We start from the raw sequence: 57,199 nt of genomic DNA on the forward strand, positions 1-57,199 counted from the left end.
ATAAAAAAACAGTGCAATTTAATCAAATCATTACTCCTACACTTTGTGTGCTCTGTATATCTGACCGCAGCTAAAACCTGTGTTTTAGCCACCCAACCTAAATCGATAAAGTCTTGCCGCATTTGTGCCGATCCTGTATAAATTTCACTAACAAACAACTGATCTAGTTCAGATATTTATCGTAGGCCTGTAATGAGTACTTTACAGCAGCGGGCCTTGGCTCAAATCCCACCATTATTAACCCACTGAGGTGAACCATGACTCTGGTTAGAAAACTTGTTTTTGCTTTTGCTGCTATTGTGGCTTTGGTGACTTTATCTACCTTAATTACGTTAAATCAACTAACTAAAATGCAGCAAGCTGTAGAGTTGAATAACCATACCTTTGAAGTGATCCGCACCACCAACAGGTTGTCTGAAGATTTAGTGAATATAGAATCAGGACAGCGTGGTTTTATTATTACCGGCGATGAAAGCTCATTGCAGCCTTATCACCTCGGCAAAACCGGAGTGGAAACAGAATTAAAAGATTTACTGCAAAAAACTGCGGATAACCCGGCACAACAACAAAGTTTAAAAACTATTCAAGGCCTGTATACCGATTGGCTAACTCAAGCTATTGACCCAAGCATCAGCCAGATGAAAGCAGCAGGTACAGATACCACAGCACGCCAGGCAGTGCGCGAGTTTATACGCACTGGGGTTGGCAGAGAGTTTATGGAACAACTTCGTCTGCATATGGACACTTTGCAGCAACGTGAACGTGATTTGCTGGAGAGTCGCAGTCAGGAGGCAGCAGAAGCCAAAAATTTTGTTTTCGCGACCTTAATTATTGGCGGTCTGGTTATTTTAGTATTCAGCGCTCTGATCGCCTTGTACTTAAAAAATACCTTACAAAACCGTCTGCAAGTGGCCAAAGATTTAGTCTCCGCAGTGGCCAGCGGCAAACTAAACAATACAATCGACAGCAGTGGCGGCGATGAAGTGGCTGAATTGCTGCTGGCTTTAGGCAAAATGCAAACTCAGTTACATCAATTGATGAGCCAGATCAAAACCGCAGCGGCAGATTTAAGCGGCGCCAGCTCCACCGTTGCCAGCACGACTGAACAACTTTCAGCCTCAGCTGAAGAACAATCACGAGCCTCTTCATCTATTGCAGCCGCAGTGGAAGAACTCAGTGTCAGTATCGATTCTGTTTCTGCCAATGCCAGCGAAGCTCAAACCATTGCAGGTAAATCAGGCCAGCAAGCACAACAAAGCAGCAAAGTGATTAATGACACAGTGGCCAGTATGGAACGTATTGCCCAAGTAGTGCGTTCAGCCTCAGGCCGCATTGAAGAGCTGGGTAAACAATCCGAGCAAATATCTTCTATTGTCAATGTGATCAAAGGCATAGCTGATCAAACTAACTTACTGGCACTGAACGCCGCCATTGAAGCAGCGCGGGCTGGTGAACAAGGCCGTGGTTTTGCGGTAGTTGCAGATGAAGTACGTTTACTGGCGCAGCGCACCACTCAGTCCACTACTGAAATTTCCGGCATGATTGACGTCATACTGAATGGTACTGTGGATGCTGTAGGCCAGATGAGTACTGGTGTGGAGCAGGTGAATATGGGGGTAGAACTGGCCGGACAGGCAGGACAGGCTATTGATATTATCCAGCACAGCTTTCAACAGGTGGTCAGCGTGATTGAGTCGATTTCACTGTCATTGCACGAGCAAAATTCAGCCAGTAACGAAGTGGCAGGCCATATTGAACGTATTGCCACTATGTCAGCGCAAAACAGTGAAGCCACCCGCCATAACAGCGAGGTAGCACACGAGCTTCGGAATTTATCTAACGGACTAAATAGCGCCGTATCACGTTTTACATTGTAAAACAGCAGAGACTCTGCTGAGGGTTGTACGCAGGAAGAAGCAGGTAAAGCAGATTGCTTTTATTGCTTCTTTTTGCTAACAATCAATGTATTAGCATTAACAAGGCAAGTACAGAATGAAGCGTCTGATTCAGCTGAGTTTGTTTTTGCTGAGTTTTTCTTTGCCAGCTGAACCATTACGTATTGTCAGCAGTGAGTTTGTGCCTCACAACGGCGAACAACTGCCCAATCAGGGTTATGCCATTGAACTGATCAGGGAGATTTTTGCCACTCAGCAGCAGGAAATACAGATAGAATTTTTACCCTGGCCCCGCGCTTTACTTCAAGCCAGGCAGGGCGAAGCTGTGGCTCTTATTAGTGTCTGGTTTGATAGTGAAAGAACCAGCTATCTGCATTACCCTACGCCGCTTTACACCAATTACATGAAGTTTTACCACAGCAGCACAAAACCCATCAGGTTTACCGAACTGGACCAACTGGCCAAAACGCCTTTGCGATTAGGCGTAGTTCGTGGCTACAGCTACCCTCAAGCCATAAAAACTCTGCCTTTTGAATGGGTAGAAGTAAGCACTGATCTGGAATCGTTAAAAATGCTGGCCTTGGGTCGGGTAGATTTGGTGATTTGCGAACAAATGGTTGCAGAATATTTACTCAGCACAGAACTTTCCGAATACAGTGCTCAGCTTAGCTCGACAGGCCCTATAGTAGAAGCCCGGCCTATGTACCTTGCATTTTCAAAAGCACATCCGGACTCAGAGCGAATGCAGCGCAAGTTTGAACAAGGCTTACAACAACTCAAGCAGCAACGCAGACTGGAGCTGTTACAACCTGTTTATTAATAACAGCACCGTTTTCATAGCCGTTGAAACAACACCAGATGATCCAGCTCCAGCTTAATACCAATGCGACTTTGCAGCTGATGGTCGTGATGGCTCGGTGCTAAACAATACACCTGCTCTGCCCCTTCTAATTCCAGACTATACAAAATATGCGAACCACGAAACGACTTCCCTACCACTTTGGCGGTAAAACCACTTTCGTCGTCATGCACTATATCGTCCGGCCTGACCAACAGATCCACAGTTGCACCCGATGTAAATTCCGATTCTGTTTGGGTAAAGACACCTAAAGCTGTGTACACCTGATGGTCTGCCAATACTTCGCCTTTTAACAAAGCGCCGTGACCAACAAAGTCAGCAACAAATCTGTTAGCAGGCTGATGGTACAACTCATAGGCACTGCCCCACTGCTGCAGTTTGCCATGTTGCATCACGCCTATCTGATCGGCCATCGCAAAAGCTTCAAACTGATCATGAGTCACCATCAAAGCACTGATGCCACGCTGTTTGATAATGCCACGAATATCCTGTGCCAAAGCTTCACGTAAGTCTGCATCTAAGCCGGAAAAAGGCTCATCCAATAGCAAGACTTCGGGCTCTGGCGCTAATGCACGGGCTAAAGCCACCCGCTGCTGCTGACCACCAGAGAGCTGATGCACATAACGATCGCCGAGAGTGGGCAAACCGACTAAAGCCAAAAGATCTGCCACTATTTGTTGCTGCTGTGCTTTTGGCTTTTTCTTCACACCAAAAGCTATATTTTGCGCCACTGTCAGGTGTGGAAAGAGCGCAAAGTCCTGAAATACCATACCAATACGGCGCTGCTCGGGATTAATCAACTGATCAGGCTTTGACAGAACTACACCAGCCAATGCAACGGATCCTGTTTGCACAGGTTCAAAACCTGCAATAGCTCGTAATAAACTGGTTTTACCGCAACCTGACGGCCCTAACAAACAGCCTATCTGGCCTTGTTGCAACGTTAAGCTGACATCTTTGACCACAGTGGCCGGGCCATAAGCTATGGAGACCTGTTCTAATACCAGCATTTACTTGGCACCTCTGTTTGAACGATCCAAAGCACGGGACAGCAGGATCACCGGAATTAAACCTATCAGTACTATGGCAAGGGCTGGCAAAGCCGCATCGGCCAGCCGCTCATCTGAAGCCAGCTCGTAAGTACGTACCGACAAAGTATTAAAGTTAAAAGGCCGCAATAATAAAGTGGCTGGTAACTCTTTTAACACGTCAACAAACACCAACAATAAAGCACTCAATACCGACGCCCGCAATAACGGCAAATGCACACGCTTTAACACCCCAACTGGGCTTTCGCCTAAACTGCGGGCGGCGTTGTCCATCGAAGGCGTAATCTGCATCAGGCCAGCTTCGACACTATGCAAAGCTACAGCAATAAAACGCACCGTATAAGCCAGCACCAGCGCCACTAAAGTGCCGGACAACAATAAACCAGTGCGAATGCCAAATTGCTGCTCGGCCCACAGATCAATGGAATTATCCAAAGCCGCCAGCGGCAACATCACACCTATAGCTATCACTGTGCCGGGCAAGGCGTAGCCCATTGAAGCGATACGTACAGGCAAAGCTAATGACCAGTGGCCGGATAAACGTTTGGCATAAGCAAAACACAAGGCCAGGCTGGCAGTGACTAAAGCTGTTAAGGCCGCAAGAGAAAAGCTATTAATTAAAAGCTGAATAAAGTCAGGCGAGAATAACTGATTTAACCTGTCACTGGCCCAGCCTAGCAGCTGCAACGCTGGCAAGACAAAACCTAAAAGTACAGGCAATAAACACAGCAACAACAAAGCTAATCCTGCTACACCTGTCAGTGGCTGACGGGTGGGTTCCTGCTGTTTTTGGCCTTGCTGATAAAACTTCAGTTTGCGTCTGGACCACTGCTCCAGATAGAGCAGTAACAACACAAAACTACACAACAGCGCCGACAATTGCGCAGCGCCAAGCTGATTGCCCATCCCAAACCAGGTACGGAAAATACCAGTCGTAAAAGTGGTGACACCAAAATACTGCACAGTGCCATAGTCGGCCAGAGCTTCCATCATCGCCAGCGCTGCTCCGGTTAATATAGCTGGGCGAGCCACAGGCAAAGCCACTTTCCAGAAATGCTGACGTGGCGTTAAACCTAAAGTGCGGCTGGCTTCAAGTAATGAGCTGGATTGCTGGCGAAAAGCAGTGCGAGCCAGCATATAAACATAAGGATAAAGCACCAGCGACAACATCAGAATAGCGCCAGGCAAAGAGCGGATTTCCGGAAAATAATAATCGCCGTACGACCAGTCAAACCAGAGCCGCAGCTGGCTTTGCACAGGACCGGCAAAATCTAATAAACCTGTATAGCTGTACGCCATAATGTAGGCAGGTATCGCCATAGGCAGCAACAATAACCACTGCACCACAGAGCGACCGACGAACTGATAACGCGCAACAGTCCAGGCCATTAAAGTACCTATGCCAGCGCTTAGCACGCCCACACCCAAAGCCAATAGCAGGGAGTTAGTGACATAGTCGGCCAGCACTGTATCAAGCAAATGCGCCCAAAGTTCGGGCTGAGGAGTGAGCAAAGATCCAAGCACGACCAGCACGGGCACAGCCAATAGCAAGGCAAATACTGTTACAGTCCGGCTGAATAACGGGCTCGTCAAACGAAAGTTGTCCTTCTCAAAAAAACGTTACTCTAAGAAAACGTAGGGGCGACCTTAATGGTCGCCCTTCTATCAGTAGCAAAATGGGTACTCAGGCTAAAATCACTTCCAGCCTGCTTTGTCCATCACCTGAATAGCCTTAGCATTCAGTTCGCCTAAGGTCGACAATTGTAACTGGTCTGCCTTAAATTGCCCAAAAGATTCAAGTCGTTGGCTCCACTTTACACCCTGCACTACAGGGTACTCGTGGTTCACTTCAGCGTACCAGCTTTGTGCTTCAGGTTTCACCATATATTCCAGCAACTTCACTGCTTCAGTTTTATTTGGTGCATATTTAGCCACACCAGCGCCAGAAATATTGATATGAGCGCCACGGTCTTGCTGATTTGGCCAGAATACCTTCACAGCTTCAGCGGCGGCTTTATCATTAGCATCATCAAACATACCACCTAAATAATAGGTGTTGGCAATGGCGATATCACAAACACCAGCAGCAGCTGCTTTGATCTGATCGCGGTCACCACCTTTAGGTGGCTGAGCGAAGTTTTTGACAAAACCATTGGCCCAGGCCTGAGTTTTTTCTTCACCCAGCTGAGCGATTAAAGCAGCAACCATCGACTGGTTATAAATATTGTCAGAAGAGCGGATGCAAATTTTACCTTTCCATTTTGGGTCAGCCAAATCTTCAACTGTGCTTAACTGCTCTGGTTTTACTTTACCCGGTACATACATCACTGGGCGGGCGCGCATAGTTAAACCAAACCACTGTTGCTGTGGGTGGCGTAAGCTGGCCGGAATAGCATCGGTCAACAACTTAGAATCCACAGCCTGAAACAAGCCCTGAGTTTCAGCACGGTATAAACGACCTACGTCAGTGCTGATCAATACGTCAGCCGGGCTGTTACGGCCTTCACTTTGCATCCGGCTGATCAGTTCATCCGGCTTACCGGTGATCAGGTTTACTTTAATACCTGTTTCTTTGCTGAATTTATCCAGCATTGGCTTGATCAGTTCTTCCTGACGGCCAGAATACACATTCACTTCTGCTGCCTGAGCTAAAGCAGCTGCAGACAAAGCCACTGCAACTAAAGATTTTTGCCACAATTTCATCGGATACTCCGTTGAGGTTCACTGAAAGTTGCCGCAGTATAGCCACAAACAAGAACTATTCTCAAATAACAAAAGCAATTTTGCTGCAAATTGTCGCTTTAAAGGGTTAAACCGTACCCGCTGAATTCGTTATTTATACGCATGGAGCGGACTATATGCAGACACAGCTTGTAACAAGAGTTGGCACAAATTGAGCTGCAATTTGTTGCTGATGCAGGAAAACTACTCTAATTTGGACGCTTAAGCTGGCAAGCCCAGACAAACTGCTGTTATTTGTTAGCGATCTATTTGTTATTTATCCGGAGCTGGTATGGCACCTGAAATACAAGCAAAATTTGCCACCTACCCTTTAGAGGCGCAAAGGCAGCTTGAATATGTGCGCGGCCTGATTTTTGCTGTGGCAGCAGAAAATGCCTTGGGCAAAGTGGAAGAAAGCCTTAAGTGGGGTGAAGCCAGCTACCTGGTCAAAGGTGGCAGCACAATCCGAATAGACTGGAAAGCAAAAACCCCGGCTGTGATACACATCTATTTTCATTGCCAAACTAGTCTGGTCGAAACCTTCAGAGAAATATACCGGGATGAATTTAGCTATGAAGGACACAGAGCAATAATGCTGCCGTTAAATGCTGCAATAAATGAAGGACCATTGAGCCATTGCCTGCAGCTGGCATTGAAATACCATAGCCTGAAACACCTTCCGCTACTTGGGGCCTGATAACTGCTCTTCATTAGCTACTAACAAACACTGTCAAAAAGCAGCTCATCGCTGTTTTACTGCGCTTAAGCACAAAGGATCTCAGAAATGAAAAAATACATGGTTATTGAGAAGTTTAAACCTGGTTGTATCGAAGCTAATTATGAAAGATATAACAGCCAGGGTCGTATGTTCCCTGAGGGTCTGCATTATTTGAATTCCTGGGTCAATAGGGAGCTGAATGTCTGCTACCAACTGATGGAATCCAATGATAGTGAGCTTTTTTATCAGTGGTTTAAGAAATGGGACGACTTTGTTGATTTTGAATTAGTGCCGCTCGATTAATTCAGATATCGGAAGTCACTCAGGCTTTAATTTCAGCACCTGATCATATAAATCCTGCGCTTGCTGATTGGGAATAGCGGCCAGCGTTACTGTGCCATTGGCCGTACTGAATTGAACCTGCACCAGGTGCTGCCGATGGAAAAACAAGGATTGCACTAGCTGTACTTTTTGTACCTGCCGCAGCGGCAGTACCTGCCAGAACTGGCCAAGGCCACCATGCCACAAGTACAACACCTGATCCTGCACACAGAATCCATGCCAACGACGGTAGGCCCACAGATCAGTCAGCAGCCACAATACGGCAGCAAGTAGCACCAGAGCACCAGTGCTGAAAGCGACAACTCCGGTTTGCCACAGAACAACAAAGAGCAAACTCAGTAATACAGCAATAATGCCCCTGATCAACAATAAGCGTTGGAAATAAGCAGGCACATAACGCTGCAAGGGCAACTGCTGAATGTCAGACAAAGCTAAAAGCTGCTGTGCCCGTAATTGCTGATTAATGTCATCGCCAGTTTGCCCCAACAACACAAACTTACTGCTCTGTTCCTGAGAATTAGTAAAGCCATGAAAAACCAGTGAGAAATGACCAAAAACACGGGCCAGCCAGGGCTGCCGGACTGTGAGCATTTGCACTCGTTTTGCTTTGATCCGCTGCGACTTTTTCAGCAAAGCCCCCTGGATCAGCTGTAATTGCCGCTCATCGCGTAAAAACCGCTGAGGATAGAGCCAAATCAAGGTCATCAGCAGCAACACCAACCCAACCAGCAGCAGTGCACTCAGACTGACCACTAGTTGCAGTTCAAAGCTTTGCTGCAACCCAGATTGTTGCAACACCTCACGGCCCTGCGCAAACAGGCGTTCAAACAGCTCATCGTCCAATTGCGACTGTGCCGCGCCCAAGACAGCCACCAAAGGCAACCACAAATGTTTGTTGTATAAGGTCGCAAGCCAGATCCGAAAAAATGGCGTGGAAGGCACTGTCTGCTCAACCTGCACATCCCCTTGCAACAAAGCAAGTTGCTGTGACGTCACGCCAGTCAGATAAAACTCTTGTTGCTGACTACCAGCACTATCCAGACTCACTGTAAAAAGCTGCAGCGGCCGGAAGTAAAAAGGTTGCTGAACTTGTAGCTCCTGAATACGCGATTGCGCCAACAGCAAATGTTCTTTTTGCAGCAAACCGCGCCGTAATTCTATACCCTGGCTCGACACCCGAAACTGGGTGTAGCGCCAACTCAGCAACGCACTGCCCAGAACCAACAGTGCCAACGCCGAGATCCAATAGGGAGCATAAGTCTGAAAGCTACCACTGAAAATCAAATAAGCACCACCAATGATCACAGCAATCCATTGCTCCACAGCTTTTACCAGCAGCGGCACTAGTGCCCAGATGGAACTGCGCTGCCAATTTTCAGCTGTGGCAGGCTGTTCTGGCATCTCAGTGTTCAGCATCAGCATCTCCGCGCGGGATCAACAGACTAAGCTGCTCACTCAGCGCCTGTGCTACGCCATAGTCGATATCAGCCAGCGCTGCTTCCGCATCCAAACCGCCTGCTGTATAGACTTTCAGAGTGGCCAGAGCAAAACGTTTTTGCAGTGGTCCCTGGCTGATAGTGACATGCTGCACCCTATGCAACGGGATCAGCGCAGCTTTGCGCCAGAACACGCCGGATTGCAGTAAAAAATCCTCTGTGCGCAATAAAAATCGCGTGTGCCGGATGTCCAGTGGTAACCAGAACCAACTGGCCAGAAATACCAGTCCTGTCAGGCCCCAACAGAGTTGCAATAACAAAAATGGCCAGTCTGAGCTCCACCACCACTGTGTAATAAGTAATGAGACCACCACAACCAGTAAAGTCAGCAACCAGCGCCAGCGCCTTTTGGTTAACGCCTTTGCAGGCAACAACAACCACTGATCAGGCAAAGGACCGGACAAACATTGGTCGTCCAGAAACCCGGCATCAAGCAGTTGATTGGTCATGGCAAAGCCTCCTTATTCTTAGTTGCGCCAGCATAGCGCAAAGGCATCGAGCAAGGCGAACCTCTATTGTAAATATTCATTTATAAGCTGTTTTTGATAAATTCCACCAGCTTAGGGATATTGTCTCTGGCACTCCGGCCTGCACCTATCAGGGTTGCAGAACCCGGGCTTGCCCAATCGCCGTAACCAAAACACCAGACTCGCGGCTCCTTGACTGATTGACCATCCTGCACCAGTACTTTACCGTTTTGTTCCAGAATATCTAAAGCAGCAAGATGGCTAAGCTCAGGCTGAAAACCAGTACACCAGACCACTGCATCAACAGCTTGTTCTGTGCCGTCCTGCCATACCACGCCAGTTTCGGTAAAGTGACTAAACATAGGTTTAGTGCGTAATACACCACGCTCTCTGGCGGCTTTCACCGGAGGCACCATGACAATATCGCCTATACCGCCCACAGGCTGATCTGTGGCCTGGCCTGTGATCCTCGCCGTTGCGCGTTCAAACAATACTCTGCCATCTACTTCATCAGGCAAAAATTTAGGTTCTTCTCTGGTCACCCACAGTGCTGTTGCCGCTTCATCCAGCTCAGCAAAAATCTGTGCGCCAGAGTTTCCGCCCCCCACTACCAGCACTGTTTTACCGCTATAGTGTTCTGGCCCCTTATAAAACGCAGAATGGCATTGCTCTCCCGAAAAGATCTGTGCGCCAGCCATCGCGGGAATAACAGGATGACTCCAGTTGCCAGTGGCGCTGATCAGCGTTTTAGCTAACCAGCTGTACTTGCCATCACTGATTTTTAGACAATTATGTTGCACATCATGCACTACAGTTTTGACCTGATGAGGGCGATAAACCGGCAACTGATAGTGTTTTTCGTAACGCTCCAGATAAGCGACAACTTCATCCCTGTGTGGGTAGTTTTCTGTTTTGCTTGTAGAAAATAAAGTACCGGGTAAGGAGCTGAACAGGGCAGGCGAAAATAAACGCAAAGAAGGCCAGGTGTGATTCCAGGCACCACCGGCGTTGGCCTGATTATCCAGAATAATAAAGTCCAGACTGGCCCTTCGCAGATAATAGCCAGCCGACAAAGCCGCCTGCCCACCGCCGATAATTACTACATCAAATATCTTAGTCGCCATCCACTGCTCCACTTCCTTTAAAACCAGTTGGTTAAATCGCGGTTTGATTCACCCGCGCCATCAGTTCTTCTGCAGATTCTTTTCGCTCTGAATACCGGTTGGTTAAGTAGTCACTGCGATCTCGCGTCAACAAGGTGAACTTCATCAGTTCCTCCATCACATCGACAATACGATCGTAATAAGGTGACGGCTTCATTCTGTTGTTGTCATCAAACTCCATAAAAGCTTTTGCCACTGAAGATTGATTGGGGATGGTCAGCATCCGCATCCAGCGCCCGAGAATACGCATTTGGTTCACGGTATTAAAAGACTGAGAGCCACCACAGACTTGCATCAGCGCCAGCGTTTTGCCTTGAGTTGGCCGAACTGCACCTATGGATAACGGGATCCAGTCAATCTGAGCTTTCATCACACTGGTCATAGCGCCATGACGTTCTGGCGAACTCCAGACCATACCTTCACACCACTGAGTTAATTCACGCAGCTCCACTACTTTCGGATGGGTTGCATCTTCAGCATCAGGTAAAGGCAAACCTCTGGGATCAAAAATTTTTGTTTCAGCGCCCATCTCCTGCAGTATTAATGCAGCTTCTTCCGCAGCTAAGCGGCTAAAAGAGCGTTCGCGCAGCGAGCCATACAGCAACAGAATGCGGGGTTTATGCTCAGCAGGCTTATCAGCAAACAGCTGTTGATTGGATGGCAAGGCAAACACACCCTGCTTAATATTGGGTAGATTACTCATCACTCTCTCTTTTTATTCAGGTTTTAGCTACAACTGCCAAACTGTTCTGCAGATTTTTGTAATGGGCAACAAAGCCCGTCTGTCAGATTTTCGCTTTGATACTGCTGCCCAATAGCAGACAAAAACTGGATCAGCGACTGCAGGCTTTGAATACTCAAGGAATAACAAATGCGTGGATGCTCAATTTCTCCCACCACAATGCCCGCCGTTTTAAGAATACGCAGGTGCTCAGACACAGTAGATTGAGCCAAAGCTAATTCGTGAGTAATTTCACCACCGATACAACTGCTGCGGCTTAATAACAAGCGCACTATTTGTATACGGGCTGGATGGGCCAAAGCTTTTGCTATAGCAGCTAACTCTTCATTTGATGCCTGCTCTGCCGTTGATTTTTGTATTGTGTTCAAGCTAAAAACCACCATTATCGTTAATCGACGATTAACGAACGATAAGCTTCATTTTGCCCGCTGTCAAATAGTAACTGTCGAGAAAAACCAGGCGGCATCCACAAAACAATCATTTGACATACGAAAAAACATATATATGATCCAACGCATATCCTACAGGAGCATATGATGTCTAAACCACATTTGATCTTCATCTGTACTGAGAATTCAGCACGCTCATTGATGGCTGAAGCCATTGCAAAACATAGCTTTGGCGATCGTTTTGAAGTGGCAAGCGCGGGAACATCGCCGCAACAACCCGATCTCCGGGCACTGGAAGCAATTAAACGTCATGGCTTGTCTGTAGCAGGACTTCGCTCAAAATCACTGGATGAGTTTGCAGGGCTGTCTATTGATTACGCCATTATCCTTTGCAGCAAAGCAAAACTCGAATGTGCTGATGGACTTAATGCTAAAAAAACCATGGCGTGGGATTTCCCCGATCCTAAACTTGGTGCTTCAGATAAAACCTATGACACCACAATGCATGAGCTGAGTGAACGTATCAAAATGTTTGTGCTGCTTTATGACAAAGACATTTTGAATAAAGAGCAGAGAGTAAGTTAATGCAGCCATTGGAGTTTTTTAAATTACTGGCAGATGAAACCCGCCTGCATTCCGTTCTTTTGATTGCACAGGAAGGGGAGCTTTGTGTCTGTGAACTGACCACAGCACTGAACGAAACCCAGCCGAAAATATCACGCCATCTGGCCATGCTACGAAAATCGCAGGTTTTGCTCGACCGCAGACAAGGTCAATGGGTGTTTTACCGTATTAATCCAGCCCTTCCGGACTGGGCGAAACAAAACATTACTCACACCCTTGAACAAAATACAGCTCTGGTCCAGCCCTTAATGAGCAGTCTCTGTTCCATGGGCGACAGACCAGAACGAGCAGCAGCCTGCTGCCCTTAGCATCAGGCTAATTGGGTGTGAAAGGCGAATCACCACCAGTGACACACTGTTATTTAAACGCCAAAGGTAACTATGAATATTCTGTTTTTATGTACCCACAATTCCTGTCGCAGCATTCTGGCCGAGGCTATTACCCGGCATCTGGTTGTGCAGCAAGGTGATAACAGCGCTGTTATGGTTGCCAGTGCAGGCAGTTCTCCACGAGGTTTTGTTCATCCTTTAACTTTGCAGTACCTGTCGCAATGGTCGGTTGATACAAAAAATCTGCAAAGTAAAAGCTGGGATCATTTAACAGATTTTAATCCGGATCTGGTGATTACTGTGTGTGATCAGGCGGCAGGTGAGTCCTGCCCCGTCTGGTTTGGTCGCGCAGTCAAAGGCCATTGGGGTTTACCAGACCCAACCAGGGCCGGTCTTTCCCCAGCGCAAATTGATAGCGAATTTAACTTATTGTTTGATGTACTGATCAAAAGGTGTGAAGCGCTTATTCAACTGAAACAGCCTGATCCGTCAGCCGTTGCAACTATCGCACTTTCTTATCCTTTATAAATCACACGTTTCAAACCAGAGGCTTAATAATGGGATTATTTGAACGCTATTTATCGGTCTGGGTTGGGCTTTGTATTCTGTTGGGTGTGGCTTTGGGTTCATTGATCCCAGAGCTGTTTAATGCAGTAGCCACATTGGAATATGCCAGTGTGAACCTCGTTATCGCTGTGTTTATTTGGGTGATGATATACCCCATGATGGTGCAAATTGATTTTTCTGCCATCAAACAAGTGGGCCGCGAACCCAAGGGTTTAATGCTGACGTTGGTGGTGAACTGGCTGATTAAACCTTTTACCATGGCTTTACTCGGCTGGTTGTTTTTCCGCCTGTTGTTTGCCGACTGGGTGGACGCGCAAACCGCCACTGAATATATAGCAGGTATGATTTTACTCGGCGTTGCGCCCTGCACTGCCATGGTGTTTGTTTGGAGCCAACTGACCAAAGGGGACGCCAATTACACCCTGGTACAAGTGTCAGTGAACGATCTGATCATGGTGTTTGCTTTTGCTCCTATTACTGCGCTGCTGCTGGGCGTTTCGGATATTAGCGTCCCCTGGCCCACTTTGGTGTTATCTGTACTTTTGTATGTAGTGTTGCCTTTAGTGGCTGGTGTAGTGACCCGAAAAAAACTGCAACAAAGCCCCAACCCAAATGCTTTGCCAGAGTTTTTGGCTCGCATCAAACCCTGGTCTGTATTGGGTTTACTGGCCACAGTAGTACTGCTGTTTGGTTTGCAGGCCCCGACCATATTAAGCCAACCTGTCGCCATAGTGCTGATCGCTATTCCGCTGCTACTGCAAACTTACGGCATTTTTGCTTTGAGTTATTACAGTGCCTGCCGAATGAAATTACCTCACAACATAGCAGCCCCAGCCAGCATGATAGGCGCATCTAACTTTTTTGAATTGGCGGTCGCTGTGGCTATTTCGTTATTTGGCCTGCATTCAGGCGCTGCTTTAGCCACAGTAGTCGGTGTGCTGGTGGAAGTGCCTGTGATGTTATCGCTGGTGTGGTATGCCAATAAAACCCGCCGTTATTTTCCAACAACTTCAAGCCCGTCAAAGGACACTCAAGCATGACACATCCATTTGATTTATTAGCGCTGGCCCAAGGCGGCGGTATCATCTTTACACCTTGCCCTGGTACCAAAGGCGTGGATTTAGCCAGCTCAGTGCAGCAATTAAAAGCAGCTGGTACCCAGGTGTTGTTAACCCTGATGCCAACAACCGAAATGCAGCTGAATAATGCAGAACAACTGCCAGAGCTTTGTGCAGAAGCTGGCATTCAATGGTTTCAATTGCCTATCGCCGATGATCATGCCCCAGAGCAGGACTTTCAGCAGAACTGGCCAGCCGTTGTCGCCGTAGTACTGCCGCTGTTACAAGAGGGTGGCATAGTGGCTATTCATTGCAAAGGTGGCTCGGGCCGTACAGGTTTAGTTGCAGCTCAGCTGTTGCTGGAACTGGGTTACAGCAAAGTGGAAACTCAAGCCTTAGTGCAGGCTTTGCGGCCTTACGCACTGACCTTAGCCCCACATCAGGCATATTTTCAAAGCCTTGCCGAACAATCGGCCTAACCGAATTTTTAGCGGAGACACAGAGCATGCAAAAAATTAAAGTAGGTATTAATGGTTTTGGCCGTATTGGTCGTTTAGCACTACGTGCCGCTTTTGACTGGCCAGAATTTGAATTTGTGCAAATCAACGACCCGGCTGGTGACGCTGCTACTTTTGCCCATTTACTGAATTTCGACTCAGTGCATGGCCGCTGGTTAAATCAGGCCGAAGCTGAAGGCAATACCGTTATTATCAAAGGCCAGCGTATTGCGGTCACGCACAATAAAGCCATCAATGACACTAATTGGTCAGGTTGCGATGTCGTCATCGAATGCTCGGGCAAAATGAAAAGTTCAGCCCAGCTGCAGGCCTATTTAGATCAAGGCGTAAAACGTGTGGTCGTCAGCGCTCCTGTGAAAGAAGCCGGCGTATTAAACGTGGTGATGGGTGTCAATCATCAGTTGTTTGATGCTGCAGTGCATAAAATAGTCACAGCGGCCAGTTGCACCACCAACTGTCTGGCGCCTGTAGTCAAAGTGATCCACGAAAAGCTGGGGATCAAACATGGCTCTATCACCACTATTCACGACTTAACCAATACCCAGTCTATTCTCGATACACCGCATAAAGACTTACGCCGCGCCCGCGCTTGTGGCAGCAGCTTAATTCCAACCACCACAGGTTCAGCTACTGCTATTACCGAAATATTCCCTGAGCTAAAAGGCCGCTTAAATGGTCATGCAGTGCGGGTGCCGCTGGCCAACGCGTCTTTAACCGACTGCGTATTTGAAGTAGAACGCGCCACCACGGCTGAAGAAGTAAACGCCTTATTAAAAGCAGCTTCGGAGCAAGAGCTGAAAGATATTCTGGGTTACGAAGAGCGGCCTTTGGTCTCAGTGGATTATAAAACCGACCCACGGTCCAGCATTATCGATGCGTTATCGACTATGGTGATTAACGGCACTCAGGTAAAAATTTATGCCTGGTACGACAACGAATGGGGTTACGCTAACCGTACAGTGGAGTTAGCGAAATTAGTTGGTTTATCCGACAAAGCTTAAACAAGGGTACTTGGGTTCTTAGCAAACAGGAAAAGTAAAATGCAGACAGCACTGAAGCAATATATGGTAGTCACAGGCAACTACTGGGCTTTTACCCTGACAGACGGCGCTTTGCGTATGCTGGTGCTGCTGCATTTTTATAAACTGGGCTACAGCCCTTTAGAAATCGCCTCGTTATTTGTGTTTTACGAGTTGTTTGGTGTGCTGACTAACCTCTTTGGTGGCTGGCTGGGCGCTCGTATTGGTTTAAATAAAACCATGAATATCGGACTGTTTTTACAAATAGCAGCGCTGTCGATGTTATTGGTTCCTGCAGAGTGGCTCATAGTGCCTTGGGTGATGGCCGCTCAAGCCTTATCTGGCGTTGCCAAAGACTTAAATAAAATGAGCGCCAAAAGCTCGATTAAATTATTGGTGCCGCAGGATTCACAAAGCAAACTGTATCAATGGGTAGCTGTGCTGACAGGTTCAAAAAACGCACTCAAAGGGGTTGGCTTTTTTATTGGCGGTTTTTTATTAACTCAATTGGGTTTCCAAGCTGCTGTGGCAGTCATGGCTGGCGCTTTAGCTCTGGTTTGGTTGCTGAGTTTAGTGCTGCTGAAAAAGGATTTAGGCAAAAGCAGTTACAAACCTAAATTTAAAGACATGCTGTCGAAAAGTGGCCCTATTAATTTGTTATCCGGGGCGCGTTTATTTTTATTTGGCGCGCGCGATTTATGGTTTGTGATAGCACTACCACTGTTTTTAGCTCAGCAACTGGCCTGGAGCCAACAAGCCATAGGCACTTTTCTGGCACTGTGGATTATTGGTTATGGTCTGGTGCAAAGTTTAGCGCCCCAGATAACAGGAATAAAGAGGACTGGCAAGCGCTCTGGCAAAGTACCGGGGCGTTGGGCTGCTGTGGGCTGGGCTTTTGCACTTTGTCTGATCCCAGCAGTGCTGGCCAAACTCCTCCCCCTGCCCTTCCCAACTGAAACGCTGTTAGTCTCTGTATTGCTATTGTTTGGCGCTGTCTTTGCGGTGAATTCGTCCTTGCACAGCTATCTGATTGTCAGTTACGCCAAAGCCGATGGTGTGTCACTGGACGTCGGCTTTTATTACATGGCCAACGCCATGGGCCGCTTAATTGGTACTGTATTGTCAGGCTATTTGTATCAAACCCAGGGCTTAGAAGCCTGCCTGGTCTGGTCCAGCGGTTTTATTCTGGCCACAGTGGTTTTATCGTGTTTTTTGCCAAAGGCGAAAGAGGTACAGAAAGTTTAACCAAGACGTAGTGTTTCAACTGTAGAGGGGCTAACCACGCCGATAGTTAATAAACGCAGCTTGTAACTTTGCATTGGCTTTTGGCTGTTTATCCAACGCCTCGATTAACAATATTGCATCCCTTTCTGAAAGAGATAGTGCTCTTTCAGAATCAATAACTAGGTTGTCATTGCAGATCTCTTGATTAAGAACAACAGAATTAATTCCAAGATCACCAGTCATGATTACCTTCAATGAAATAGGAGCGTTTTTTTTCATATAAGCCATATTTTTATTTAAGAAGCGGAATACCCAATTATGGGTTCTTTTAAGCTTAATTTGTTAATCACGACTCAAAAAATAAATAGTAAGAATCGCATTGTAAGAATATTAGCTTGTTGCGCAGAACCTTAAACCTTGTTCAGTAACGTAATGCCCGCTACATTGAGAATTGATATATTCAGAACAGAAAGCCTTTCTTAATCAAAATGGTTACTTTCTGGCAAATTAACAAGATAAACCATAAATACTGGAGCTATCCATGGCAAATCAGATCACTATATTGGGAAAAGTATTTAACAGCCAAGCAGACGCTGAAAAGTACTTTTATGATATCAGAGACAAACTCTGGCGAGATCAGGAAACAATTATCCAAGGTGCCGAGTTTGACATGCTACATAATTTATATAAACAGTACTGCGAAAGCACAGACTGGCCAATTCCAGGAGATGTCGTTTCCTTTAGAGTAAAAAACATTGCTAGAGGATCAGGATCCGCTGGAGGAACCAGTCAAGGATTTGCAGTCATGTTCAGTACCGGAAAAGAAAGTGAGTTTTCTGCGCGTACAGCAATTAAAGACATTGTGAAACACAACAAAATTTAAATCCTGACGGCGCGCTTTGGTCATATTTACCGGTACTGTATTTTGGTTAAAGATCTTTCCTCAGTTATCAGGTTTATGAATTTATGGAAATAGATTCCTGTCCTGGAACTTAAGGATACTGTAGCTTTCAGACCTGTGTCTGCGAAAAATAAAAAGGCACATAGTCCGATCAGAATGCGCTCAGACGTTTAAATCGCGGGTTAGAAGTTGCCAACAGATAAAGGGGTCATGCTAAGGTGAGGATATAGAACTCAGCTTATTGATCAGTCTGGAGAAACCCCGTGTTAAGGTCCCGCAAATTATTGTCTTTTTTTACTCTCATTCTGTTGTGGCTGGCGCCAGCCGCTTTAGCCGCCACTGCGACAGAGCAACTGCAAAAAGTCATCAACGACCATTGGCAATATAGCCTGCAGGAAGACCCAGTCAGTGCGGGCCGGATGGGGCTGGCTGGTTACAACAACCGTCTGCCTGGTGTTACAGCCAAAGACCGCGCTCGTCGGCTGAAGGCTGAACAAGCATTGCTGCAACGTCTGCAAGCCATTGAACCACAACAACTGACAGACTCAGACAGAGTCAATCATCAATTACTAGGCTGGGTACTGCGTAATTCGATCCAGTCCAATAAGCTGTTCCTTGACCGCATTCCGGCCAATACCTTTTACAGTTTCTGGAGCTCAGCTTTGGATGCCAGCAATGGCCTGTCTATGCCCAAAGTAGCGGATTATCAGGATTATATAGCCCGCATCAATGACTTTGGCCGCTACTTTGACGAGAACATTGCCAATATGCGCACTGGTATTAAAGACAGCTTTGTATTACCAAAAATTGTGGTTCAGGGCATAGCCCCAACAGTGCGTGCTCAGGTTTATAGCGACCCAACCCAAAGCAGCCTGTACGAACCTTTTAAAACACTACCGGCAGCATTTTCCAAAAGTGAGCAACAGCAATTACAAAGTGCTGCAAAGAAAGCCATTCAGCAAACAGCTTTACCAGCCTTCGCCCGCTTAGCCGACTTCCTTGAAGGCGACTATATGCAGGCCGCAACAGAAAGTCTGGCGGCAGAACAATTGCCACAAGGTAAAGCCTATTACCGCCATACCATCAATACTTATGTCACTTTGGACATGGACCCGGCAGAAATCCACAAAACTGGCCTGGCCGAAGTAAAACGTATCCGCAGCGAAATGGATGCACTGATTAAAGAAACTGGTTTTAAAGGCAGCTTCAGCGATTTCACTCAGTTTCTGCGCACCGATCCGCAGTTTTATGCCAAAACACCGCTGGAACTATTAAAAGAAGCCTCCTATATCGCCAAACGTATTGATTACCGGCTGCCGGAGTTTTTCGGCAACTTGCCACGTCTGCCTTATGGCGTAGTGCCTGTGCCCGCCGAAATAGCACCCAACTACACTACTGCCTCTTATAACCCTGCAGCTATTGGTGGCATCCGTGGCGGCGCTTATTGGCTGAATACCGACTCGCTGGACCAACGTCCTCTATACGAACTGGTAGCCTTAACGTTGCACGAATCTGTACCTGGCCATCATTTGCAAAACGCTTTGTCACAAGAGCTGGAAAATGTGCCGCAATTTCGCCGTAACCTGTATTTAAGCGCCTATGGCGAAGGCTGGGGTTTATATGCAGAACGGCTAGGTGTGGAAATGGGTGTGTATGACAATGCCTATCAGCAATTTGGCCGCCTGAGTTATGAAATGTGGCGCGCTTGCCGTTTAGTGATAGACACAGGTATTCACTCCCAAGGCTGGAGCCGTCAGCAGGCGCTGGATTACCTGTCCGACAACACCTCTTTGTCACAAGCCAATGTGAGAGCCGAAGTAGACAGATATATTTCATGGCCGGGTCAGGCGCTGTCGTACAAGATGGGTGAGATTAAAATTCGCCAATTGCGCGCCAAAGCAGAACAAAAACTGGGTAAGCAATTTGACCTGCGCGCTTTTCATGATGCGCTGTTAGCCAATGGCGCATTGCCACTGGAAATTCTGGAAGCAGAAATGGATCGCTTTATTGCAACGGCTGCTGCTCAGTAAGTTCTGAGCGGCGGCAACTGTGATAGCTTATCCTTTGACGAAGAGTTTTAGGATGAGTAACACCATGACGGAAAATACCGCGGCCAGCGGAGCACTTTGATGTATTTGATTACTGCTTTTGGCCTGCTGATGTTGCTCTTTAGCCTGATGATGCTGTTCAAGCCAGATGCCTTTGCCCAAGGTATTATCAGCTTTAGCGAGCAGCCTTATTTTCATCCTTTTGAAATAATCAGCAGACTGATTGCCGGTGGCATTTTTATGGCTTATGCCGCAGACACTCAGTTCCCTTTGCTATTTCAAGTCATAGGTTTAGTGTTGTTATTAGTTGGCGCTGGCTTAGCTTTAACCCCTGCCAGCTTACATAAAAAGTTTGCAGTGCAATCGGCTCAACGTTGTAAAAACTATTTCCGTTTAATAGGTGTGGTTTCAGTCGTCTTAGCTGTAGCTTTGATTTATGCCGCAGTTGGGCATCTAATTGATCAGCAGCAATAACTCATCTAACTTAAATGCTAAATAAACCTCAGTGGAGCATCATCATGCTTAATCTGGTTAGAAATCTGGCCGCCATCCTTTTAGGTGTAATAGTGGGCGCTGCTGTGAATATGGCGCTTATCAGTATCAGCCCTATGCTTATTCCTCCACCTGCTGGCGTTGATGTAACGAACACCGAAAGCCTGAGTTTGGGCATCGACTTATTTCAACCCAAACATTTTATTATGCCTTTTCTGGCCCATGCCCTTGGTACTTTGACTGGCGCTTTGGTCGCTTACCTCACAGCTGCCAGTCATAAAAGCCGCTTTGCTTATGTGATTGGTCTCTTTTTTCTTTGTGGCGGCATAGCAGCAAGTTTTATGATCCCAGCTCCAACCTGGTTTATTGCACTGGATTTGGTGGTGGCTTATCTGCCAATGGCATGGCTGGGTATTTTGCTTGCGCGGCGGATCCAGCCAGAAAGAACCCAATGGTGACAAGGTTAAAACAAAGAACAGGAGCTGGTTGTGGAACATAAAATCATTGGATTAGCTCAGCTTGCCATCACTGTCAAAGATGTGCAGCTTGCGCTGCCATTTTATACTCAGGTGCTTGGGCTGCAGTTTCTGTTTGCTCCGACCGAACAGCTGGCCTTTGTTCAATGTGGCGACACCCGTCTGATGCTGAGCCAGCCACAAGGTGCTGGTGAGATTGGCAAAAACTCTATCCCTTATTTTAAAACAACAGATATAGAACAGTTTTATGCGACAACGCTGCAGCGTGGCGCTTTTGCTGAAAGAGCACCACAATTTGCAGCACAAATGCCGGATCATCAGCTATGGATTGGTTTTCTGAAAGACCCGGACGGTAACCTGATTGGCCTGATGGAAGAAAAGCGCTGAAAAGATCAGCAGCAAAGGCACTGCTAAGCTGCTGTCGTAAAGCTGTCGTGGTATTGCCGTAACCTGTAGCCGTTGTTTAGGTTATCTTTGCGTCTATGGGTAAATTCAAAGTATTCAAACCATGAAAATTAATGCAGAACTGATTAAAAAACTAAGAGCCGACAAACAGTGGTCACAAGAGCAACTGGCAGCAGCCTGTGGCCTGAACCTGCGCACTATTCAGCGGCTGGAAAATACAGGTAACGCATCCATTGAATCAGTGCGGGCATTAGCGGCGGTATTTGTTGTGGATGCCAGCGTCCTGATCCTAAACAGTGAAACTTCGGAAGTTGAAGCGCCCAATCCACTTGTAGTGATCAAAGATTGTTTTCTGCAGTTCGCAGATTTTTCCGGCACAGCCAGTCGTTATCAATACGGGTGGTTTTTAGTTTTTGTACTGCTGGTCAGTGCTCTGGCCGAAATTATCAGCCCTACTTTAAGAACATTTGTCACTGTGCTTATGCTGGTGCCTTTTTTAGCCGTAGGTTCGCGCAGATTAAATGACGCCGGGCAAAGTGTCTGGTGGCAACTGATGTATCTGGTGCCTTTTGGTGTGGTGGTGGTCTGGTATTTCATGGCTCAACCAGCCAAATTAGCAGAACAAAACACGGGCAGTATTTGAAAATAAGGAAAAGCACCTATGAATCAAGATGGAAAATTAAACTACGTCGAATTCCCAGCCAAAGATTTAGCCGCCACCAAAACATTTTTCAGCGCGGCCTTTAACTGGAGCTTTGTCGACTATGGCCCGGATTATGTCGCCTTTTCCGATCAAGGCCTGGATGGCGGATTTTTCCGTTCAGAACAAAGCTCCACCAGTGCAACAGGCGCCGCTTTATTGGTATTTTACAGTGCAGATATTAAGGCCACTTTAGCCAAAGTACAGCAACATGGCGGCAGTATCATCAAAGCCATTTTTGACTTCCCGGGCGGCTGCCGTTTCCACTTTACCGAACCCAGCGGCAATGAATTTGCGGTTTGGTCTGAAAGTCAGGTGTAAACCTCAGGATTTAATCAGCTTCACAATAGCTTCCATAGCCGGGTCCCTGCCCGAAAAATACTGCTTAGAATCTAAAGTGACTGGCAGCTGAGGAGCCACCCAAATTCTATGGTCCTCAGCTTTTGACGCCTGATGGTATTGAGAAGAGATAATTCCAACTACACCGCTGTAGGGTAATTGAAACCAGCCCGCTTCCCCCAGATGATTAGGCTTGCTGCCACTGGGTTCACCAACAATAATAGCGTCAGTCAGCCGGTTTAAATCAGCCAGCAATAAGTGGGCGGCTGAAAAAGTGTTTCTGCCGACAATCACAAAAAGTTTTGCCTCTGCACGCTGCTCTTTAAAATGAATTAAAGCCCGGGTTAATGGCGGCAAAATAGAGCCATTGCCACCACTATTATGTCGCAGATCAAGTACCAGATTTTCGACTTCGCTTTTCGCCAGTTGCTGCCGAACTTCAGTACTAAAAGCTTCAAGCGATTGAGATTTGTCTTGCGCCACAGCATTAAATTGCAGATATAAATAGTTATTTACCTTGTCAGTTTTATACCAATAGTTGAGGCTTTTGTTTTGCAAATACAACGGATTATCTGCTTGCGTTAACGGCGGTAAGGTAGGAAAACCGCTGAAGCTAAAAGGTTCAGCTGTCAGCTTAACACTGCTGTGTTGGCCTGTTGTTGTGGTAAAAGTCAGCGACACATTTTCTGCTTTTTTAACTACCCCTACCCCAGCTAATACATCTGGTAAACCCAGGTAATAAGGGCCTAACCATAACTGCTGCATTTCATTGTCTCTGGCATTGACACTGGCAAGTTTCACCAACACCTGGTCAACAGGGGTTTCAGCTACTTTAAGTAATCTCAACCCCACTAAATGCTGATACGGCTCAGTCGCCTGCACTACATAAACACCGTCAGCAAACCAATAAAACTGCAGCGGCAGCCTGGCTAAAGAGGCGGTTTTGGCAGCAGTAGGCACGATAAAATTATGGTCGTTGCCCAAAGAACCCAACAACTGCATAAAACGAAACACCACTTGTGGATCGCTAAGTTGAGGTATGTCTTTTTTAATCAAATTCACATGCTGTAGCAGTTGAGCTTTGCTGATGTGGTGATAGGGGTTTACATGCAAGCGTTCGATTTCACTTAACAGAAAATCCAGATCGGCCTGCCATCGTTCTGCCGATGTGAGATTCGGCTGCCTAAACTCCCCCGTGATATTGTGAAATTCAGTCAGGTCCGACAGATTTGCAAAAGCAGCTTTATTGATCAGCGATTTACGATCATCCCAACGCGCCTGCAAAGCTTTATTCAGCCACAGCATTGCATTAGCCGAATCCTTCAGTGCTGCGTAACTTTCTGCAATTTTCACCATAATATCGTTTGACGGTGCCGAAGCCGATTTTACACCTGTCAAAATAGTGCCCAGTTGCAGGACACGCTTAAAGGCGGAAATCGCCTTTTGGTACTGCTTGGTCTGTAAATAAGCATGGCCCAATAAAAACCAGCTATCACCATCATCGCTGTACTGCCGGGTTATGTTTTCTAAAAGTGGCAAAACGGCAGACCATTCAGCTTTTTTTGCCCCTTGCATAGCCAACTCTCTCATCTTCAAATAACTGACAGGATCAGCCGGATAATTCTGGCCAGGATAAAAGCCGATAGCTGTGTTTGTAGTACTGGTTGCTTTAGACGAAGCCTGCACCAGAGGTAGCTGACAACACAGAAGTACAAGTAAAAAGGCGTAAAAAGATTTCATCGACTCACTCTTTATTGCTGTATTTGTTATTAATAATTGCTCAGGATCAACCACAACTCTTGCCCCAGACTGCGCCCGTCAATGGCTTGCTGACGCAGCTCTGTCAGTTGTTTTGCGTTATACCAGCGGCCTGATTTCATCACAGCATCAGGCTCGCGCAATACTGATAACTCAATGATTGGGTTTTCTTTGCTATAGATAAAATCTGCTTTATAGCCCGGACGAATTTGACCTGCCAGCTCTGCTAAGCCAAGCGCTTTTGCTGGTGCTATGGTGGCTGCATGCAATACAGCAAAGCTATCCAGGCCAGCTTGTTGCAGCAGTTGCATTTCGGTATGAGTGGCTAAACCATGGGGTGACAACAAAGCTCCTGCATCAGAACCCACGAATAAAGGCACTCCTGCCTGATGCAACTGGCTGGTGATTTGTAATAGAAACTGCAAAGTTTGAGCATTATGTGTAGCCATCTCATCCGTACTTTGTAGCCAACGTTCAACCTGATTATGCCGCTCTTCAAAAGCGATCAACGGTGAAATATAGTCCTGGGGTAAAGTGGCTAAAAACGCCTCTTTATCACGGCTGATGGCGGTCAGCTGCCAGAATATATTCAGAGTTGGAGTAACAGGTACCTGAAGTAGTTTCAGTTGTTCTATAACCTCTTGCAGAGCAGCTAAGTCCTGCTGGTAGTGCAAAGGCCCCTGATAAATATCTTCCACATGCTCCAAAGATTGCATAGCGGCCAAATCCTGCCAGGGCAGAGCACCTGACGGATGAGGGCCATGTTTGGCGACAGGCATTCTCAATACAGCAGCTTCTGTTACAACAGCACTCAGGCTTTGTGCCGATAAATCGCCATAAGCTTTGATCAGATCGTAACCTTCAGCATAAGCAGCACGCACAGCAGCTTTCGCCTCTGTTGCATCAGTAACTGAGGTCGTAGTGGGTCTTTTAGTGGCGCTCAGTATAGGGCTGCTGACGGTCATACTACTGCCAAGCATTTCATTGTGGTTGATAGCATCCCGCCACTTTAGATGTGCAGGCAAACCATGCATCACACGTACATGAGTGACCCCATGCGATAAAGACAGTTGCAGCGCTGCTGGATCAGAAAGATGCACATGCATATCAAAAAGGCCAGGCGTCAGGTAACCATTTAAACCATCAATCACCACAGCATTTGCATCTTCAATGGCAGCACCAGCTGGACGAATAGCAGAAATTCTGCCGTTTTTCAGCTCTACTTGTTGCTGCCTGACCACCTGCCGGTTTTTAACATCAATCAGATTGATCTGATCAATCACCACCACAGCTGCAACAGGTAAAGGTTTGATACTGCTGCAACCCGGGAATAAAAAACAAAATACGAGAAGGCTCAAGGCCAAGGCAAACAAAGCGGTTTTGGTCATCACAAGGTTTCTTAACATACAAGCTCAGCGCTACAATTCTGGTCTGTTGATGCTGATGTTTTTTTGGCAGAAGGTCGTGCAGGATCTTGTTTTTATCCTTGTGAAAACAAGATCCTGCACCTGAAGTCAGGTATTCAGCTGTTGCTGGCGGTAAGCCGAAGGGGTTAACCCAACCCAGAGCCTGAAGCTGGTATTAAAGCTGGATTTAGAGTTAAAACCAGCATTCAGCGCCAAAGTCAGTAAAGGCGTGTCAGGCTGTTGCAGCATTTGCCGCTGCACCTGCTTAATTCTGAGCTGGTTAATATAGTCATTAAAATTAAGCCCGGCGACCAGATTAATAGCGCGGGAAATATCTCTTGGGTTCAAACCTGTCAATTCGGATAACTGCTCCAAACTTAAACGAGGCTGGCTATACCATTGCTGCTGGCGAATTTGCTGATCCAGTTCAGTAAAAATACCGCTGTAGTCCGCAGCATTTTCACTGCGAATCAGAGAAGGCTCTGCTCCAGAAACTGCCGGGCTTTGCTCGTCTGAACTGTGTTCACTTTGCCAAACCAGACTTAAACTCGCTAAATCCACCGGGGTTTTGACCAGTTTCACAATCAGATAAGCCAATAAAACCAAAGTGGTAGCTGTACTCACTCCCTGCCCTGTCTGATTCAACAGCTGCCCCAAAGCCGGTTGCATATTAAGACGCAGCAAATCCAGCATACTGACCAGAGTCTGCACAGCTAATACCCAACCAAACCAGCCAAAAGATAATTCCTCTGCGTCAGAACGTTGCTGTTTGAGCCATTTGTTAAATTGCCAGACAAGACGGAAGGTCAACAGCGCATAGCCCAAACGCCATAGAGTGCCAATGGCAATGACCCATTGCGGTTGCTGTTGAGCTAAAGGCAATAACGCCAGCATAGGTAAAAAATGCAGAGCATCTTGCCATTCAAGTCTGCTGGTAAAAGCCGATTTAACCGCCAGATAAAAGGCTGGCCCCAAGCCCAAAACAAAAACCGGTGTCACCAGATAAAGCTCACGAGTCAGGTTGGTTTCTTCCAGCAGATTAAAAGCGCAGAGCAAAACAACCAGCAGCAATAAGCAGATAAAGCCCTGATGCTGTTTTTTTCCACTGAGCAAACACAGGCCTAATAAAGCCACGGCCAGTAAAGCCGCCTGAATTAAATTAACCACTGAAATCACAACGTCTGCTCTCTTTCAGATGTAGCATACAAAAATAAACAGAGCAGATAATACGACTTAGCCCCAACTGTCGCCATAAAAACTCCTGTTCATGGCGATTACAGAAGGTCATTGCAGCTTAATAAATACCGGATTGCTGTAAAACCATAAATCAAACCAAGGGTTTTCGCCTTTGGCATCAGGCTCTGGTTCCAGTTCGTTTTTGTTGTTGGTGCCACGCAAACGTAAATACTGACTGGTGCTGACTTTGCCCAGCGGCAACTCAAACTGGCTGTAACCGTCTTTGATAGTCCAGTCGGCTGGATAAAAACGTTTGGCTATTTTTGTATCTGGCGCTTCGTCGCTATTTCGCTCTGAGGCTGGGCCTTTGATAAAACCCTGAATCAGATCCACTCTTTGTACTTTAGGGTTAAAACCGCCGCCGTTGTTGCTGTTGGGGTCACGAAAACGCACTCGAAGCACCAGCTCATCGTCTGCTGAGACTGTTAATGTCTGGCCCGCTGTGGCGGTTTGAGTGGAATCTTTTACTGCCACTTCGACAAACAATTCATCTATTAAATCGCCTGTAGTGACAAAGACTTGGCCTGCTTTTAGCGCCGCAAAAATACTGTCGTAGTTTTTATCGGCGTAGACATAAGTTTTGGCGTATTGGCCTGGCCAGAAATCAGCCCAGCCATCGGTGTAATGACCGTGACTGTCTGATACGCCTGTCACCCACCAGTGTCGGCCTTCGCTTAATAAACTATCCCAAACCCCACCTAAACGGGCTGTCATCTGGTCGTAGCCGCCCATAGTTGGGTAATCCGGGTATTCGCCACGAATAGCGGTTGGGTCTGTGCTGCCATCCGGATTTAAAGTCGCAGCTTGATGGCCTTCAGCCCCCGTCATACCAATCACTACATCAGGTGCTGTGTCCTGCCAGTCACGTAATTGCGCTGGGGTCACTTTATTGTATTGCCGAAAACCTGTGGCTAACCGTGCCGGATGATTGACCAGCAGCAGTGGTTTATCCGGTAATGCATTCATGGCTTTTAAGGCTTGCAGCATAAAAGCATCTTCAGCTTTTTCCGGTCCTGGTGGTACACCCTGACGGCCGTTGTAGCGGCTTTCTATCTGGTACAACTGCTCTGCTTCTGTCGGGCTGTGCGGCATAATAAAACTGGCATGGCGACCACCAGGGCTATTGCCCGGCACATCAAATTCCATACCGTAAAATTGCAGAATTTGGGGTAAAGCTTTACGTGAAGCCACAAGTTCAGGATAAGCCTGCTCCAACGCCAGTTTGGCGCGATTTGGCCCACCGTGATCGGTCACCACCATCCAGCTTAAACCATAATGTGCGGCCATTTGCGCATTCAAAGCTGTTGAATATTTGGCATCTCCCCCAATAATGGGCGTGGGCGGAAACACAGAGTTATCCCATTTCACACTGTAATGGGTATGCACATGATGATCACCGGCCAGCCAGCTTTTACTTTGTGCTGGTTTTTGCTCTAGTTGAACCTGTTGGCACGACGCCATGAGCAAAGTCACAGCAGCGGCCAGGCCAATCTGCTTTTTATTCACTACAAAAGTTTTCACTCACTACACCTTAAGACTTATGAAACACAGCCCTGATCCAACAGAATCAGGGCTTTTTTCTAACTAGATCAGAACTGCACTGTCACCCCAGCCATATAAGTCCGTCCACTAAAGGTGGTGTTGTACGCTCTGTCGTTGGAATCACTATACAACTCATCACGCACATTGGTCAGGTTCATGGCTTCAATGTTCAGTTTTACATGCTCGCTTAAGCGGTAAAACGCAGAGAAGTCGACGTGAGTTGTGGCATGGTAACCCCGTTCGTCATCGTCGATAGAACCACTTTCCACACCTGTGATGTAATCGCTGCGATAAGCGGCTGCTACACGGCCACCCCACTGTTCTGTTTCATAATACAGCGTGAAGTTGTAGCTCTGCTTCGACAAACCAGCAAAAGCTTTCACCTGATCTTCACCTGAGTTTTCGACGTTGCGATACAAGGTATTGCCATCTGCCCAGGTGTAGTTAGCGATCACGCCCAGGTTATTAAATGGCGCTGGCAGGAAATCCAGGTCGCGTTGCATCGCCAGTTCAAAACCTTTGATGCTGGAAGAATCAGAGTTTTGTGGTGACGATACGTTAAAAATATCATCCACAGTTTTACCTACAGGCAATAACTGCGCTGGCAGGCCTAATTCGCTGTACACAATTTGCTGAGTTTCAGTGACGATAAAGTTATCAATGTCTTTGTAAAAGAGCGCCACTGAAGCCAGACCTATATCTTCAAAGTACCATTCAACTGCTGTATCAAAGTTATTGGATTCAAAAGGCTTCAGGTGAGGATTACCCACTGAAATCTGGCCTATATCATTTTCGCCTAAAGAGGTTTGGCTGACATTGGCCGAAAAGGCCAAAGCACCTAACGAAGGACGGGTCATGTTTTTGCTCAGGCCGGTACGCCAAATTACATCTTCGGCAAATTCATAAGCAATGTTCAGGCTAGGCAAATAGTCTGAGTAATCACGCACCATTGTGGTTGGAATACCTTTGGACAAGCCCTCTGAGCTCAGTTCTGTAGTGAAGTAACGCACGCCTATATTGGCACGCAGCGGCATACCTGCCACATCATATTCTGTGTCGTACACCAGATAAGCGGCCTGAGTTTCTTCCGCTATATCATAGGCTGAGCTTTCTATTGTATGTTCATCAGTTAAGGCAAAGTTCGTCAGACCATAAAAAGCCTGCAAAGCCGCCATATCGCCTTGTAACCAGCTTTGATCCGGATGACCGTTAAACACCTGCACCTGCTCTGCCGTCAGCGTGGTTACGCCCTGATTTTGTGGTGTGGCTGCATTGGTTGGAAAATTCTGTGCCACCCGTTCAAAACCTGAGTTAGTAAATTTCTTATGATTCACACCAAATTTCAGGCTCGAGCTGTCGGTTAAGTGGTACTCAAAATCCAGTTTGGCATTGTCAAAGTCGGAGTAAATAAAGTTCGACTGAAAGTACAAGTCTTTGACTGTGTAACCGTCCAGAGCCGCTACATCAAAGTCAGGTGAATAACTCTGTCCATAAAAAGCGTCTTGCGTGAAATCAGTAATAATATTCACTTTTTTACTGGCTTCGATATTTAGTTTATTGACTCGCGGTTGCTCGTAATCTGACGAACTGTGGCCAAGCATAGCGCTCATTGTTAAGTCGTCAGTTAAAGTCCAGTCAGCCGTTAAACTCAGCTGATTAAATACCGACTCGTTGCGATCCTGACGGTTTTCATTACGCCATGTCGCATTTTTATAATCGGCATAAATCACTTCTTTTTCGCCGTTTTTCTCGCGCCAGACTAAGTCGTTGACTACAGAGTTATCTTTCACCGCCATATGATGCTCAGACAACTGGTTTTCCAGTTTGCCGTGCATTAAATCCAGCACCAGACTGAAGTCTGAACTTGGTTTGTACTGTAAAGCCGCGGTAATACCTAAACGATTTTGATCGTTTTCCCAAACCGAATAACGGTGACCACGCGGGAACCATAATTCGCCTGAATCCAGCTCGGCCTGGAGTTCAGTATTGCTGGCATCGGCAGCTTTTTTGCCACCTTCACGGCGCCAGCGGGTGGTGTTAGTGCCGTATTCGTTAGTGGCTCTGTCGCTGTACGCTACAGACACAAGAGCACCAAAATTCGACCAGGTATTAGACAATAAAGCTGCGATACGAGGGTCTGTGCTGTCGGTATTGCTGTTGGTGCCAAGCTGAGCAGAAACAGCGGCCTGAGCACCGTCGTAATCAAAAGGTTTGGCGGTACGTAAATTGACAGTACCTGCTATGCCACCTTCTTCCTGATCGGCAGAAAATGATTTTTTTACATCAATCTGGTTAAACAGCTCAGAGGCAAAAATATTAAAGTCAAAAGCCCGGGTACGGGACACACCACCACGCGCATCCATAGGCGAAGACGAAGTACCTAAAGCTTCCATGCCGTTGACCTGAACACGGGTAAAATCTGGGCCTAAACCACGCAAAGAAATCTGTCGGCCTTCACCACCTTCACGGGTAATAGTGACACCAGGCACACGTTGCAGTGAGTCGGCCAGGTTCAGATCAGGGAAATCCGCAATATCTTCCGCCACTATCGAATCCTGAGCGATCATGGCTTCACGCTTTAGATCTTTGGCTTTGATAATGGAGCTGCGAAAGCCTTTGACTTCAATAACTTCAGTTTCTGCCACTTCAGTAGCAGATTGGGCCAGCAATACAGGGCTGTAAAAAGCCGGAATTGCGGCCAGAACGGCCAAAGCCAGATGACTCTTGCGAAGATTCGTCTTCATAATTAATCCATTATTCCTGGTTAGTTAAGCTGATTAAGTAAATCTGCCAGGCGCAAATGCGCAGCAGTCCCCCTAAAGAGCAACGACCAGTGATTTATGGACAGAGAATTTTATGAAGGTTTTTTTACAGTGGTTTAAAAATTACTACAGAAATAATGCTCCATGACTCAAACCAAAAGAGCTTCGATAATATTGTCAAAACTACTTTGCTTCTTTCAATTTCTTTAAAGCCAGCATTATTTTATTAGCAGATTCTTGAGCCTTTTCTTGGGTGTTACATTCACTTGCGGATATTCGCTCAACCGCAACACCCTCTTGCTGTAATGTTCTGGTTCTAGCCTGAGCCTCAGCAGGTGTTTCTGTATGTACTGTATCTCCGTCAACTTCCACCACTAGAGATATCCCTTTATGAATCAAGAAAAAATCAGGTTCAATTCTACTGTAAGAGTCACCACCACGAATGAAAACGGGTAAAGGTGCAAAAGATACGCCTTGTGCTTTTAATGCTTTGTATAAGTAAATTTCTGGCTGTGAACGAAATAGCAAACCATCTTGGGTTAATGGAGCTACGTTACTAGACCTGACTCGCCCCTGATTTGTTAGCTTTGCGCCAGTAAGCCAAGCACTAGCCTTTTCGCGCCATTGAGGATCATCAACGATTGCGGGAACAATGTTCACATTGCTCAATGCTTCATTTTGTTGCCCTTGCAGAAATATCTCTAGTTTGTCCGAGATTGACTTCTCCAAGCGTCCTTTTTCGGATTCAAGCTGTGGGTAAAGAGTGATAGGAACTTGCAGAAACAGTGAAAAATACGTAGTTCCTCCATTCCAATTGTCATAACCTGTTTCTTGAATTTCTGGATTGGAGTAAGTCAAAACAGCTACTTCAAGTTGAGCGCCATCAGCCGCAAAAAGCCTTGCCACAGTCCCCAAAATGGATTCTGGATTTATAAAAAATTTATGGCTCAAGTTACTCTCCCCCTTATATGTAATATCGTGAGATAACCATTCTGCTTAATTTTCATAACACTCAACATTAGACGTAAATCACAGTGATAAGGTATATCAACACCTAAACCAAAGGCAAACAAAGATAAAAGGAACAAAAAAGTGAGGCAAATCTGCCCCACATCTTTACTGGATCTCAAATAATTCCACATCAAAAATCAGCACTGAACCTGGCGGAATTTTGCCAGCGCTGCGGTTGCCGTAACCCAAGCCTGATGGGATAAAAAAGCGGAATTTATCGCCCACTTTCATCAGTTGTAAACCTTCGGTCCAGCCTGGAATAACGCGGTTTAGTGGGAAAGAGATGGTTTCGTCACGCTCAACTGAAGAGTCGAACACTGTGCCGTCAGTGAGTGTGCCGTGGTAATGCACTCGTACTGTGCTGCTGGCGCTTGGATGGGTTTCGCCATTGCCACTTTGTAAAACCTCATATTGCAGGCCTGAAGCTGTAGTTTTTACACCTTCTTTTTTAGAGTTTTCAGCTAAAAATGCACTGCCTTTTTCATGGTTTAGCAGAGCGGCTTTTTTAGAACTGGCGCTGTTGTAGAAGTAATAAGCGAGGCAAGCGAGAACTAAAACAATTAAAGCAATTTTCATGGTGAGTCCGGTTAATTAAGCTAGGTAGCAGCCATCTTATTGTTAATGTTGGTTTTGGTCAAAGATGAGGTGAAGTTCTATTGTTGATTGCGGGTTATGGATTGTTGCACTGCCGCTTCGCGGCGAGTACAACCTACATCGCGTCGAGTGCAACCTACAGTGTGGCGAATGCAAGCTACAACACCTTGATAGAAACCGGTCTTGCGGCAAAAATCTTGCATTTTTCTTTGTTTCTTTTTGTTTTTCTTTGTTTCTGGCCGCCGCTCTTGAGCCCACTGCTGGCTTTGCCTAAAATGGCGCACGTTTTATTTATTACAGGCCAGAGCCATGACAGACACTACCACTCAAGACACAGCAGCACGCCCGGATTTACCGGATCGCCTTTGCACCAACCCACGTAGCCCGCATTATGTAGCGGCAATTTTTGAACATGACGTGGGTATTCGTTTGAACGGCAAACAGCGTTTTGATGTGGAAGAATATTGCATCAGCGAAGGTTGGGTGAAAGTGGCAGCAGCCAAAGCACTGGACCGTCGTGGCCAGCCTTTACTGATGACGCTTAAAGGTAAAGTAGAAGCTTTTTATACCGAGCCTGCTTAAAACCGCAGTTTTGTTGACTGTACAGCTCGCTCAGACTTTCGTTTGGACGCGAGACAGGCAGGGATAAACCCTTTACAACGTCCTATCGTAATTAGAGACGGGCAGGGGCAAGCCCTGCCCCTACAAGCCCTGCAGTGATTTAACCAAGAATACCAGCCAGATGCTGCCGCGAACTGTTTATCTGTGTTGCTATTAAAGCAGTGGTCTGAGGTTTAATCGCTAATTCATTGGCCACCTGATTAAAACCTGATACCAGATCCATCAGTTCCCTGATTAGTTGTTCTGCAACTGACCAACGCGCGAAGCCTGCTGCTTCAGCCAGTTTTTGCAGGGCTTTGAGGGGTGGTTGCTTGCCGAAACCACAAAAAGAAGTGGCATGCTCACCAAAAGGATTTGGACTAAAAGTGACATCATAAAAGGGTGCTGGTTGCCATTCCCCGCTGTCTTTTTGCATAAAGGCCCAGTTTTTACTGTGATCATCCTGATTGCAGAGCAGTAAGTTAAACATAGCCCTTTTAAATTGCAGTTGGCCTGCGGCAGGCGATTTACATAAAATACGGCTCGCTTTAATCAGGTCTTCGTAATCTAAACTTGGTACCCGAAAATCAGCATCCAGCAGACCACAGGCACTATGCAGATGACGCCTCCCGCTGCTTCCATCCGGGTTATTGATGTAATCAAAACGCTTCAATGCAAGCCATTTAGTCGCACCCGACTCTTTAGGCGCATTTAATAACTTCCACTCTGGGGGCATTAACCCTGCCCGCTCTGCCAGGGTTAAATAAGCGGCTTCGCATAAGCCCTCTTCATGGCCCAAGGCTAAATTGGCAGAGGTAAATTTGACTAACCATGCATCATCATTGGCTATAGGTCTGGTCCGGCATACCCTGTAGTTGTCGCCCTGGAAATAAAGTTGTGCTTTGGGTCTTGCACCGCCGGCACTGCCTGCAGCAATTAACGCGCTTAATACGTCTTCGGTTTGCCCATCAAAAATCGCCTGAGCATTCAGCCCCAAGCTGTCGAGACTAATGTCTGCCGCTGATTCTTCCATATACTCAGAACCTGGGCTGAAGGATAAAGCGCCAAGAGCGGAATCACCGACAAAGGCCAATCTGTCCATGGCTGTGATAGTTGCCGGTAAGATGCCTTGACGACGAAAAACACGATCCTGCAGTAACAATCCCCAGCCATCAGGCAAGGCATCGGCAAATACTCCATGTAAGCCGCCATGTGGCGTTTTTGGCGCTTGTTGCACTGCAGAATTAAAGTGGATGACAAAAGGCGACAAGTTTTCAAACTGGCTCAGATAATCCTGATCATACTGAAAAAACACGCCGTGGCGGTTTTGAGCAAGCACACCAACCGACACTTTTTGGCCTGACTCCAGCGTACGGGATACATTCAGTTTTTGCACGGGTTTAACGGCCATCTCGCAATACCTCCTCAATAGATAACGGAGCTGTAAGGCTTTGGGCTTGTTGTTGGGTTAGTCCATAAAGGCGCTTTAAGTCATCCAGTGTTTGCCAGAGCAGAAGCAACTGGCGAAATGAAATTTGCCCTGTCAGTTCAAATTTTTTGATGGTGGCAGCAGGCACAGTACTGCGCTCTGCCAAATCCAGCCGGGAGAGTTTGGCTTGTTGCCTTAGTTTGCGCAAATGTTCAGAAAAAGCCTTTTGCACATCATTTTCAGCAAGCAACAGATACTTCATGGCAACCTCACAATGGACACTATAATATCCATTGTAGTTCAATTAGTAACTTTATGGACACAATAATATCCATTGAATAGGAAACAGCAGGTCCCACTGGAGCTCAAAACTCCGCAGTCACCCCAAACATATAAGTGCGGCCGCTGTAGGTGCTGTTGTAGGCTCTGTTGCTGGAGTCGCTGTATAACTCATCACGAACATTGGTCAGGTTGATGGCTTCGAGGTTCAGTTTGATATGGTGGTTTAGTCGGTAATAGGCTGAAAAATCGAGATGGGTGGTGGCGTGATAACCACGTTCGTCATCGTCAATCGAGCCACTTTCAACTCCTGTGATGTACTTGTCTCTGTAGGCTGTAGCTATACGGGCTCCCCAACCTTGGGTTTCGTAATACAGCGTCAGGTTATAGCTTTGTTTCGACAGGCCCGGAAAAGCTTTTCGCTGATCTTCGCCTGAGTTCTCTACGTTTGGATACAAAGTGGTGCCATCAGCCCAGGTGTAGTTGGCTAGTACACCCAATTGATCAAAAGGTGCAGGCAGAAAATCCAGATCACGTTGTAGTGCCAGTTCAAAACCCCGAATGCTGGATGAGTCTGAGTTTTGCGGCGACGATACATTAAAGATATCGTTGACTGTTTTTCCCGCTGGCAATAAAGACGCAGGCAGCCCAAGTTCGCTGTATAACCTTTGCTGGGTTTTAGTCACAATAAAGTGATCAATGTTTTTGTAAAACACAGCTACAGATGCTAAACCCGCTTGTTCAAAATACCACTCCAGCGCCATATCGAAGTTGTCGGATCCATAGGGTTGCAGCTCTGGGTTACCTGTTGAAATTTGGCCTATATCGTTTTCGCCGAGCGAGGTTTGGCTGACATTGACTGAAAACGCCATAGCGCTTAGCGCCGGGCGAGTCATGTTTTTACTCAGGCCTGTGCGCCAAATAAGGTCGTCAGCGAACTCATAGGCTAAATCCAGGCTGGGTAAATAACCTGAATACCGGCGCTTGATGCCGGTGGGCTGCATTTCAGCAAAACCTTCGGAGCTCATGTGAGTATCAAAAAAACGCAAGCCAAGGCTGGAGCGTAAAGCCGAACCTGCCAGCTGATAGTCGCTGTGGTACAACAGGTAAACTGCATTGGTTTGTTCTTTTAAATCATAAACCGAGCTGTTGATGGTATCAGCCTCTGTTAACGCAAAATCGCTCAGGCCATAAAAACTCTGCACTGCCGCTATATTGCCTTGCAGCCAGCTTTGGCCCGGATGACCACTGTACAGCTGCACCCGCTCTGGTGTCAGGCTTAGAATGCCCTGATTCGCTGGCGTAGCACTGTTCAACGGAAAACCACTGGCTTCTTGCTCAAAACCTGAATTGCTGAACTTTTTATGATGCACACCAAACAGCAGCGCTTTGCTGTCGCTTAAGCGGTAATCAAAATTCAGCTTGGCATTGTCGAAGCTGGAATAGATAAAGTTCGACTGAAAAAACAGATCTCTTACTCTGTAGCCTTCGATGGCCGTTACATCAAAATCCGGCGAATAACTACGGCCATAAAAAGCGTCCTGAGTGAAGTCTGTGATGATGTTAGCTTTATGTTTTGCTTCGATATTCAGCTTCAAAAGGCGGGGTTGGCGGTAGTCGGACGAACTATGCCCCAGCATAGCTTTAATATTCAGGTCGGCAGTTGCAGCCCAGTCTGCGGCTAAACTGATTTGATCAAACACCGACTCGTTATAATCCTCGCGGTTTTCATTGCGCCAGCTGGCATTTTGGTAGCTGGCATACACCACCTCTTTGTCTCCTGTCGCACTTTCACGCCAGATCAGAGAGTTCACCAGGTTATTATCTTTTACCGCCATATGATGTTCAGACAACTGGTTTTTCAGTGTGCCGTGCATCCAATCCAGCACCAGACTGAAATCCTGATTGGGTTTGTATTGCAAAGCGCCTGTGACACCTAAGCGGTTTTGCTCATTTTCCCAAACCGAAAAACGCTGGCCACGAGGAAACCACAGTTCGCCTGAATCCAGTAAGTTCTGCAGTTCAGTATTGCTGCTGTCTGTTGCTTGTTTGCCGCTTTCGCGCCGCCAACGCGTAGTATTGCTGCCATATTCGTTGGTGGATCGAATGCTGTGCGTGACAGAAACCAAAGCGCCAAAATCTGACCAGAGGTGCGAGAACAAAGCAGAAAAACGAGGATCTGTACTTTGGGTGTTGCTGTTACTACCCAACTGAGCAGAAATACTGGTTTTTGCGCCGTCATAGTCAAAAGGCTTGGCGGTGTGTAAATCAACAGTGCCCGCTATACCGCCCTCTTCCTGATCCGCAGAAAAAGACTTTTTCACATCAATCTGATTAAACAGCTCAGAGGCAAAAATATTAAAGTCAAAAGCCCGGGTTCTGGACACTGCACCACGCGCATCCATAGGTGAAGAGGACGTGCCTAAAGCTTCCATACCATTCACTTGCACGCGGGTAAAATCAGCACTTAAACCCCGTAACGAAATTTGCCGGCCTTCGCCCCACTCTCTGTTGATGGTAATACCTGGGATCCGCAGTAATGAATTGGCTAAGTTCAGTGCGGGAAAGTGGGTAATGTCTTCTCCCACCAGAGAATCCTGTCGAACCATGGCCTGGCGTTTTAAAGTTTTAGCCGAGGGTAACAGCGTTGTAGCACGATCCTGTTGTTGCCCTATTGAGCTGGAGCGCACAGCTATCACTTCCAAAGGTGTTGCAGGGGCCTGGGTTGTAGCGACAACAATTGGCGCTGCTACTTCAGGTTTAACTGCCAGAGCTTTGGTTTTAATCAGCCAGCCTTTGGCACGGGGAATGGCTTCTAAAGGGTGCTGCGCTAATAACTGGTTTAATAGCTCTGTGGCTGAAAACTCACCCACCACAGCAGGAGCGGCCAGCCCTTCAAGCAAAGCCGGGTCGTATACTAACGGCTGATCTACCTTGCGGGCAAATTGCAGCAAAGCAGTGGATAAAGGCTGGGCAGGCAGATTGTAGAACTGGTGCTGCTCTGGCTTCGGCTGTGTTGCAGCCCATGCCATAGAGCTTTGGCAACAGCACAACAGCAAGAAAAACACCAGACAGAGTTCAGGTCGGAACCACACAACCCGCCCCCATTCTTACTGAAGTAGAGAGGGCGATCGGCTGAGCCGGATGCCACTGCTGTTTTGTTCTAGCTTTAAATCATAAGCTTCGCTTAGTGCCTGCAGAGTTTGTTGGGTATTGGCCAGTTCAAAACGGCCTGCTACCCGTAAATCTGCGACCTCAGCACTGGCGCTGACAGGCACCAAAGCGGAACGATTTAGCCGGTGCAGCAAATACGCCAAGGTTTCGTTTTCAATTTCAATCCAGCCAGAACGCCAGTCGACTAACTGCTGCAAATCCACTTTTTGCACTTCTGATAATTGATGCTGCTGAATACGAATTCGCTCGCCACTTTTTAGCAGCACACTCGGACCAGCCGCAGTGGCTTGTACCTGCACAGCACCTTCGTACACTGTGATATCAATCAGATCCGGGTCGCGGTCAATATTAAATTCGGTGCCTACAGCCACCACGCTGGCTTGATCCAGTCGCACCTCAAAAGGCCGTTGTTTATCTTTGGCCACAGCAAAATAAGCCGCACCCTGGCCTTGCAGCACCTGACGTTTATCTGCGGTAAAAAATACCGTCAGCTGACTGTCTGGCGCTATATCTACCACTGAGCCATCATCCAGAGCTTGTTGCATGCTATTGGCCTGAGCTGTTTTTAGCTCGTAAGGGGCAGCAGGTGCAAAAAAGTGGCTATCGCCAAAATAGAACAACATCACCAGCACTGAACTGAACGCCATAGCAACGCCAGTCATCTGCACTTTTGGCCATTGAGGCAAAAGGCGTTTTAATGGCGAAGGCTGATAGGCCGACAAAGCTTTAGTTAAAGCCGGGTCCTGCCAGGTTTCAACCATAGACTGCAGCAGCACAGGATGTCTGGCATCGGCGTCCAGCCAATTACTGAAACGCCTTTTGCTTAGGCTGTCCAGCTCACCACTGGCGAGTTTTTCCACCCAACTGGCGGCTTGCAGATACAAGTCCTGCTCTGCCTGTTCTTTTGCATTCAACTTTTCTTGTTCACTCAAAATAGGACTCACAAAACCTGGCTTATAAAGCAGTATTTATAAAAGATTGCGCTGATCGATCAGACGCTGAATATCCGCCAACGCCCTGCTGACATGCTTAGATACTGCATCCTCACTGATTTGCAGTAAAGCCGCAATATCGCTGCGGCTTTTGCCTTCCATCCGGTACAGCACAAACACCTGCCGTCTTAAGGTGGGCATAGCGGCCAAAGCCTGACTAAACAGATCCACAGTTTGCTGCATGCTGGCCAGTTCTTCCGGGTTGGCGCTTTGGCATACCACTTCATCCGGCTCTTCTGCAGCAGCTGGTTTTAATCGCATCAGCATATGGCGGGCCACAGTAAAAGCATAAGCCAGAGGATTCAGAATAGGCCGCTGTTTTGCCTGCTCCAACACACGGGCAATAGACTCCTGAAAAATATCGGCGGCGTCTGCACTACTGGCATTGCGCTCCAGATAACGTGCCAGAGGCGCAGCATTTTTCAGCGCCTGATGCACATCCTGCTCCGGCTTTTCAACTATAGACATAAAGCCCCCATACTTTCACTAAGGGGCAAACCATAACTGATGGATATGACAGAACGTTGACAACGATGTCAGAGAGGCAAAACAAACAACAGGACTTCAGGAGTGAAAACAGAGAAGGCCACTCAAGGCCTTCTTTAACTTTTTCAAAGCATTAATTAATTTCAGTCACAAACTGCTCGCGGCTGCGACGGATTTTTTTCAAATCCACCAGCCAGTCGCCTTCATCAGCGCGGTAGCCTAAAGGCAATAACAACACAGAGCGTAAACCTTTTTCTTTTAAGCCAAGGATTTCATCCACTTTCACCGGATCAAAACCTTCCATAGGCGTGCTGTCTACTTTCAGTTCGGCAGCAGCAATTAAAGCTGAACCTAAACCAATGTACGCCTGACGGGCCGCATGCTGATAATTGGTTTCGGCGTCACGCTGCGGGTAAGTGCTGAGCAGCATAGCGCGGTAGTTTTCCCAGCCTTCGTTTTTAAAACCACGAATTTCGTTGGTTAAATCAAACATCTGATTAATGCGCTCAGCTGTGTAATTGTCCCATGCCGCAAACACCAATAAATGTGAGCTGTCAGTGATTTGCCCCTGATTCCAGGCATGAGGCTTAATTTGTTCACGCACCGCTTTATTGGTGATCACCAGTACTTCATAAGGCTGTAAACCACTGGAGGTAGCACTTAAGCGGACAGCTTCCAGAATAAAGTCGATTTTATCCTGTGAAACAACCTGGCTAGGATCGAATTTTTTGGTGGCATAACGCCATTCTAATTTACTGATTAAATCAGACATCTGGTACTTCCTTAGTGACTAAGAGGAAACAAAGCGGAACGCGATTATACGCCTGTATTTTTGTTTTGTTAGTTGATATGGATCTGACTTATCGCATTTTAGATGGATGAGCTTTTGCTTATTTAAGTCACTATTCCAGTTTCAATCCAAATAGCAAAAGAGCCAGTGGCCCCTTTGCTGTTTAGACTGTGACTCCTACACGCGATGTGGACCAGGCTCATGAAAGGAAACCAATAAATGCTGCAGGTAAGGAGGACGAAACGCAATTACGTCAAACGAAAGACCAGTTAAATAGGACCAGAGATTTCAGGACAATCAAGGTTTTCGCTGAAGATTATTTACGTGCTTCAATTTTTGGGGGTACCTCAGGATCGGACCTGAGGTTTCTTCTTCAATTCGCTTAGGGTTACTTAGCCGTAATGGTTTCCAGCAAGAGCCCACTTTTCTTGTCATACACTTCTGTTTTGAGCAACTCGTATTTTTTATCCACATGGATACAGTTACTAAAACGCTTTCCTTTCTTGCGTATAGCCTTGATATGAGCAGGCTCATTTTCTGCATACTCAGATGCAATTTCATTAATTTTCTCTTGTGAAGGCATTGCACGCACATCACTGATCGTACTTTTCACATAACCATACCTGTAATCACTTTCTATATTGATAAGTTCTTGTTGATCAGTGATCAGCACACCATTGACTTCAACCCCATCTTTATAGGCTTCCTCTCTGCACTTCTTCAAATCGGCTAAATAACGAGGATCATCAGTTAATACCTGGCCATACTCAGGATGAGAGTGGATAGTAACAAAATTAAGATTGTCATTAATACTTGATGTGCTGCTACAGCCAGCTAAAAACAAGCAACTTAGTGCAAGGGTTCTCATAGTTGAAAATCTTCCGAAAAATGGATTTATAAAGGAATAGATTTAGGGACTTCAGACAAACAACGATGGCTACAATCGCAAATTACAAGTAAACCATGGCAGGTAAGTTCGTTTGAAACATAGTGGCAATATTGTTTAACTGCCACCAGCATAATAGCATCAGGAGCACCGAGGCCCAACTCCTGAACTGTTTCATAGTTTTTCAAACAAAAGATGCAATTCTGGTTTACTGTGACACAGGCACTTTGCACTATGTATTAATGGGCAGGGAGCACTAAGCTCCCTTTTGATCTTTTGTTGAACTTTGTTGTGGATAATGATGTAACTCATCCGGCAGTATATAGCCGTTAAAACTCAGCAGTTGCACAAAGGTTTGCCAAAACTCACGGCTTAACATAAATACCTCCACTGTGTTGCTATGGCCTCTTAAGTATAGTCTTGATTTTCCGGAACCCCTTCGTCAAAACCTGCTGTTATGCAGTTTTCCGCCCTGGCACTTCAGATTAGTCTTAAATAGTACGCCACTCATCAGGGTTTTATTTATCACGCCACTGGCCTATGCTAGCGTCAACTTATTGCTTTGATTGACCAAACGCGAGTGTGTATGAAATTTAGTTTTTCAGCTCTGATCATGATGGTGGCAGCAGGTGCCGCTCAGGCCGCTACTGAACCTTTAACAGCTCAGCATTTATGGCAAGTCGCCAGACCCGGCGCTTTAACATTATCTCCAAATGGCCAACAACTGGCGCTGACCGTCACCCGTTATGACTTAGCGACAGATAAAGGCGATGCCGATATTCATATTTTGGATCTTCGTACCCAGCAACTGACCGCCTTAACCCAGCATCCCGATTCGGACAGTGCGCCAGCCTGGAGCCCGGATGGTCGTCAACTGGTGTTTTTATCCAAGCGCGGCAATGAGCATAATCAACTGTTTTTATTGCCTTTAACTGGCGGTGAAGCCAAAGCTTTAACTAAATTACCTGTCGCAGTGCAGCAGCCAAAATGGTTTCCTGATGGCCAGCGTATTTTGTTTCTGGCCAATGTGCCTAAAGGCTTTAATGGCGATTTTGTTGCTTTAGCCGAACAGCTAAAACAACGAAAAGACAATAAAGTAACAGCCAAAGTGACGGAAAACAGAGTCTACCGGCACTGGGATCGCTGGTTAACCGACGACAGTTATCCGCATTTATTCAGTATCAATATTCACACAGGCGAAATTGCCGATTTAACCCCTGGCTGGGATCGCTGGTTTAGCTTAAATGGCGACGCAGAGTTTGATATTTCGATGGATGGCCGTCAGATTGCCGTCAGCGCAGTCACCAGTGCGCCGCCTTTTGATCAGATTAATCACGATATTTTGCTTGTTAAAACCGATGGTTCAGGCGAGTTTGTTAATATCACAGCAGATAACCCAGCCAGTGATAACAACCCTAAATTCAGCCCGGACGGTAAAAGTCTGGTGTATGGCGCCCAGCGCAGCACATTTTTTACCGCAGACAATAACCAGCTGATCCGTTTTGATTTTAAACCTCAGCAAAAAACCAATTTAACCAAAGACTGGGATATTTCGGCGGATGATTGGGAATTTGGTCCAAACGGCACTTTGTATTTCCGCGCTGCGGACAAAGCAAAATCTGCACTGTACAGCATGCCGTTGGCTGGTGGTCAGGTGCAACAACTGTTGCGTCAGGCGGATATCAGCCAGCTGCAAGTGGGTCAGCAGCAGCAACTGTACATGGTGCAACACAGCATGAACCAAATGCCTGAAGTCTATAGTCTGGACAATAAAGGCCGCACTTTAAAACAGCTCAGCCGGTTAAATCAGGAACTGCAGCAAAGCATCCATTGGGGTAAAACCGAAGATATCAGCTTTGCCGGAGCCGATGGCAAAATGGTGCAGGCCTACATTACTTATCCGCCAAACTTTGACGCCAGTAAAAAATGGCCTTTGCTGAATGTATTACACGGTGGCCCACACAGTTACTCCGGCGACAGCTTTAGTTACCGCTGGAACTCACAGGTATTTGCCGCTGCCGGTTATGTGGTGATCCAGCCGAACTTCCATGGTTCTACCAGCTTTGGTCAAGCTTTTGCGGAGTCTATTCATGGCGAACACCCAACCAAACCTTTTATGGACAGTGAAGCCGCTGTGGATTATATGATTTCGCGTGGCTTTATCGACGCCACCCGTTTAGCAGCAGCAGGCGGCAGTTATGGTGGTTATCTGGTGAGCTGGATTGCTGGTCATACCGAACGCTATAAAGCGCTGATCAACCATGCAGGTGTGTATAACCTGATGGGCCAGTTTGCTTCAGATGGCACCTCACACCGGGTGCATGCTTATGGTGGCGCGCCCTGGAGTGGCCTGGGCACTATGCTGCAGTGGAGCCCGGCTATGTTTGCCGATAAGTTTGTCACCCCTATGCTGATTATGCATGGTGAGCAGGATTACCGCGTACCTGTGACTCAGGGGCTAGAGATTTATGGCGTCTACAAAGGCAAAGGCCTGGATGCGCGTTTGGTGTATTTCCCCAATGAAAACCACTGGATTTTAAAACCCAATAACTCCATTTTCTGGTTTAACGAATTCACCAGTTGGTTAAAACGTTATGTACCGGCAGGTCCAACAGATTGAGTTCTGACTCTTTAACCTCGCTTTATCAGCAACAGGTCCAGCAGGGCCTGTTGTTATATGACGAGCCACAATATCAGGCGGTATTGGCGCTACAGCAAATTGCCGATCAATTGGTTTGTGGCATGCCAACTTTGGGGTTGTATCTGCATGGCCCCGTAGGTCGTGGCAAAACCATGCTGATGGATTTGTTTTACCAGCAGTTGGCTGTAGATGGCAAAATCCGGCTGCATTTTCATCATTTTATGGCGAGGGTGCATCAGGAATTAACACAGCATCAGGGCGAAGCCGACCCTTTATTGCAAATAGCCCGCGACTGGGCACTCAAGTACAAAGTGCTGTGTTTTGACGAGTTTTTTGTCAATGACATAGGCGACGCTATGTTATTGGGCACCTTATGGCGTTACTTGTTTCAGTGTGGCGTGGTGCTGGTCACTACGTCGAATGCAGTACCGGAAGATCTGTATAAAAACGGTCTGCAACGTCAGCGCTTTTTGCCCACTATTGATTTACTGCGCCAGCACTGCAAGGTTGTAACGCTGGATAACGGCATAGATTACAGGCGCTTAAAGCAAAGCCCGATGCGGTATTACCAGCAAGCTGGTACTGAAGCAGAGCTAAAACAACAAGCACAGCAACTCTTTGGTGAAGTGCAGCTCCTGCCCAATTTTGAACTCTTGGGTCGGAGTTTTCCGGCTTTATGGAGTAACGAACAGATCATAGCTTTTGATTTTATGGCGCTGTGCTCCGGGCCACGCAGTCAGCTGGATTATATGCAGCTGGCAAGCCGCTACAAGGCGATAGCAGTGCTTGATGTACCGCAATTCAGCGCAATATCGGACACTGCCATTTTGCATGGTGTGGAAGACAGCTATCAGCGTGAGCATCAGGATATTTATATCAGCAAACTGGATAACGAAGCCCGGCGTTTTATTGCGTTGGTGGATGAATGTTATGACAGAGGCTGTTTGTTACTGCTGACCTCCGCAGTGGCGATTTCAGAGCTGTATCAGGCGAAACAGTTGGAATTCGCTTTTGCCCGCTGCGAGTCACGTTTATTTGAAATGCAGCAGTGGCAAGCTGCTGCGGCGGGCCAAAGCCAAACCGCAGAAGCTGCTTTATCCTGAGTTACAAATAACGTCTCTATAAATAACGTCTCTATAAATAACGTATCCAGGCCTGTTGGCTGCGTTTTTTATACAAAGAGAACTGCTTAGTTGGGTAATACAAAGCTGCGGCTAACAACAGGGTGGTAAGCCAGATCCAGCCCATATGCTCCATCCCAAACCTGTCTCCCTGATTAGCGCCAAACAGCGTTAATAAAAGCCAGTGCAGCGCCAGCAATACATACAAATGCAGTATGTAGAAAAACATAGGAGCAGAACCAAAGTTCACCAGAATTTGGCTCCATTTGCCTTGCTGTTTTTCCAGCGCACAGAGCAGTAAAAACATCAGACCTAAAGTCACCAGCAGGAAATTTAACGAAGGTGGATACTTAGTAAGATTCAATAGCGACATCAGGGTTGTGACCAAATCCGGATAGAGCTGCCAATCCAAAGTTTCACCGTAGATGTTAAAACCACGCAGCAGCATAAACAGCACTAAACAGCTGGCTCCAATCTGCAGTAATAAAGTGCCGCGACGTTCTGCAGACAGAGTTTTACTGTATAAAGGCCCCGCCAGATAACCCAGAAGAATCACGCCTATCCAGGGTAATACCGGATAACTTGCTCTGATCTTAATGGCGCCTTCGCTCACCAGGTAATTGCGGTCATGCAAAATGGTCCAGAGCGTATAACCCCACTCATCCGGCTGGAAGTTGATAGGCGTCAGCAGGTTGTGCCCAAAGACTATGCCAAAACCCAGCAGGGCCAACACAGCTTTTGGCCACTGACTGACCAGCGCCAACACCACCATACTCACGCCAATGGCCCAAATCACCTGTAACCAAATGGTGTCATAGTTTCCCATCCAGGCAAGGGGCAACACTATCCATTCCAGTGCGATCAGGAAGAGCCCCCTTTTTAGCAAAAAGCTGCGCGGGGAACGCACAGGCCCATTGGCTGGATTGGCATACAACCAAGCCGACAAACCGGTTAAAAACACAAAAACCGGCGCACATAAATGCGCAGCAAAGCGGCTGAAAAACAGGCCAGCAGAGGTAATGTCGAGATCCATAGGATCCGACACCTGCAGATGATAAAAAAAACGCTCCCGCACATGGTCCAGCAGCATAATCAGCATCACCAGACCCCGCATCATATCGATGCTGTCGATGCGGCTACGAATAAAGGCTTGATCAGAATGCATAGGTTAGGCTCATACGGTAGCTACGTGGTTCACCCGGCACTGTCCACAGTGCCGAATACGAGTTATGGATGTAATATTTATCAAACAAGTTGTCGACATTCAGCTGAGCTTTCCAGTTCTGGTCCAGATCAGCCGCCCAAGACAAACCAAATAAGGTGTGAGACGGCAGCATATAGCTGTTGTCGACTGAATCACCTAATCGTTTCGCCACATGATTGACCCGCAAGCCTAAGCGGCTTTCAACAGACCCCAAAGCCAGAACCTGAGTCAGCATCAGGCTGGCATTGTGTTTAGGAATATTCACCAAACGGCTGCCCGCAGGCACATTCACACCCCATTCCAGGTTAATCATATCGTTGGCGGTTTGAGTATCTAAAAAGGCATAAGACAATTGGGCAGATAACTGATCTGTCAGTTGGCCTTGTAAGTCCAGTTCAATGCCACGACTGGTCGCTTCGCCTAAGGTGGCCGAAAAACCGACATTCACCGGATCTGAGGTCAGGATATTAGATTTTTTTGCGTCAAATAACGCGACTGTGCCTGTGATACCTGCTGCGACAAATTTGGCACCCACTTCAACGGAGTCGCTTTGTTCAGGGTCAAAGGAATTGCCAGCATAGTCGGTGCCACTTAACGGCAGGAAACCTTCGGAATAGCTGCTGTAAAAGCTTAATTGCGGATTTACTTCATAAACTAAACCAATACGAGGGCTAAGTTGGGAGCCTTTTTTATCCGATCGGGTTGCTTTTAACAGCTCCTGAATTTCCTGCTGATAACTATCAAAGCGTAAGCCCAGCAGCAACTTCCAGTTTTGGCTTAAATCCATCTGGTCCTGCAGATACATACCCCAGGCTTGTTGCGATTCTTTGTTTTCATACAAAGGCGCAGGTTCTGTGGCTGTACCGCCGTAAACAGGGTTAAAAATATCTAAAGCGTAGGTGCCTTTTGGACCACGAAAACGTGACAATAAGGTATATAAATCATAGTCGTAGGCATCAGCTCCCAACAGCAGATGATGCACTATGCCAGCCGTATTCAAATGACCACTCAACTCAAACCGCACAGAAGTGTCTTCGGCTTGATAATCACGGTAACGGCGTTGGCGGGTTAAGGTTTGGCCATCGTCAAATAACGACTGACGTGCTGCGGCTAACTCAGCATCAGAAGAAAAGCCGTTTAACGACGAGTCGCGATAGCCTAAACCCGCTAAAAAGGACCAGTCGTCATTCAGGCTGGTATCATAAGACAGCTGATGGCCTGTCGCTTCGATTTCTGTGGGGCCGTCACCAGGTTCACCCAAATAACGTGAGCGTGGCACCGTATTAAAATCGCCGTTCAGTACTACCAAACCCCGATCAAATAACTGCTCTTGCTTCAGGAATTCAAACTCGTACAACAAGGCGGATTGGTCATCCAGATCAATACGCACTGAAGGGGTAAAGACCTGTTTTTTACTGGTGACATGGTCACGGAAACTGCCGTAGTCCTGCACTGCGCCATTGATGCGGACAGCCACATTTTCACTGATGCCGTTTGTGTAATCGGCTTCTACTCTGTGTTGATCAAAGCGACCCGTAGAGAGTTGCAGATAACCCTCCCGCTCCTTTTGTGGTTTGCGAGTCACCACATTGATGGTGCCACCAGGTTCTGAGCGACCATAAAGTGCTGAACCTGGCCCTTTTAAAATTTCAACATATTCCACATTGGATAAGTCGCGGTGACCACTAAAACCCCGGCCGCCGTTAAAACCATTAATTAAATAACCTGACGGCATATTTTCATTGCCCGGAAAGCCGCGTAACGAAAAACTATCCCACAAACCACCGCCGTTATTCTGCCGGGAAATGCTGGCTGAAAAATCCAGAGCATCCTGAAAACGCGTTAAGGCGTTGTCTTGTAATAAGCTTTTGTCGATGACTGTAATGGACTGAGGTAAAGATTGAGCCGGGATATCACCACGATAAGCCTGACGATACAGCACTTCAATACGCTCAATATCTTCCGCCTTTTCCGCCATAGCGACAGGAGCCCAGGCAATAAAACCAAGGGATAACATAAGAAAACAAGGTTTGAAATTTGGCGTTGGCATGATGTTTTGGGTCCAGTAACAACAAAGAAGTGGGCTGAATCGATAAAGAAAACGCCGAAATGATACAATATAACATCTCCATTCACCAACAGATTTATCTGCTCTCTTTGTTGTTCTGGCGGCAAAGTTGCTTGAATATGGCTGCCTCAGCCCTGATACTGCCTTAATAAAGGCTTTTCTCAATAGATGTGAGTGCTAGATGGAACAATGGTTACAGCAGTTGCTGACTGACTATCAGGCTTATGCCCTGCTGATTTTATTTTTGCTGACTTTTGCTGAGTCTGTCGCCGTGTTGGGTTTGTTAGTGCCTGGCACAGCGCTGATGTTTAGCTTTGGTGTGTTGATAGGTGCTGAGCAAATGGAGTTCTGGACTGCTTGTTTGGTGGCCGCAGTTGCTGGTTTAGTTGGGGATTCATTGTCTTATCTGGCTGGGCGCAAATTCAGACCTCAACTGGAAAGCTGGAACTGGTTATCCCGTCAGCAAAAAGAGCTGGATAAAATCAGCGGCGCTTTAGAAAACAATGTATGGCTGGCCATAGTGGCAGGCCGTTTTATTGGCCCAAGCCGGCCTTTATTGCCTTTATTAGCTGGTATGTTGCAATTACCGCCATCACGTTATTTCCCGGCTGCTACTCTGGCTTGTGTACTCTGGCCAGTGGCTTATTTCCTGCCAGGCATTCTGGCTGGTGTCGCATGGCAGCTCAAAGGCACCAACCTGACCTTGTTTTACAGCTTGCTGGCAGGCTCAGTGCTATTGGCTGTGCTTAGCAGCTATTTACTGAAGAAGTACTTACAGCATAAAGAACAAGACCAGCCAAACCACCACTGGTTCTGGGGTTCTTTAGTTAGCATTTTCCTGACGGCTTTTTTGTTTTTTGAATTAAGCCAGCATCCAGCTACGCCTCTGTATTTAAAAGAGTTATCTGGGCTAATGTTCTGATTCTATGGTAATGATGCAATGCCACTTCGTGGCGATTGCATCCTACATTTGACGCCTTAGTCCCGGCCTAATTTCGACAATAAATGCCGTCTGACCGTCGGCCATTCGCAGGCTATGATGGAGTACACCACAGTGTCGCGTACTGAGCCGTCTTTTAAAATCATATGCTGGCGCAAGATACCATCCATTTTGGCACCTAAACGTTCTATGGCTTTGCGTGAGGTGTGGTTAAAAAAGTGGGTGCGAAACTCTACTGCTATAGCGCCATACTGCTCAAACAAGTTCTGCAGTAACAACAGTTTGGCTTCGGTATTGATTGGGGTTCTCCGTACTGATTCAGCGTACCAGGTGTAACCGATCAAAGCCCTTTTATTGGTTGCGTCGACCATATAATAACGACTGGTGCCAACAATCTGGCCTGTGGTTTTACAGCGCACTACATAAGGTGAATCCCCATCGGCTTTGCTGGCTAAAGCCTTTTGCACATAAGCTGGCACTTCTTCCACTGTAGGCACCATGGCATACCAGAGTTTCCAGCTTTCGCCATCAGCAACAGCCTGCTGCAAATCTGCAATATGCGCCAACGCCATAGGTTCCAACCGGACAAATTCACCTTCTAACACCTCATTGTGTAACCATGTCATCTGTTTTATATCCTTTATTTTTAAGCTTACCGACTGCTAACCCTGCAGCTCTCTACCCTTGCCAATGCAGCCGCAACTTTTGCAGTAAAAACTCTGATAAAGCTTTAAGTACAGGCGATGAAGACAAGCGCTGCACAGCCAGCAAATACAAAGGCGCTTGTTCAGTTTTATAGTCGGGTAACAACTTCACCAAAGCGCCAGAGCCTAAATCGGACAGAATATCCAAACGTGATTTATAGGCAATACCTAAACCTGCCACAGCCCAGCGCCGTACTACGTCACCGTCGTCTGCCACTAAAGCACCACGCACCTGAACCTGCTGCAATTGTCCGTCAAGCCAGAACTGCCATTTGCTATGCACAGCCTCACCAAGTACCAGCTGTAACACCTGATGTGAGCTAATCTCTTGTGGTCGCTCTGGAACACCAAAACGGCGAATATAGTCAGGGGAAGCGCAAAGCACCCGATGATTATCCGGCACCAAAGGCATAGCAATCAGCTGCGAATCTTTAGGTTCACCATAACGTATCGCCAGGTCCACAGGCTGACGGCCTAAATCAGCTAAGCGATCACTGACCCGAATTTTCAGCTGCAACTTGGGGTGCTGCTGTTGAAACTCCGCCAGCCATAAGGCCATGCTATTACGACCAAAATCTGATGGCATAGATAAGCTCAGTTCGCCGGATAATTGCTCTTTGCCTAGCTGTAATAACTGCTGACCTTGCCCCAGCAGTTGGATAGCCTGACGAGCATAATCCAGATAAGCCATACCTGCCGTGGTTAATCTTAAACTGCGGGTGGAGCGTAAAATCAGTTGAGTATTCAGCTGCTGCTCCAATCGTTTTAACGCCACACTGGCCAGTGCAGGCGAAAGATCCAACTCACGCGCAGCGGCGGAAATAGAACCTAGATCAGCCGTCAGCACAAAAAGTTGTAAATCGTCGGTTCTAAGCATCATTATCAAATTATTTTTGAAACTGAATCCAAATCTAGCATATTTTTCTAAATAGTCAGCGCCCTTAAACTAACAGCATCAACCCAATGGAGCATCCAGATGAAAGCCATAGTTTATAGCCAGAATTTACCAGCCATAGATCCACAGTCTTTATACGACACAGAGCTGCCCACTCCAACGCCGGGCGAAAACGATCTGCTGGTTGCAGTTAAAGCTGTTTCCGTCAATCCGGTCGATACCAAAATCCGCCGTAATGCCGATACTCAAGGCCAGCAAAAAGTATTAGGCTGGGATGCTGCAGGTATTGTGGTAGCGATCGGCAGCGCAGTCACGGATTTTAAAGCAGGCGATGAAGTCTGGTACGCAGGTGCTATAGATAAGCCAGGTTCAAACAGCGAGTTTCAGCTGGTGGATCAGCGTATTGTCAGCCACAAACCAAAAAGCTTAAGTTTCACCGAAGCCGCAGCTTTACCTTTAACAGCCATCACGGCATGGGAGCTGTTATTTGACCGGTTTGAACTGAATGAACATAACAGCAAAGGTAAATCTTTGCTGGTGATTGGCGCTGCCGGCGGCGTAGGTTCTGTGTTATTACAACTGGCAAAGCATAAAACTCAGTTAAAGATTATTGGCACTGCGTCAAGAGCAGAAAGCGCTGAATGGATCAAAACCTTAGGTGCGGATGTAGTACTGGATCATAAAAAGCCGATGGCTGCGCAGTTGAAAGAACTTGGTTTGGCTGAAGTGGATTATGTGATCAGTCTGACCCATACCGATCATCACTTTAACGACATACTGGAGCTGATTAAACCTCAGGGCAAACTGGCTTTGATTGACGATCCAGAGCTAATTGATATACGACCAATGAAACGCAAAAGTTTGTCGTTGCACTGGGAGCTGATGTTTACCCGTTCTTTGTATCAAACCGAAGATATGATTGCTCAACAGCAGTTATTACAACAGGTTGCGGATATGGTCAACGCAGGCAAGTTAAAAACCACCCTGAACTCAGACTTTGGCAAAATTAACGCCGAAAACCTGCGTAAGGCCCATCAGTTGATCGAAAGCCAACAAGCCATAGGGAAACTGGTCTTAACTGGCTTCTGATCTCTTTGGCAGGACAACTCAGGACAATCTGTTATTGTGGGCTGAAAAGTCCGGCACAGTGCGCTGATAGTCCTGCCCCACTAATGTTGATGTGACAATAAAATCCGCTGTGGCTTTATTACAGGCCACAGGTATATTCCATACCACAGCTAAACGGATCAGCGCTTTGACATCAGGATCATGCGGCTGAGACGACAACGGATCCCAAAAAAACACCAGCCAGTCAATTTTCTGCTCAGCAATTAAAGCCCCAATTTGCTGGTCGCCCCCCAAAGGACCGCTGGCCAGACACAACACTTCTTTGTTTAACGCTTCGTTCAGTAAACGGCCCGTGGTGCCTGTCGCCACCAGTTGTTTATCCTGAAAAAAAACAGCATGAGTCCTGACCCACTCCAGTAACTCGGCTTTTTTACCATCATGTGCAACTAAAGCTATAGTTTTCATTGTTCTCCCCCTTAAGACTACTGCCAGCATACACCGAGTTTTACATAGAGTTCAGCACACTTTACCAAAGTAATTACTGTTGCAGCCAAGCGGCAATCAACCGAGACCCAAGAGCATAAGCAGCAAGTAATCGAGTCCCAAGGAGCATAGTTCACTATGTGACTTGGGCGAGTGAGCGAAGTAAACAACGCTGCGGCTGCAAGTACAAAGACCATTTTGCCAAAGTAATTGCTGTTGCAGCTAGGCGACAAGCAATCGAGACCCTAGGAGCATAGTTCACTATGTGACTTGGGCGAGTAAGCGCTGTCAACAACGCTGCGGCTGCAAGTACGAAGGCAAAATAAAAAAAGCCCGGCAAAGCCGGGCAAACAACCAAGGTCCACGTAAAAACTCGGTACTTGGGGTTAATCTATCAACCGACGATTTTTTTCATCGCGGTCATATAGCCCCTTAACTTTTTGCCAACCAGCTCTACAGGGTGCTGACGGATTGCTTCGTTCACAGCAATCAGGCGAATATTGTCGACACCATTAGCAGCAGAGCTTAAGCCCTTGCCTACATACTCAGTGCTCAGCTTGTTAACGAAATCACGTAACAGCGGCACTGCAGCGTTACTGAACAGGTAGTTGCCGTATTCAGCAGTGTCAGAAATAACCACGTTCATTTCATACAAACGTTTACGCGCTATGGTATTGGCGATTAACGGTGTTTCATGTAACGACTCGTAATAAGCTGATTCTTCGACAATACCGGCCGCAACCATGGTTTCAAACGCCAGCTCGACACCGGCTTTGACCATAGCGACAAACAAAATGCCGCGGTCGAAGTAATCCTGCTCAGGAATTTGCTCGCTGGATACAGGTGCATTTTCAAAACCAGATTGACGGGTTTCTTCGCGCCAGCCAAACAGCTGCTTATCATCATTGGCCCAGTCAGCCATCATAGTGCGGGAGAATTCACCGCTGATGATATCGTCCATGTGTTTTTCAAACAGTGGACGTAAAGTTACTTTTAATTCTTCCGCTAAATCATAAGCTTTGATTTTCGCCGGGTTCGACAAACGGTCCATCATATGAGTGATGCCACCGTGCTTTAACGCTTCAGTCACAGTTTCCCAACCAAACTGGATTAACTTGGCGGCATAACCAGGTTCTACACCTTCAGCGACTAACTTGTCATACGCCAGGATAGAGCCGGTTTGTAACATGCCACATAAAATGGTTTGTTCGCCCATTAAGTCGGATTTCACTTCGGCGACAAAAGACGATTCCAGTACACCGGCACGATCACCACCAGTTGCAGAAGCGTAAGCCTTGGCAATTTCTAAACCTAAACCTTTAGGGTCGTTTTCAGGGTGCACTGCAATTAATGTAGGTACACCAAAACCCCTTTTGTATTCTTCACGAACTTCAGTACCAGGGCACTTAGGCGCCACCATCACTACTGTGATGTCTTTACGAATTTGTGTGCCTTCTTCCACAATGTTGAAACCATGTGAATAGGCTAAAGTTGCACCTTGTTTCATCAACGGCATAACAGCTTTTACAACAGATGTATGCTGCTTATCCGGCGTCAGGTTTAATACTAAATCTGCTGTTGGGATTAACTCTTCGTACGTGCCTACTTTAAAACCGTTGTCAGAAGCGTTCTGGAACGACTTACGTTTGGCAGCTATAGCTTCAGCGCGCAAGGCATAAGAGATATCGATGCCTGAGTCACGCATATTCAGGCCCTGATTTAAGCCCTGAGCACCACAACCTACAATCACCACTTTCCAGCCTTTTAATAAGTCAGAGCCTTTGGAAAACTCTTCTTTGGCCATAAAACGGCATTTACCTAACTGTTTTAACTGCTGACGCAAATTTAATGTATTGAAGTAGTTACTCATAACAAATCCCGACGAATTCTTTAGCTGGCTATCTGTTGGGCTCAGCGTAACAGGGCAGAGAAGTCATGCACTGTTTTGATGCCTTTGAGAATAAAACAGTGCAATGATTGCGTGAAGTGATATATTCACAATACAGCATTTCACTTTATGCAACACCAAGCATCATCGCAGAGACTCCCATGGATATTCGCAACGCCCAGCTTTTTTTGCATCTGGCCAGTAGCCTGAACTTTGCCCGCACCAGCGAGCAAATGTATGTCAGCCCTTCCACCTTAAGCCGGGTGATCCAACGACTGGAGCAAGAACTGAATGTGGAGTTATTTCAGCGCGATAACAGATCGGTGCGACTGACTTTGGCCGGGCAAAAAGTACAGATTTTTGTGAAAAATTACTTAGAACAATGGCATCAACTGCAAATCGCTCTGAGCGAAACCAGCGCGTCATTAAGTGGTGAAATCCGGCTATTTTGCACTGTCACCGCCAGCTTCAGCCACCTGCCCGCTATATTGGATAAATTCCGTCTGGTGTGCCCTTTGGCAGAAATTAAGCTGATTACCGGAGATGCGTCAGCGGCATTGGAGAAAGTTAAACAAGATGAAGCTGATATAGCTTTGGCTGTTTATCCGGAGCATTTTCCGCTGAATATGGCCTTTCGCAGTATTGCCAAAGTACCACTGCAATTGATAGCACCGGTGATCCCATGCAAAACCAATGATTTGCTTAGCCAAAGCCCTATTCCCTGGGAGCAGGTGCCTTTTATTTTGCCTGAGCATGGCCCGGTGCGTAGTCGTTTTGAGTTGTGGCGTAAACCCCGCATTGCCGAGCCTAAAGTGGTCGCCAAAGTGGAAGGTCATGAGGCCATGGTTAGTATGGTGGCTTTAGGCACTGGCGTGGCTTTAGTGCCAGCTATAGTGGCGCAACAAAGCCCGGCACGGGACAGAGTGCGTTATTTAACTCAGGGCGATGAATTTGCCCCTTTTGATTTAGGTTTGTGTATTTTATCGAAGCGGCTGCATGAGCCGCTATTAAGAGCATTCTGGCAGGTCGCATCTGAGCTTATTTAGCTCTGATGCTTATTTGATCACCCGAAGATGAGACACTTTTTTACCTTTATTTGGATCCGTAGGTTCGTCATCTGAAGGACTGCGCTCAGGACTATCCATCTCTCCATCATCGGACACTGCTTCTAAATGATGGATATCTTCATCGCCATCATCTTCGGCGTCAAACATGGTACCAGCGCCATTCTCGCGGGCATAAATAGCCAAAACAGCTTTGATAGGCACAGTCAGAGCGAAAGGTTTACCACCAAAACGGGCGTTAAAAGTGATGGCATCATTGCCCATCAACATATTGCCTACTGCTGAAGGCAGAATATTCAGCACAATCTGGCCGTTTTGAATATGCTGGGTCGGTACCTTGCAGCCTTGAATACTGGCATTCACTACCAGGTAAGGCGTTAAATTGTTATCCACTATCCATTCGTAAAAAGCCCGGATTAAATAAGGCTTATTCGGAGTCATGTCCATCAGTAACCACGCCCCCGACGGATTTCACGTTCGGCTTCAGTTAAAGACTGCTGAAAACCGTCGCGTTCAAAAATACGGGTCATATAAGTTTGCAATAACTTGCTGCCGGTTCCGGTCAGTTCAATATCAAGCATGGGCAAACGCCACAGCAAAGCCGCCAGATAACAATCAATCAGGCTGTATTCGTCACTCATAAAATACGGATGTTCCTGGAACAACGGCGCCATCGCCAGTAAACCTTCACGTAAATCACGACGTGCTATAGCGGCATCCGGAGCATTCTTCAAAATCTTGTCAGCTAAACCATACCAGTCTTTTTCGATGCGATGCATCATTAAACGGGCATTAGCGCGGGCCACTGGATAGACAGGCATTAAAGGCGGATGTGGGAAACGCTCGTCCAGGTATTCGTTAATAATATCGGCTTTAAATAAAGCTAAATCTCTGTCCATCAAAGTGGGCAAAGAACCATAAGGATTAACCTCGTAGACATCTTCAGGCAGGCAGTCTGTGCTGACCTGAATAATATCAACTGTGACGCCTTTCTCCGCCAGTACCATTCTGACCTGATGACAGTACATGTCATTGGCTGTTGAAAACAAGGTCATCACAGCACGTCTGTTGGCAGAAATCGCCATAGGATCCTCCGGTTATAAGCAAAAATACAAAGGGGCCTCGCGGCCCCTTTAAAGGCTAACACTTGTGTCCTTAGTGGACGTCTCTCCAGTATTCTTTCTTCAGCAAGAATGCGAAGATAAAGAAAATACCTAAGAAGATCAGAACTTTAATACCTAAGCTGCGCGATTCCAATTTGGAAGGCTCACCTACATATTCCAGATAATTCACCAGATCAGCCACTGTACTGTCGTATTCTTCAGTACTCAGCTCACCAGAACCATCTGTCTTAATACCTACATAAACTTCTGTTGATACACCATCAACTAAACGTGTTTCAGTCGCTTTGTAAGGAATACCTTGCAGCTCTTGTAACACATGAGGCATACCAACCATTGGGAACACTTCGTTATTCACACCAAATGGGCGTGTTGGATCAGCGTAGAAAGAACGCATATAAGTGTACAACCAGTCAGGTCCACGTACACGGGCTACGTTGCTTAAATCTGGTGGTGCAGCACCAAACCAGTTTGCCAGATCCGCTTTAGGAGCCGCATTTTTAATATGGTCACCCA

The 57,199-nt window shown here is 46.8% G+C and carries 57 protein-coding genes (1 of these 57 cut by a window edge); 24 read left to right on the forward strand and 33 right to left on the reverse strand.

The genetic code is table 11. From position 1 onward, the window contains the following. The first annotated feature begins 257 nt into the window (after positions 1-257). Entirely contained in the window at positions 258-1,877 is a 1,620-nt protein-coding gene (locus tag LSG37_RS15925; RefSeq protein ID WP_233080798.1) for a methyl-accepting chemotaxis protein, read from the forward strand. Between the two features lie 115 nt (positions 1,878-1,992). Continuing rightward, the gene (locus tag LSG37_RS15930; protein ID WP_233080799.1) at positions 1,993-2,715 is read left to right on the forward strand and encodes a substrate-binding periplasmic protein; all 723 of its coding nucleotides are present in this window, start codon (positions 1,993-1,995) and stop codon (positions 2,713-2,715) included. A gap of 14 nt (positions 2,716-2,729) precedes the next feature. On the opposite strand, the gene LSG37_RS21440 is transcribed toward LSG37_RS15930, so the two are convergent. From LSG37_RS21440 to LSG37_RS15950, 3 genes are all read right to left on the reverse strand, one after another. Further along, complete coding sequence (locus LSG37_RS21440) at positions 2,730-3,764, reverse strand: ABC transporter ATP-binding protein (RefSeq protein WP_366515568.1); 1,035 nt, start codon at positions 3,762-3,764, stop codon at positions 2,730-2,732. After that, positions 3,765-5,396, reverse strand: coding sequence for an ABC transporter permease (locus LSG37_RS15945; protein ID WP_233080800.1), 1,632 nt, complete (start codon positions 5,394-5,396; stop codon positions 3,765-3,767). Positions 5,397-5,498: 102 nt separating this feature from the next. Beyond that, entirely contained in the window at positions 5,499-6,506 is a 1,008-nt protein-coding gene (locus LSG37_RS15950; protein WP_233080801.1) for a Fe(3+) ABC transporter substrate-binding protein, read from the reverse strand. A 310-nt stretch (positions 6,507-6,816) separates the two neighbouring features. Here LSG37_RS15950 and LSG37_RS15955 point away from each other — a divergent pair, with 310 nt between their 5' ends. After that, positions 6,817-7,221, forward strand: a complete 405-nt coding sequence (locus LSG37_RS15955) for a DUF1801 domain-containing protein (RefSeq protein ID WP_233080802.1) — start codon at positions 6,817-6,819, stop codon at positions 7,219-7,221. Positions 7,222-7,308: 87 nt separating this feature from the next. Continuing rightward, entirely contained in the window at positions 7,309-7,545 is a 237-nt protein-coding gene (locus tag LSG37_RS15960) for a DUF3303 domain-containing protein (RefSeq protein WP_233080803.1), read from the forward strand. A gap of 15 nt (positions 7,546-7,560) precedes the next feature. Here LSG37_RS15960 and LSG37_RS15965 read toward each other — a convergent pair whose 3' ends face one another. The 5 genes from LSG37_RS15965 to LSG37_RS15985 all read right to left on the reverse strand — a co-directional run bounded on the left by LSG37_RS15965 (position 7,561) and on the right by LSG37_RS15985 (position 11,820). Then, a complete protein-coding gene (locus tag LSG37_RS15965; RefSeq protein ID WP_233080804.1) occupies positions 7,561-9,000 on the reverse strand; it encodes a PH domain-containing protein in 1,440 nt (479 codons plus the stop codon). Beyond that, a complete protein-coding gene (locus LSG37_RS15970) occupies positions 8,987-9,529 on the reverse strand; it encodes a PH domain-containing protein (protein WP_233080805.1) in 543 nt (180 codons plus the stop codon). The genes LSG37_RS15965 and LSG37_RS15970 overlap by 14 nt, the downstream gene beginning before the upstream one ends. Before the next feature lie 80 nt (positions 9,530-9,609). Next, entirely contained in the window at positions 9,610-10,671 is a 1,062-nt protein-coding gene (locus LSG37_RS15975; RefSeq protein WP_233080806.1) for an ArsO family NAD(P)H-dependent flavin-containing monooxygenase, read from the reverse strand. A 31-nt stretch (positions 10,672-10,702) separates the two neighbouring features. After that, entirely contained in the window at positions 10,703-11,413 is a 711-nt protein-coding gene (gene arsH, locus LSG37_RS15980) for an arsenical resistance protein ArsH (RefSeq protein ID WP_233080807.1), read from the reverse strand. Between the two features lie 23 nt (positions 11,414-11,436). Beyond that, the gene (locus tag LSG37_RS15985; protein WP_233080808.1) at positions 11,437-11,820 is read right to left on the reverse strand and encodes an ArsR/SmtB family transcription factor; all 384 of its coding nucleotides are present in this window, start codon (positions 11,818-11,820) and stop codon (positions 11,437-11,439) included. A 168-nt stretch (positions 11,821-11,988) separates the two neighbouring features. Here LSG37_RS15985 and LSG37_RS15990 point away from each other — a divergent pair, with 168 nt between their 5' ends. The 7 genes from LSG37_RS15990 (at position 11,989) to arsJ (ending at position 17,201) form a co-directional block, all read left to right on the forward strand. Next, positions 11,989-12,426, forward strand: a complete 438-nt coding sequence (locus tag LSG37_RS15990; protein WP_233080809.1) for an arsenate reductase ArsC — start codon at positions 11,989-11,991, stop codon at positions 12,424-12,426. Continuing rightward, positions 12,426-12,773, forward strand: coding sequence for a metalloregulator ArsR/SmtB family transcription factor (locus LSG37_RS15995; protein ID WP_233080810.1), 348 nt, complete (start codon positions 12,426-12,428; stop codon positions 12,771-12,773). Before LSG37_RS15990 ends, LSG37_RS15995 begins: the two co-directional genes overlap by 1 nt. Before the next feature lie 72 nt (positions 12,774-12,845). Further along, complete coding sequence (locus LSG37_RS16000) at positions 12,846-13,322, forward strand: arsenate reductase ArsC (protein WP_233080811.1); 477 nt, start codon at positions 12,846-12,848, stop codon at positions 13,320-13,322. Between the two features lie 29 nt (positions 13,323-13,351). Continuing rightward, entirely contained in the window at positions 13,352-14,401 is a 1,050-nt protein-coding gene (gene arsB / locus LSG37_RS16005; RefSeq protein WP_233080812.1) for an ACR3 family arsenite efflux transporter, read from the forward strand. Continuing rightward, complete coding sequence (locus LSG37_RS16010) at positions 14,398-14,898, forward strand: phosphatase domain-containing putative toxin (protein WP_233080813.1); 501 nt, start codon at positions 14,398-14,400, stop codon at positions 14,896-14,898. Before arsB ends, LSG37_RS16010 begins: the two co-directional genes overlap by 4 nt. A gap of 26 nt (positions 14,899-14,924) precedes the next feature. After that, positions 14,925-15,938, forward strand: a complete 1,014-nt coding sequence (locus LSG37_RS16015) for an ArsJ-associated glyceraldehyde-3-phosphate dehydrogenase (RefSeq protein WP_233080814.1) — start codon at positions 14,925-14,927, stop codon at positions 15,936-15,938. A gap of 39 nt (positions 15,939-15,977) precedes the next feature. Next, complete coding sequence (arsJ, locus tag LSG37_RS16020) at positions 15,978-17,201, forward strand: organoarsenical effux MFS transporter ArsJ (RefSeq protein WP_233080815.1); 1,224 nt, start codon at positions 15,978-15,980, stop codon at positions 17,199-17,201. 30 nt (positions 17,202-17,231) lie between these two features. Here arsJ and LSG37_RS16025 read toward each other — a convergent pair whose 3' ends face one another. Beyond that, a complete protein-coding gene (locus LSG37_RS16025) occupies positions 17,232-17,459 on the reverse strand; it encodes a type II toxin -antitoxin system TacA 1-like antitoxin (RefSeq protein ID WP_233080816.1) in 228 nt (75 codons plus the stop codon). Between the two features lie 262 nt (positions 17,460-17,721). On the opposite strand from LSG37_RS16025, the gene LSG37_RS16030 reads away from it, so the two are divergent. From LSG37_RS16030 to LSG37_RS16060, 7 genes are all read left to right on the forward strand, one after another. Further along, entirely contained in the window at positions 17,722-18,063 is a 342-nt protein-coding gene (locus LSG37_RS16030) for a hypothetical protein (RefSeq protein ID WP_233080817.1), read from the forward strand. Between the two features lie 281 nt (positions 18,064-18,344). Beyond that, on the forward strand, positions 18,345-20,111 hold the full coding sequence (locus LSG37_RS16035) for a DUF885 domain-containing protein (protein WP_233080818.1): 1,767 nt from the start codon (positions 18,345-18,347) through the stop codon (positions 20,109-20,111). A 99-nt stretch (positions 20,112-20,210) separates the two neighbouring features. Then, a complete protein-coding gene (locus LSG37_RS16040) occupies positions 20,211-20,603 on the forward strand; it encodes a hypothetical protein (RefSeq protein ID WP_233080819.1) in 393 nt (130 codons plus the stop codon). Positions 20,604-20,647: 44 nt separating this feature from the next. Next, positions 20,648-21,079: a hypothetical protein gene (locus LSG37_RS16045; protein WP_233080820.1), complete on the forward strand. Its 432-nt coding sequence runs from the start codon at positions 20,648-20,650 to the stop codon at positions 21,077-21,079. Between the two features lie 30 nt (positions 21,080-21,109). Further along, entirely contained in the window at positions 21,110-21,484 is a 375-nt protein-coding gene (locus tag LSG37_RS16050; protein ID WP_233080821.1) for a VOC family protein, read from the forward strand. A 121-nt stretch (positions 21,485-21,605) separates the two neighbouring features. Further along, positions 21,606-22,145, forward strand: a complete 540-nt coding sequence (locus LSG37_RS16055) for a DUF805 domain-containing protein (protein WP_233080822.1) — start codon at positions 21,606-21,608, stop codon at positions 22,143-22,145. Between the two features lie 18 nt (positions 22,146-22,163). Then, positions 22,164-22,523: a VOC family protein gene (locus LSG37_RS16060; protein WP_233080823.1), complete on the forward strand. Its 360-nt coding sequence runs from the start codon at positions 22,164-22,166 to the stop codon at positions 22,521-22,523. Positions 22,524-22,526: 3 nt separating this feature from the next. Here the strand turns inward: LSG37_RS16060 and LSG37_RS16065 are convergent, their stop codons facing one another. The 7 genes from LSG37_RS16065 to bamJ all read right to left on the reverse strand — a co-directional run bounded on the left by LSG37_RS16065 (position 22,527) and on the right by bamJ (position 32,832). After that, complete coding sequence (locus LSG37_RS16065; RefSeq protein WP_233080824.1) at positions 22,527-24,281, reverse strand: S41 family peptidase; 1,755 nt, start codon at positions 24,279-24,281, stop codon at positions 22,527-22,529. A gap of 29 nt (positions 24,282-24,310) precedes the next feature. Next, a complete protein-coding gene (locus tag LSG37_RS16070; protein WP_233080825.1) occupies positions 24,311-25,705 on the reverse strand; it encodes an amidohydrolase family protein in 1,395 nt (464 codons plus the stop codon). Between the two features lie 108 nt (positions 25,706-25,813). After that, positions 25,814-26,881 carry a helix-turn-helix domain-containing protein gene (locus LSG37_RS21445; protein ID WP_233080826.1) on the reverse strand — a complete coding sequence of 356 codons (1,068 nt, stop codon included), beginning with the start codon at positions 26,879-26,881 and terminating at the stop codon, positions 25,814-25,816. 108 nt (positions 26,882-26,989) lie between these two features. Next, positions 26,990-28,462, reverse strand: coding sequence for a CehA/McbA family metallohydrolase domain-containing protein (locus LSG37_RS16080; RefSeq protein ID WP_233080827.1), 1,473 nt, complete (start codon positions 28,460-28,462; stop codon positions 26,990-26,992). 68 nt (positions 28,463-28,530) lie between these two features. Continuing rightward, positions 28,531-31,227, reverse strand: a complete 2,697-nt coding sequence (locus tag LSG37_RS16085) for a TonB-dependent receptor (RefSeq protein ID WP_233080828.1) — start codon at positions 31,225-31,227, stop codon at positions 28,531-28,533. Between the two features lie 201 nt (positions 31,228-31,428). Continuing rightward, entirely contained in the window at positions 31,429-32,196 is a 768-nt protein-coding gene (locus LSG37_RS16090) for an endonuclease domain-containing protein (protein ID WP_233080829.1), read from the reverse strand. Between the two features lie 165 nt (positions 32,197-32,361). After that, a complete protein-coding gene (bamJ, locus tag LSG37_RS16095) occupies positions 32,362-32,832 on the reverse strand; it encodes a BamJ family beta-barrel-assembly machinery protein (RefSeq protein WP_233080830.1) in 471 nt (156 codons plus the stop codon). Positions 32,833-33,159: 327 nt separating this feature from the next. Between bamJ and LSG37_RS16100 the strand changes: the two genes are divergently transcribed. Beyond that, complete coding sequence (locus tag LSG37_RS16100) at positions 33,160-33,432, forward strand: DUF3297 family protein (protein ID WP_008899910.1); 273 nt, start codon at positions 33,160-33,162, stop codon at positions 33,430-33,432. Between the two features lie 139 nt (positions 33,433-33,571). Here the strand turns inward: LSG37_RS16100 and LSG37_RS16105 are convergent, their stop codons facing one another. The 8 genes from LSG37_RS16105 to LSG37_RS21280 all read right to left on the reverse strand — a co-directional run bounded on the left by LSG37_RS16105 (position 33,572) and on the right by LSG37_RS21280 (position 41,865). Continuing rightward, complete coding sequence (locus LSG37_RS16105; RefSeq protein ID WP_233080831.1) at positions 33,572-34,861, reverse strand: type II toxin-antitoxin system HipA family toxin; 1,290 nt, start codon at positions 34,859-34,861, stop codon at positions 33,572-33,574. Then, positions 34,851-35,141: a helix-turn-helix domain-containing protein gene (locus LSG37_RS16110; RefSeq protein ID WP_008899912.1), complete on the reverse strand. Its 291-nt coding sequence runs from the start codon at positions 35,139-35,141 to the stop codon at positions 34,851-34,853. Before LSG37_RS16110 ends, LSG37_RS16105 begins: the two co-directional genes overlap by 11 nt. A gap of 103 nt (positions 35,142-35,244) precedes the next feature. Further along, positions 35,245-38,253 (reverse strand): TonB-dependent receptor, encoded by a 3,009-nt coding sequence (locus LSG37_RS16115; RefSeq protein WP_233080832.1) that lies wholly within the window; start codon positions 38,251-38,253, stop codon positions 35,245-35,247. A gap of 15 nt (positions 38,254-38,268) precedes the next feature. Next, positions 38,269-39,276: a FecR family protein gene (locus LSG37_RS16120; RefSeq protein WP_233080833.1), complete on the reverse strand. Its 1,008-nt coding sequence runs from the start codon at positions 39,274-39,276 to the stop codon at positions 38,269-38,271. A 24-nt stretch (positions 39,277-39,300) separates the two neighbouring features. After that, entirely contained in the window at positions 39,301-39,792 is a 492-nt protein-coding gene (locus LSG37_RS16125) for an RNA polymerase sigma factor (protein ID WP_233080834.1), read from the reverse strand. 151 nt (positions 39,793-39,943) lie between these two features. Beyond that, a complete protein-coding gene (locus LSG37_RS16130; protein WP_233080835.1) occupies positions 39,944-40,582 on the reverse strand; it encodes an NAD(P)H-dependent oxidoreductase in 639 nt (212 codons plus the stop codon). Positions 40,583-40,988: 406 nt separating this feature from the next. Next, entirely contained in the window at positions 40,989-41,468 is a 480-nt protein-coding gene (locus tag LSG37_RS16135) for a hypothetical protein (RefSeq protein WP_233080836.1), read from the reverse strand. A gap of 274 nt (positions 41,469-41,742) precedes the next feature. Beyond that, positions 41,743-41,865, reverse strand: a complete 123-nt coding sequence (locus tag LSG37_RS21280) for a hypothetical protein (RefSeq protein WP_269836630.1) — start codon at positions 41,863-41,865, stop codon at positions 41,743-41,745. A gap of 207 nt (positions 41,866-42,072) precedes the next feature. Between LSG37_RS21280 and LSG37_RS16140 the strand changes: the two genes are divergently transcribed. Both LSG37_RS16140 and zapE read left to right on the forward strand, forming a co-directional pair. After that, entirely contained in the window at positions 42,073-44,106 is a 2,034-nt protein-coding gene (locus tag LSG37_RS16140; protein WP_233080837.1) for a S9 family peptidase, read from the forward strand. Next, the gene (gene zapE / locus LSG37_RS16145; protein ID WP_233080838.1) at positions 44,103-45,230 is read left to right on the forward strand and encodes a cell division protein ZapE; all 1,128 of its coding nucleotides are present in this window, start codon (positions 44,103-44,105) and stop codon (positions 45,228-45,230) included. The genes LSG37_RS16140 and zapE overlap by 4 nt, the downstream gene beginning before the upstream one ends. A gap of 31 nt (positions 45,231-45,261) precedes the next feature. Here the strand turns inward: zapE and LSG37_RS16150 are convergent, their stop codons facing one another. Together LSG37_RS16150 and LSG37_RS16155 are read right to left on the reverse strand one after the other, a co-directional pair. After that, positions 45,262-46,413 carry an acetyltransferase domain-containing protein gene (locus LSG37_RS16150; RefSeq protein ID WP_233080839.1) on the reverse strand — a complete coding sequence of 384 codons (1,152 nt, stop codon included), beginning with the start codon at positions 46,411-46,413 and terminating at the stop codon, positions 45,262-45,264. Further along, entirely contained in the window at positions 46,403-48,469 is a 2,067-nt protein-coding gene (locus tag LSG37_RS16155) for a TonB-dependent siderophore receptor (RefSeq protein WP_233080840.1), read from the reverse strand. Before LSG37_RS16155 ends, LSG37_RS16150 begins: the two co-directional genes overlap by 11 nt. Positions 48,470-48,701: 232 nt before the next feature. Here LSG37_RS16155 and LSG37_RS16160 point away from each other — a divergent pair, with 232 nt between their 5' ends. Next, positions 48,702-49,442, forward strand: coding sequence for a DedA family protein (locus LSG37_RS16160; protein ID WP_233080841.1), 741 nt, complete (start codon positions 48,702-48,704; stop codon positions 49,440-49,442). A 56-nt stretch (positions 49,443-49,498) separates the two neighbouring features. Here LSG37_RS16160 and LSG37_RS16165 read toward each other — a convergent pair whose 3' ends face one another. Both LSG37_RS16165 and LSG37_RS16170 read right to left on the reverse strand, forming a co-directional pair. Further along, positions 49,499-50,086 (reverse strand): GNAT family N-acetyltransferase, encoded by a 588-nt coding sequence (locus tag LSG37_RS16165; RefSeq protein WP_233080842.1) that lies wholly within the window; start codon positions 50,084-50,086, stop codon positions 49,499-49,501. 52 nt (positions 50,087-50,138) lie between these two features. Beyond that, positions 50,139-51,044 carry a LysR family transcriptional regulator gene (locus LSG37_RS16170; protein ID WP_233080843.1) on the reverse strand — a complete coding sequence of 302 codons (906 nt, stop codon included), beginning with the start codon at positions 51,042-51,044 and terminating at the stop codon, positions 50,139-50,141. Positions 51,045-51,140: 96 nt separating this feature from the next. Here LSG37_RS16170 and LSG37_RS16175 point away from each other — a divergent pair, with 96 nt between their 5' ends. Next, positions 51,141-52,148 carry a zinc-binding alcohol dehydrogenase family protein gene (locus LSG37_RS16175; RefSeq protein ID WP_233080844.1) on the forward strand — a complete coding sequence of 336 codons (1,008 nt, stop codon included), beginning with the start codon at positions 51,141-51,143 and terminating at the stop codon, positions 52,146-52,148. Between the two features lie 18 nt (positions 52,149-52,166). Here LSG37_RS16175 and LSG37_RS16180 read toward each other — a convergent pair whose 3' ends face one another. Continuing rightward, positions 52,167-52,592 carry a methylglyoxal synthase gene (locus LSG37_RS16180; protein ID WP_233080845.1) on the reverse strand — a complete coding sequence of 142 codons (426 nt, stop codon included), beginning with the start codon at positions 52,590-52,592 and terminating at the stop codon, positions 52,167-52,169. Between the two features lie 412 nt (positions 52,593-53,004). Then, entirely contained in the window at positions 53,005-54,480 is a 1,476-nt protein-coding gene (gene ilvC, locus LSG37_RS16185; RefSeq protein ID WP_233080846.1) for a ketol-acid reductoisomerase, read from the reverse strand. Between the two features lie 179 nt (positions 54,481-54,659). Here ilvC and ilvY point away from each other — a divergent pair, with 179 nt between their 5' ends. Beyond that, positions 54,660-55,544 carry an HTH-type transcriptional activator IlvY gene (gene ilvY, locus LSG37_RS16190; RefSeq protein WP_233080847.1) on the forward strand — a complete coding sequence of 295 codons (885 nt, stop codon included), beginning with the start codon at positions 54,660-54,662 and terminating at the stop codon, positions 55,542-55,544. Positions 55,545-55,553: 9 nt separating this feature from the next. On the opposite strand, the gene LSG37_RS16195 is transcribed toward ilvY, so the two are convergent. From LSG37_RS16195 to LSG37_RS16205, 3 genes are all read right to left on the reverse strand, one after another. Continuing rightward, positions 55,554-56,009, reverse strand: a complete 456-nt coding sequence (locus LSG37_RS16195; RefSeq protein WP_436286425.1) for a ClpXP protease specificity-enhancing factor — start codon at positions 56,007-56,009, stop codon at positions 55,554-55,556. Then, complete coding sequence (gene sspA, locus LSG37_RS16200; protein ID WP_233080849.1) at positions 56,009-56,647, reverse strand: stringent starvation protein SspA; 639 nt, start codon at positions 56,645-56,647, stop codon at positions 56,009-56,011. The genes LSG37_RS16195 and sspA overlap by 1 nt, the downstream gene beginning before the upstream one ends. A gap of 70 nt (positions 56,648-56,717) precedes the next feature. After that, positions 56,718-57,199: the 3' portion of a cytochrome c1 gene (locus LSG37_RS16205; protein WP_233080850.1), read on the reverse strand. It continues 256 nt past the right edge of the window; 482 of the gene's 738 nt are visible here — the last part of the coding sequence; the start codon falls outside the window, past its right edge; the stop codon is at positions 56,718-56,720.

The organism is Rheinheimera soli, from assembly GCF_021290985.1.
Taxonomy (GTDB): domain Bacteria; phylum Pseudomonadota; class Gammaproteobacteria; order Enterobacterales; family Alteromonadaceae; genus Pararheinheimera; species Pararheinheimera soli.

Excerpts from the sequence above, each read along its gene's own strand:
- LSG37_RS16085 (WP_233080828.1), bottom strand. The coding sequence starts at position 31,227 with ATGAAGACGAATCTTCGCAAGAGTCATCTGGCTTTGGCCGTTCTGGCC.
- LSG37_RS15990 (WP_233080809.1), top strand. The coding sequence starts at position 11,989 with ATGTCTAAACCACATTTGATCTTCATCTGTACTGAGAATTCAGCACGC.
- LSG37_RS16175 (WP_233080844.1), top strand. The coding sequence starts at position 51,141 with ATGAAAGCCATAGTTTATAGCCAGAATTTACCAGCCATAGATCCACAG.
- LSG37_RS15955 (WP_233080802.1), top strand. The coding sequence starts at position 6,817 with ATGGCACCTGAAATACAAGCAAAATTTGCCACCTACCCTTTAGAGGCG.
- LSG37_RS16065 (WP_233080824.1), bottom strand. The coding sequence starts at position 24,281 with ATGAAATCTTTTTACGCCTTTTTACTTGTACTTCTGTGTTGTCAGCTA.
- LSG37_RS16135 (WP_233080836.1), bottom strand. The coding sequence starts at position 41,468 with ATGAGAACCCTTGCACTAAGTTGCTTGTTTTTAGCTGGCTGTAGCAGC.
- LSG37_RS16045 (WP_233080820.1), top strand. The coding sequence starts at position 20,648 with ATGCTTAATCTGGTTAGAAATCTGGCCGCCATCCTTTTAGGTGTAATA.
- LSG37_RS16040 (WP_233080819.1), top strand. The coding sequence starts at position 20,211 with ATGTATTTGATTACTGCTTTTGGCCTGCTGATGTTGCTCTTTAGCCTG.
- LSG37_RS15965 (WP_233080804.1), bottom strand. The coding sequence starts at position 9,000 with ATGCTGAACACTGAGATGCCAGAACAGCCTGCCACAGCTGAAAATTGG.
- LSG37_RS16150 (WP_233080839.1), bottom strand. The coding sequence starts at position 46,413 with ATGCATTCTGATCAAGCCTTTATTCGTAGCCGCATCGACAGCATCGAT.
- LSG37_RS16165 (WP_233080842.1), bottom strand. The coding sequence starts at position 50,086 with ATGACATGGTTACACAATGAGGTGTTAGAAGGTGAATTTGTCCGGTTG.
- LSG37_RS16070 (WP_233080825.1), bottom strand. The coding sequence starts at position 25,705 with ATGTTAAGAAACCTTGTGATGACCAAAACCGCTTTGTTTGCCTTGGCC.
- ilvY (WP_233080847.1), top strand. The coding sequence starts at position 54,660 with ATGGATATTCGCAACGCCCAGCTTTTTTTGCATCTGGCCAGTAGCCTG.
- LSG37_RS16125 (WP_233080834.1), bottom strand. The coding sequence starts at position 39,792 with ATGTCTATAGTTGAAAAGCCGGAGCAGGATGTGCATCAGGCGCTGAAA.
- LSG37_RS16060 (WP_233080823.1), top strand. The coding sequence starts at position 22,164 with ATGAATCAAGATGGAAAATTAAACTACGTCGAATTCCCAGCCAAAGAT.
- LSG37_RS16100 (WP_008899910.1), top strand. The coding sequence starts at position 33,160 with ATGACAGACACTACCACTCAAGACACAGCAGCACGCCCGGATTTACCG.
- arsJ (WP_233080815.1), top strand. The coding sequence starts at position 15,978 with ATGCAGACAGCACTGAAGCAATATATGGTAGTCACAGGCAACTACTGG.
- LSG37_RS16140 (WP_233080837.1), top strand. The coding sequence starts at position 42,073 with ATGAAATTTAGTTTTTCAGCTCTGATCATGATGGTGGCAGCAGGTGCC.
- LSG37_RS16110 (WP_008899912.1), bottom strand. The coding sequence starts at position 35,141 with ATGAAGTATCTGTTGCTTGCTGAAAATGATGTGCAAAAGGCTTTTTCT.
- LSG37_RS15975 (WP_233080806.1), bottom strand. The coding sequence starts at position 10,671 with ATGGCGACTAAGATATTTGATGTAGTAATTATCGGCGGTGGGCAGGCG.
- LSG37_RS16160 (WP_233080841.1), top strand. The coding sequence starts at position 48,702 with ATGGAACAATGGTTACAGCAGTTGCTGACTGACTATCAGGCTTATGCC.
- LSG37_RS15930 (WP_233080799.1), top strand. The coding sequence starts at position 1,993 with ATGAAGCGTCTGATTCAGCTGAGTTTGTTTTTGCTGAGTTTTTCTTTG.
- LSG37_RS15950 (WP_233080801.1), bottom strand. The coding sequence starts at position 6,506 with ATGAAATTGTGGCAAAAATCTTTAGTTGCAGTGGCTTTGTCTGCAGCT.
- LSG37_RS16130 (WP_233080835.1), bottom strand. The coding sequence starts at position 40,582 with ATGTCTGATTTAATCAGTAAATTAGAATGGCGTTATGCCACCAAAAAA.
- LSG37_RS16000 (WP_233080811.1), top strand. The coding sequence starts at position 12,846 with ATGAATATTCTGTTTTTATGTACCCACAATTCCTGTCGCAGCATTCTG.
- LSG37_RS15995 (WP_233080810.1), top strand. The coding sequence starts at position 12,426 with ATGCAGCCATTGGAGTTTTTTAAATTACTGGCAGATGAAACCCGCCTG.
- sspA (WP_233080849.1), bottom strand. The coding sequence starts at position 56,647 with ATGGCGATTTCTGCCAACAGACGTGCTGTGATGACCTTGTTTTCAACA.
- LSG37_RS16105 (WP_233080831.1), bottom strand. The coding sequence starts at position 34,861 with ATGGCCGTTAAACCCGTGCAAAAACTGAATGTATCCCGTACGCTGGAG.
- arsH (WP_233080807.1), bottom strand. The coding sequence starts at position 11,413 with ATGAGTAATCTACCCAATATTAAGCAGGGTGTGTTTGCCTTGCCATCC.
- LSG37_RS21440 (WP_366515568.1), bottom strand. The coding sequence starts at position 3,764 with ATGCTGGTATTAGAACAGGTCTCCATAGCTTATGGCCCGGCCACTGTG.
- LSG37_RS21280 (WP_269836630.1), bottom strand. The coding sequence starts at position 41,865 with ATGTTAAGCCGTGAGTTTTGGCAAACCTTTGTGCAACTGCTGAGTTTT.
- LSG37_RS16025 (WP_233080816.1), bottom strand. The coding sequence starts at position 17,459 with ATGAAAAAAAACGCTCCTATTTCATTGAAGGTAATCATGACTGGTGAT.
- LSG37_RS16030 (WP_233080817.1), top strand. The coding sequence starts at position 17,722 with ATGGCAAATCAGATCACTATATTGGGAAAAGTATTTAACAGCCAAGCA.
- bamJ (WP_233080830.1), bottom strand. The coding sequence starts at position 32,832 with ATGAAAATTGCTTTAATTGTTTTAGTTCTCGCTTGCCTCGCTTATTAC.
- LSG37_RS15925 (WP_233080798.1), top strand. The coding sequence starts at position 258 with ATGACTCTGGTTAGAAAACTTGTTTTTGCTTTTGCTGCTATTGTGGCT.
- LSG37_RS16155 (WP_233080840.1), bottom strand. The coding sequence starts at position 48,469 with ATGTTATCCCTTGGTTTTATTGCCTGGGCTCCTGTCGCTATGGCGGAA.
- LSG37_RS15970 (WP_233080805.1), bottom strand. The coding sequence starts at position 9,529 with ATGACCAATCAACTGCTTGATGCCGGGTTTCTGGACGACCAATGTTTG.
- LSG37_RS15960 (WP_233080803.1), top strand. The coding sequence starts at position 7,309 with ATGAAAAAATACATGGTTATTGAGAAGTTTAAACCTGGTTGTATCGAA.
- LSG37_RS16055 (WP_233080822.1), top strand. The coding sequence starts at position 21,606 with ATGAAAATTAATGCAGAACTGATTAAAAAACTAAGAGCCGACAAACAG.
- LSG37_RS16180 (WP_233080845.1), bottom strand. The coding sequence starts at position 52,592 with ATGAAAACTATAGCTTTAGTTGCACATGATGGTAAAAAAGCCGAGTTA.
- LSG37_RS16170 (WP_233080843.1), bottom strand. The coding sequence starts at position 51,044 with ATGATGCTTAGAACCGACGATTTACAACTTTTTGTGCTGACGGCTGAT.
- LSG37_RS16015 (WP_233080814.1), top strand. The coding sequence starts at position 14,925 with ATGCAAAAAATTAAAGTAGGTATTAATGGTTTTGGCCGTATTGGTCGT.
- ilvC (WP_233080846.1), bottom strand. The coding sequence starts at position 54,480 with ATGAGTAACTACTTCAATACATTAAATTTGCGTCAGCAGTTAAAACAG.
- LSG37_RS16010 (WP_233080813.1), top strand. The coding sequence starts at position 14,398 with ATGACACATCCATTTGATTTATTAGCGCTGGCCCAAGGCGGCGGTATC.
- arsB (WP_233080812.1), top strand. The coding sequence starts at position 13,352 with ATGGGATTATTTGAACGCTATTTATCGGTCTGGGTTGGGCTTTGTATT.
- LSG37_RS16195 (WP_436286425.1), bottom strand. The coding sequence starts at position 56,009 with ATGGACATGACTCCGAATAAGCCTTATTTAATCCGGGCTTTTTACGAA.